Genomic DNA, 57,671 nt, shown 5'->3' with positions numbered 1-57,671 from the left:
TAATCATAGAAACGTTCTAACAGTTTGCTCGATTGACTGCAGTTATTATTTAAAAGCAAACTCAGTGCAGAGATGCAGTCGGTCATGTTTTTACCTAAGGAATTATTGAATTGTTCGATTAAAGAGCTCTCTGTTTTTTCCTGCTGTACAGAAATTAAATAAGAGTGGCAAACATGTTTTAAGCGTCGTAAACCAGCAGACAAGATATCAAACGATTTGAAAGACGAGTTTTTAGATACAGGTAACTTCTCCAGACTTTTTTGCATCAGTAAAATATCTTCCTTTAATTCTTTTGCCAGCTGGGATTGAATGAGTTGGCGAGCTTTTGCAATTTTTTCAAAATCCTGGTTTTGAAGATTGGAAAATAAAATTTCTTCTGTAGGTATGGATATTAGTTCAGCAAATACCCAATAATTTAATGAACTGGATGCCTCACTGATTAATTTTCGATATACGTTAAAAAATTCAGGCGTGAATGCAAGAGAATTACCGGAGCAATAATCCTTTACCATCTGGGTGATCAGTTTATTTGCTGCTTCGCAACGATTATATAAATTGCTGTCATGCTGCATTAAAAGCAATAACTGTTCTGAACTGTGTGCAAACTCCAATTGAACTGGAGCAGAAAAACTACGTAATAAAGATGGAGTAGGGCGTGAATCAATATGATCGAAATGAAACTTCATTTCAGGCTTATCGACCATTATTGTCATATCCCCCTGAATTTCTTTGCCGTTTTTATTGAGTAGTCCAACAACAATGGGTATAGGTCGGCCTTTTCCATCCTTGGTTTTAAATTTTAAAGTATAACGTTTTGCTTTTTCATCATATTCATCAGTAACGGTTAATTGAGGAATACCTGGTTCAGTAAACCAACGCAAGAAAGGGCCCATATCTTTTCCTGTTGATTTACTCAGTGACTGCAATACATCCTCCAAAGTTACCGCACCACCATCATTATCTTTTAAAAACTGGGTCATTCCTTTATAAAAAGCTTTTTCACCTAAAAAAAGCATCATCATGCGAAAAATATCAGCACTTTTTTCATAAGCAGCAGCTGTATAGAGACTTCTCACATTCGTGTAGGTATCTTGTCTAGGAGCACGCTCGTCTAAATTTTTTCCATCCAGCATCCGAATTAAGTCAGTTCCGAATAAGCGCTCCCGAAACATTGCCGCTCTAAACGTAGTTAATCCTTCTTTAAATGACAAGTTAAACCATTCACGGATGGTTACTCGGTCACCTGACCAATAATGAAAATATTCATGAGCAACAACTTCTAATACTCGTAAAAAATCAGCATCAGTTCGAGTTTCGGGCGTAGCAAATAAATTCGCGGTGTTAAATAAATTTAAGCCGGTTGGTTCCGAAGCACCTGATGCATATTTATCGACGCCGGCGACCATATGTTGTGGTAACTCACATTCCAACTCAAAGATCTCTTCTTCCCAACGCATTGCTTCTTTTAAAGCTTCCTTAGCGAAATCACATTTTGCAGTAGCTGCAGGAGGTACATAAAATTCAATGGGTAGTTCACGGTCAGAACGTGTTTTGAAATAAGTTACAGATTTTTGTAGTTTTCCAGCAACTAATGCAAAAAGATAACTGGGTTTAGGCACTTTATCCAGCCAGGTTACACAGTGTAGTCCATTGTCGAGATCCTTTTGTTCAATGAGTGATCCATTTGAGAGCAATACAGGGTAATCTTCTTTTTTAGCAATAATTGTTGTTTTATAAGTCGCTAGATTATCAGGACGATCATGACAATAAAGGACACGACGCAGTCCTTCAGTTTCGGCTTTAACCAGTACTGTTCCCTCTGTTTCATATAAACCAAACAGGTCTGTGTTTTCACCTAAACGAGTAGTTGTTTCAACTGTAAAAGCGCGACCTTTAGGAATATTTTTGATAATTAAAGAATTTTCTGTTATCTCATACTCTTCTTGAGACAGTTTTTTACCATCGAGCATAATGGATTCTAAGAACATATTCTCGCCATCCAACTCGAGATCAACGGAGTGGGATGGGGATTTTGGATTGGGCTCAATAGTCAATACGGATTTAGATTGAACAGGCTTTTTAGAAAGATCAATCTCTAAATCGATATGTTTTACAAGGTAATCCAGAACCTCATAATCACTTAACCTAAATATCCCGGAATGATTTTTCATGAAAACTCCCTAATTTATGTCAGACTATGGAGCAACAATATAAGATCAAAATGCTTATTTCAACAGAAATAATGGTTTAAGTGGAAAGAGTCGATTCATGGAGATATTTTTCTTGAAAATCTTCCGCACTTTTTTGATTCGCTTGCATGAAATCAAGCAAATGTTTCGATTGAGTAAATGGATTATTTTCGGCATTCCAAGGATGAAAAGCAGTCATATCATGAAAATAGCAAAGCTTGGCTTCAGCGATTTTTAGTGGAAATATAGTTTTTTCGATAACTCCATTAAGTTCCCTAATAATTTCTGTATGGAGTTGTTCCTTAATTTCTTGGGACACTGTTTTATTAGGGCGGGGATAAGCTAATGTAATGTGGAAAATTCTAGGTATCGTTTCTTCGATATTTAACGCTTCGGCCATTTCTTCAATTTGCGCTGCATGCTCTTTGGGCAAAAATATATTCAGCGAAATACACCAACCCGTGTAAATTTCCAACTTTTCAATTGCAGGGTAAATAGGTTTTTTTTGAAGATTTTGTTTTATTTTTTTGTAATGAGGCAGGTTGTTAGTAATAAATTGATCCCATGTGCTTCCTACCTGCTGCTCTGTTTCTAAACTCATGGTAGTCATATGATAGCTATTGGCGGGGAGCGGGGAAAAATAATGCATAATTAATGGATTGTTCTTTAAGGCTTTATAAATTGCGTCACAAAATTCTTTTTGTTCAGGATAACAAGCCGATACCACGGTGACTCCAGGGAATGGTGCGTATTCACCATGCTCATCAACTTTACTTAATTGTCTATGCTCCTGTTTATTTTTAATAGTGAACATTTTTTAAGCTAAGAATAAGGTTTGAATTGATATTACCATGAAATAAGTTTGATGCAAAAAATTTGCGTTCATATTTAATCTATAATGATTATATATAGAGAATGGGTGCTTAGTATTAGGTATTCAAATCAGAGTGTTACCATGACATCGAAATTGAAAGAAATAGAAACCTCCCAAAAATTTGAGGATAAGCGCCTTGATGCACTTTTATCCTTAAAGATTATGGATACATCTCCTGAAGAATGTTATGAACGATTGGTACGCCTTGCCATTGATTTATTTAATATCCCAATTTGTTATATTGCTTTTCTTGATGAAAAAAGACAATGGTTTAAAGCCCGACAGGGTTTGCAAGCGAAGCAAACACCAAGATGCATTGCTTTTTGTAATGTGACCATTCAGAAACATGAACCACTAATCATTAATGATGCATTAAATGATGAACGATTTGCCAATAGTCCTTTGGTGCAAAAGGAGCCTTTTATTCGATTTTATGCAGGCGTTCCATTGACTGATCCACAAGGTTATAATGTAGGTACATTTTGTTTGGCTGATACTTCTCCCAAAGAATTGGATGCAAAACAAATTGAGTTATTATTAAATTTAACTCAAATAGCCAAAGATGAGTTAAGCCTCCGTAAGGCGAACTTCTTATTACACAAAATTAAAAATCAACTTGAAGTACGTAATAAGTTAATTCGAAAGGTATTCAGTTTTTATATGTCTGATGAGGTAGTAAATACAATTCTTAAAACCCCTCATCAAAAATTAGGTGGATGCGAAAATAAAATAACAATCATGTTTTGCGATTTAAGGAATTTTACTCCTTTGTCTGAAGCAATTCCCGGTGAAACCCTTGTTACTCTATTAAATAGCTATTTCAGTAAAATGGTTCCGATAATTGAGAAGCATCATGGAATCGTTGATGCATTCATTGGTGATGCCATTATGGCTATTTTTGGGGCACCATACTCTTCTGGAAATGATTCGCTTCGTGCAATCGCTTGTGCTTTGGAAATGCAAAAGGTTTTAAAGAAACTGAATCAATCCAATAGCAAGAAGAATTTGCCGCAGTTAGAGATGGGAATAGGGATTAATACGGGAGTTGCAGTTGTGGGTAATGTGGGTTCCAAAAAACGAATGCAATACAGTGCTATAGGAGCACCCGTTAATTTATCCTCGCGAATTCAAGATCTCACCCTTGGTGGACAGATATTGATTTCTGAATCCACTTATAATGAAGTCGCAAAAGATATTGAGATTAATGGACATCTAAGAGTAAAGGTTAAAGGAATTCAGTCACCAATTACTATTTACGATGTATCAGAATTAAAGTCGAAGTAACAGAATTTTTAAAGGATTGAGTAACTTTAAACGAGATTTTACTGTGGTTTTCAGATAATAAACTGAAAACCACATCAATCAATTGGTTATCATATTAAAATTTGGGACTCTGGCTATTGAGTTCATCTGAGTTACTTAGCTCATCTGATAAGCCATTTGGAGTAATTCCCCATGGTTTTGCTCCAGATCGCTTGATGGTCAATCCACCTTCTTTTAAGACATCACTAACGAGTGTAGTACAATTATATACTTGACTCTCTTTACTTTGTCTGGATCTGCGATGCAGTTCAACGTCAATAGGGTCTTGTGATACAAATGATGAACTGTCCTTAAAAAATCCAACTAGATTAACATTTGGAAATAGTTGGTAGCCCACATCACCATTTTTAACTTTTTCTTGAGTTTGTTGAAGATGTTGACTCATTTTAGGGTTATTTAAATTCGTAAAATGATAAACATGATCTGGTGGTAATGGCTTCGCATCAAGAATTGGTTTTACTTTAAATGGTGTGTCCATATCGATTGCAGCGTTGTTTTCAGATGCGCCCAATGTTTCCATATCTTCAGATAAATTAGTAGCCACATGTGCTGGTAAAGGGATTACTGATGTTAATCCTGTGGATGGAATACCATTAGGATGAATACTCGCATAGTCGCCAGGATCTTCCTCTTTCATTTTTGGTTGAGAACCGCCCACTTGTATTGCAGCATGACCAACTTTATTTGCGGTCATATTCCAAATATATACCCAAGTATCTTTTGGGGGGTCAGTAGGTTTTATAGGGTTTAAGCCAATAGGACTACTTTCTATGTCTTTTTTTGGAGTTGAATTAGAGGGTGAAGTATTCGCGCTATCATCTTTTTTAGATCTGAGAAATGAAAACATATACAATCCTTTTATTTAGAGAAATTACCTAAACTGCGTAGTGATTATAGGCAGGTATTAAATTTTAAATCAAGTGGGCATTTATTGCGCACCATATTTGGTTTTAAATATGGTGCACTCAATTTAATATTATAACTTGAAGTCACCGCAATATTTTTTCATAAAGTCATCTTTATCTACTTGAGTAAATCCCTTTTCTTTCAATACTGGAGTAAAGAAGCTTGGTATTTTAGGATCTTCAATTTTAATCCCTGTTTTATTGAGAATACCGGTTACTGAACTGGTGCAATTGCCTATTTTCATTTTTGGTACTGTTGGGTGATCGTCATCATATACATGGATACCACACATATCTTCGCCAGGATAACTACCAGTTTCCTTCTTATGTTTTTCTACTGCTAAATGAGCGCCCGCAGCCCCTTTAGTTAGGAATCGCATCCCATTTGCTACTGGATTTGCTTTACCGAAAACAGAGTAAACTTGATGCCCACTTCTTACATCTTGGTCAAGTTTTTTACATCCTTGTTTTCCTTCTTTAAATTGTTGTTTCGATATTGGAGTGGTCAAAATATGATCTGCCTCTGCCACATCTTGAACATGGTCTGGGGCAAGTTGTCCTGGTACTGGTATTGAGCCAAAGGTTAATCCATTAATAATACTTCCGAACATGCCGGGGAAGAAACTCGTAGTATGAATTTGTGTTTGACCATTTTTACTCTTAATAAGCATGGCTGTTGCATGGCCTGGACCATTTTTTTCGCCGGTTTCTTTTACACAGACAACAGCATGATATTCTTCGTTGGGAACAGTTTGCTGTGGTGTTTTAGATGGTTTAGCTTGCTGTTCAGTGTCTTTTGAGTACATTTTCATAACCTCATATTTTAGGCTGTATACGAGGCGTCCATACCGAGCATTTAAAATCACTTTGATGTTAGATTATACATACCGAATATTAACAAATTATTAAATGTGTTTAAATTATGCGCAATTAAATTTAAACTATTCACAGCTTTTGTTATGATCAAAGAATGGTTCGAATAGGTAGATAGAGGAATAAAGAATATATTCTAATAAAGAAATCACCAAAGCGAGTAATGAAGCAACGACTGAGGCATTTGCTCGCAATGCAGCAGAGTCTAAAAAAATGAGGAGCCGCTTTGTTGGGTTGCGCAACGCTTAGCACCAACCTGCCCCTTAGCCCTAATCAATGCGTTAAACTACAAGATTAACCGTTTAATGTATTTTGCTCTTCACAAGCATTTTATTTGTTAAAGCAATTGCTAATGCGGAAACAAGTAACGTTAAATGGATAATTACTTGCCACATTACAGAGAAGTTACTGAGTTTATTGGGATCAATAAATGTTCTCAATAGGTGAATTGACGATATACCAATTAATGAAAGAGCAAGCTTTACTTTCATAGCTCCTGCGTCAAGATGATCGAGCCATTCGGGTTGATCGGGATGTGAGTCAAGAGCAAGGGGAGAAACAAAGGTCTCATATCCGCCCATAACAACCATAATAAGTAGATTGGCGATCATCACGACGTCAATTAAATCCAAGACACCAAGCATGATGAGGGTGTCATCAATACTATTGAGATGGATTATCAATTCAAATAATTCATGGATAAAGCGATAAACATATACAGCCAGTATTAAAATAAGGCCTAAATACAAAGGAAGTTGCAACCATCTTCCCATAAAAATAAACTTGGTAATGCCTTTTTTTAAATTGTTCATAAAACTTACACCATATATTGATTAAGAATTTTCTTTCCAGTTCCATCGAATATTACTTCGTTTTTATTTTATCTAATAGTGCCAAATCTAAAACAAATCTATTCAGAAATGCAATAAAATCTGCCTTATTTTTAGTTATGTTGTGAAACGAGTCAGCTTATCATTGTATTCTACGGCTTTATGGCCCGAACGCTATATTAAAGAGCAACTGTCTATGGAACAACCATAAAACGTACAATCCTTTATCGCTAATTTTTTCCTAAATGAAAAATATTCTCCTGTGTTTAATCCAATATGTAATTCAGATATGCAATGCATCTTTCAGAGCAGGATAAACTTGCTCTAAAAAATTAATTTATTAGTTGATTTGGCTTAGAAAGTAAATTATTGGTCCTTTTGCAGTCGGATTAGCACAATGTAATCCGGCTGCAAAGCACAAGTCACAATTTGAACTTCATTAAGCGAACTAAGGTGCTTCGGTAACAGTAATTACTGAAGAAATACCTTGTGCTTTCGTATTTGGATTATACATTGCTTCCGCATAAGCGGGGGGAACAATGTACTTTCCTATATTAACTGCTTTTATTTTATAAACAATTTCTTTAGCCGCAGACTCAACCCCACCAAAGAAATTCACTCTATCTTCGCGTACATCAACAAAATCCATTGTATTATTTTTTACAGAGTCGCTTACTACCTCAAAGCCACCAGGTAGCAGATCTTCAATTGCGATATTAGATAAATAATCATTATCTAATGCTCGAATTTGAATATGTACCTCAATTTCACTTCCCAGAACTGTTGAATTAATCGCATTTCCTTTTGCATCTCTGTATTCTCGGAAAATTTCTAAACCTTGTTTTATAGGGTTTTTTGAAATTTCCCGATTAAAACCAGACTGCATTAATTGGTAGAAAAATGTTTTCTTATCCGGGTTATTAAAACGGATTTTTAGCACATCAGGATCAATATCAGTTTTTTGATAGTTTGCATTAGCCGCAGGGACATCAACCTCTTTATTATTAGCCATTATTTTTGTCATCGACAAGGCTGAGGTGGATGCATTGGATAAATTGGGATAAGCCCCTAAGGCAAGACTTGTAAATCCGGATAAAACAGTATTAATCTCGTCATTATTGACTGCTTGAACTAAGCGATTGAGTAACTCATCACTTACCTGTGGCAAGAGGTTAGGGAAATGCTTCGCTACAAGATACAAATATTGAGCATCTGCAATTGCGCTACTATAAAAATCAGTAACATAAGCCCGATTATTTTGCGGCTTATACAGACCAATTAACTGATTTGCTTCATCATGACTTTGTAGTAGTTGATACGATGCAGCAATATAGGCTGTCGTAATATCCGTCTTCCATGCATTAGTCTTATCTTTTTCCAGATAGAGTTGCAGGTTAGCAAGATAATTGGTTGTTACAATTTCATTGCGGGTTAAAATATAAATGGCGTACGCTTGAATTCTTGCAGCATCCATATCGGATACATTCTGACTTGCCAAGGTTTTAAGATAATTAATTCCATTAAAGAACAAATCATTTGGAACATTAAATCCCTGGGATCTTGCCTCAGTAAGGAAATGCATCGCATAAACAGTGGCGAAATCATTACCTTGATTATCACCAAGTCCTGGCCAATAACTAAAACCGCCATTAGACATCTGACGTTGGCTTAGCATTTGAATTGCAGCGTTTACTTTTTCATTAACTTGTTTTGTTTCTTGAGCAAAACCAGTTTGATTGTTCATTGCCAATAAAGGTAAGGCTTTACTGGTTAATTGTTCGGTACAACCATAAGGATAATTGTCCAGATAACGTTGTAAACCAAATACCAGAATCATAGGGCTAGTAGAAACAGTAGCGCTCGCTTTGCGATATTCTGGGAACAGCGTTTGCATAATGTCCAGAGTTTTTTGAGCATCTTCTGATTTTCCACTGGTAATGTAGGTACTAAGCGTCGTAGCGGGTCTGACACTCAGTGTTGCACCCATTGTACTTGATTTATCACCCATGCCGGCTTTGAAACTTAATTGGGCTGCTCCTAGAAGGGATTTAGCCTTTAATTTAAAATGAACCGTTTGTTCATGACCTTCAGCGATTTCCAGCGTTTGTGCAGGTGTTCCGATGATTTCAAGTTCAGGAGACGCAGTCAAAACTATATCTACAAGCGCATGTTCCCCTGAGCCTTTAACATTATTCGCAACAGATGAAGAGATTTCAAATTCATCTCCAGGAGCGACAAAGGTTGGAACATTGGGGTTAATAATGAAATCACCGCGAATTTCGGCAAAAGTATCTTTGGAGCCAACCGAATCAGATGACACGGCTACTGCCATGACTCGTAATGTGCCATTAAAATAATCAGGAACTTGATATACTAATTGGTGATTGTTTGAATCTGTATCAACAATTCCTGACCAATAAGCTACAGGCAATTCAGTTTTCCGTTTAAAGGGATTAAGGCGACTCGCCATTCCTTCTTCACCGTTATCACCTCCAACGGCAGAAAGTTCACGATCTTGAATAAATTTTGGCATGATTTGATCCACAGTTTGCTGGGTCAAAACCTCAAGAGCATGTTTCTGGAAGAAGAACGATAAAGGATCTGGAGTCGTATAGCGTGCGACTTGCAGAATCCCTTCATCGACCGCAAAGACAATAATTTTCCCAGGTTTATCTGTATGATAATCTATAGTAAACGGCTGGCCAGGACGCGCAACCGCTGCAGTTTGTAGATCTATTTTTATGTTGTGACTCTCGTGATTAACCGCGAAAGGTACAACACTATAGCTGAGTGGGCTTATGAATATTTCTGGTGAATTCCAATCACGTATAAAAGCAACATTGATGTATGCATCTCCTTGAAAATCAGCAGGTATATGGATGGTTTGTACGGAATTAGTTGTATCAGTTTTGAACCATTGTGCCGCGTAAACCTTATCACGTTCTATAGTAATCAAACCTGATCCTGTATAAGGCGCAGTAATTTGTATCTCTATATCTTCATTCGCTTGATATTCCGTTTTATTGAGTTTAATCGATAATTCGGCATTCTTCGCTAAGGGTTGTTGACTTGCACCAACTATACTAAATTTTAACTGATTAAGTACTGTATTATCCTTCCCAAGTATACTTAAGGAAAAATCACCAATTTGTTGCGTTGGCAAGGTGTAATCAGTACCTTGCTCGGAAATGTTAAAGGGAGTAGTGCTGACTATGGTGGATTGAATAACTGACTGATATTGATAAGTTCCATCCGCTTTTTTAACTAGGGTTGTGACCGGATGTAGTGAAACAAGTTGTATTTTTAAATCTTTGATTTCTTGTTTATTTAATTCAGGATTAATCCCAATGTAATTAACACTTCGAGTACTGTTTTGCTTAATGAAGGATAAATCCCCATCTGGCTTATATCCTATAAAATAGGGCAGGGGACTAATTAAGGTTTTGGTTTGGCTTGTTACACTACGGCCACCTTCTGATTCAAAACCTTCAGCAAAAAATGTTAATTGATAAGTCGCTTTTTCAAAACGATCGAGATTCAAATCAAATTCAGCTTCACCTTTATTATTTGTTTTCGCATCATTCAATGATTCTGTGAAGACCTTAGGTGGTTTCTTCGGATCCAACAGAGGATCAACAAAGACGTAATCGGGATATTTATCGAATTGAACTTTTTGTGGTACTAATAAAACTTTAGCACTCACTTTGCGATCCGCAGCAGGAGCGCCATATAAGTTCCAAAGACTTACTTCTCCTTTTAATCCTGTAGGTGAACTCCATCCAGCAGATGGTTTTGGAGATAAGGTCGTAGTGATTTTCATTCTATCGGGCAAAAATTCAGAAATACGAACAGTCGTAGATCCGAGTAGATTTTGTGGATATCCATCTTTGACCAAATACAAATTGACCATATATTGGCCAGTTGGCGAGCTGGTATTTGTTGTAAAATCCAGGTCCATGTAGCCTAGATCATTAAGCGTAATTTTTTCATCTTTGATTGTTGTTCCTCTTGAATCAACCACAGTCGCTTGTAATGGTAAACCCGCCGGCTGGGGTTGGGCAAAGGCTTGTTTGACAATCATGCCGATATGAACTGCATCTCCGGGTCTGTAGATGCCTCTATCGGAGAAAAGATAAGCACTTAAACTGTGCAGCTCTTGATTGTTTGTATAAAGGCCGCCGATGTCAAACTTGGAAAAATTCAGCTGCCTATTCGCATTATTGAAAGGAATAAATGAGACATCATTATTCAATTGAGCTAGATATACCGTAGGTTCCCTATCATCAATAAAGTCTTTTAAAGGTGGGAACGTAACGCGTCCTTGAGCATCACTGACACGTGATAAAATGGGCAAGCCATTTTTTCCTAAAACAGTTACTGTTGCATTGGCAACAGGAGCTCCCTGCGTTATAGAGTTAACGAATACGTCATGACTACCGTCTTGGTTGTCTTTTACTAATAAAGCCAGATCAGTAATCAATATCATACGACTTGCTTTTACATCTAGTGCAGATTTATTGTGAACATCCCAGCCAGTAGCTTGTAACAAAAATAGTCCTTGCGGCCCCATGGTGTTGGTATTCATCGTTAGATATTTGCTGAAATCAAGTGCAGTATATTGTTGCTTCGCTAGATCAGAAATATCAAACTCTTGAATCTCCGAAGAAATTTGACTGATATTTTGTTGATTAAAAGTGGGATTAATAAAATAGGGATTATTAAAATCACCTTGGGTTTGAGTTACCAATTGATTGATATTTTCTGGTAGCACACGTGCGAAATCAAACTTGACAGCAGGTACGCCACGTACCAGGACAGAAAGTTTTTTCTCTCCACTTAAAGCCAGCAGTGAACCTTTATGTAAGAAACTGATCTCTTTAGGTATCGCAGGTACAGGAATAATCGCTGCATACTCATTGCCCAAAGTAAAATCACCAAAGCTCCGCATTCCTTTATCAATTTGAATGTATATGTAGCGAGGTGCTTCTGTTTTAAATTTAAAGCTATGTAAGGTGGAATAGTTTTGTTCTGTAGGGATAGCTTCTTTTGCCATGGGTGTTGCCAAAGCAAGAACAGCTTGTGTTACTTCCCCTGGATTTTGCCATTGGTAATTCTCTTTGGCAGCTTCAGCAGTGGTTGCGGGACGATCTTTAGGTAGCAAATAAATATGGACTGATTTATTAAATTCGCTCTCATTTACTCCTAAAGATGTTTCAACAGTAAGAACTTGTTCCGGTCTATCTTTATCATTGCGGACGATGGAAGCTGAAGCAGAAAGAACTTTAAGGAAGTCTTTAGCACTGGGAATTAACAAATTTTGTGATTGATCTTGCAGTAAATGGCCGGAATTAGTTGATGAGGTAACGTTTTGATTTAGTGTTAAACGCAAAAAGCGTGCTACATCAGTTATCTTTATTGTTTCTGAGTGCAGGTAAGCTACACGTTTATTTTTATCGTAAGTAAAGGTAAACGGAAGATTTTCACCAGTAGAACCCGATTTTGTTTGATACACTAAAGATGTATTTTTTTCTAAAGTTTGAGGATTAACTGGAAAATTGAACTCTATTGTTGCTACAGCATTCCTTACTTCAGCATGTACTGGATCTTGATAGAGTTTAAATTCATTAATTTTGGCAGTAAAGGGGTGGGTAGAAAAATAAAGCTTATGACTTTCCATTTTTGCATTCGGAGCAAAAGCACTGTCAGCAAAAAGGATTGTATATTTTTTTCCTGCAGGCCAATCCTCTGAAGGAGTAAAAACCAATTGACTGTCAGTATTCCATGTCCACGTTCCAGGTATTTTCGGAGTTATTACTATGCCTTCGGCCGTTTTTCCAATCAGATTAATAGGAGCAACAGATTGATTAATAAATCCGTTATTTTTTATACCAAAATCAATAATCAAATTGTTGGGAACTAATTGTTCCTCAGTATTTGGCGTGATATCTGGAACTGTGATCTGGGCGGTGGTATAGATTGGTTTTGGTAAATTTTTATACCAGTATAAGGAATAGCCTGCTGCAATTAAAATAAGAACGATTAACAGGCTACCTCCCCAAAACTTTTTGGGAGATGATTTTGACTTAGTACATAAGTAGCTTACCCATGGTGGGCTTCGCCAATTTAATTTGCCAAAAACAGATGAAAACGCATTGAGTAGCATAGATAGCGGATTTTTATTCATCATTTATCCCAAAAGGTGAAGAGGGCTGAAAATTTTGCATATATTTTATTCTATTTAGTGCATAATAGCGACTATGAACAAAATATTTAAAAAACTAAGCATAATCCTTATTACACTCCTTGTCAGTGCCTATTTAATATTATTTTTTTTACCCAAGCCTACATTATTAGAAGAGACAAGTTTCTCTAAAGCGGTTTATGATGAACATCATCAATTACTAAGGTTAACATTAAGTCAGGATGAAAAATATCGACTTTTTACACCGCTATCACACATATCAAAACAGCTTGTAGAAGCAACCTTGCTGCAAGAGGACCAATATTTTTATTGGCACTATGGTGTCAATCCTTGGGCAACGATAAAAGCCATTTGGCAAACATACGGCGCACAATCACGTAGAATAGGGGCCTCAACAATTAGCATGCAGGTTGCACGGATGCGTTATGGCATGAATTCTAAAAAAATCTCAGGGAAATTGTTACAAATTATTCGCGCAATACAAATTGAAATGCATTACAGCAAGGAAGAGATTCTAGAGGCTTATTTAAATTTGGCGCCATATGGTGGCAATGTTGAAGGAGTGGGGGCTGCGAGTTTGGTTTATTTTGGTACGCCAGTAAATAAAATTACTTTGCCGCAATCCTTAACTTTAAGCATCATTCCTCAAAACCCAGGTAAAAGGACACCAAATAATAAAGAGTTAAAAAAAATTCGCGAACGTTTGTTAGGGCGCTGGTTAAATAAACACCAAGAAGACCTTAATAAAAAAGCGATGTTTGCTTTGCCTTTAGTGATGCAAAACACACATATGCTTCCTTTTAGTGCGCCACATTTTGTAAATAAAATCTTGTCAGATGCATCAAGCAAACAGCAAAGTATTGATACCACTTTAGATTATCGTACTCAAATGATTATCGAACGTATCACTCATCATTATCTCGCCAGAAAAAAGGGATTAGGCGTAAATAATGCAGCTGTTTTGCTTGTAGATACTCGAGATATGGGTATTAAGGGAATGTTAGGATCGGCTGATTTTTTCAATCTTGGCATCAGTGGACAGATTAACGGCACGGAAGCAAAGCGCTCGCCTGGATCCACATTGAAGCCTTTTATCTATGGATTGGCCTTGGATCAAGGTTTAATTCATCCTGATACTGTTTTAAAGGATGTTCCTCACAGTTTTAATGGCTACAACCCTGAAAACTTTGATTATGATTTTATGGGTCCCATTAAAGCTAAGGATGCTTTAGTTTTAAGCCGTAACATTCCGGCAATATATCTTGCTAGCCAACTAACCAGTACAACATTACATCAACTACTGGAAAAAGCACAAATCAGTCAATTACGATCTGAGTCATACTATGGGCTTTCATTGAGTTTAGGTGGTGTTGAATTAACAATGAATGAACTTGTCAGTTTATATGCCATGTTAGCTAATGATGGGGTTTGGTTTCCAATTCATGCATTTAAAAATGACATAAAGCAGAAAGGAACACGCTTGCTTAGTCCAGAAGCAAGCTATCTTGTATTGGACATGTTAAAAAATACCCCACGTTTGGATGATAGTTCTAGAAGCGGGTCGCGTTTACAAGTGGCCTGGAAAACCGGAACTTCTTCAGGTTATCGTGATGCATGGACTGTAGGGGTATTTGGTCCCTATGTACTCGCAGTATGGATAGGAAATTTTGATAATAAGGCTAATCCTGCGTTTATAGGTAAAGACATTGCTGCCCCCTTATTTTTTGAGTTGATTGATGCATTAAAGCATGAGCGAGGCCCTATACATGCTTTAGAAAAACATCCAGAACAAATGAATTTGAAAAAAGTGGAAGTATGTAAAGCCTCTGGTATGTTACCCACACGCTATTGCAAAGACACTGAGTGGAGTTGGTTTATTCCAGGTAAATCGCCTATAAAAACAGATACAATTTATCGTGAAGTGGCTATTAATACGAAAACAGGTTTACGGACTTGTCATATGGATGAATACACTCGTTTTGAGATTTTTGAGTTTTGGCCTTCTGATTTATTGAGTATTTTTAAGAAGGCTGGAATCCAAAGGCATACCCCACCTTTTTTTGAACCTGATTGCACATTATCTGGAAACTCAGGCATTGACCCACACATTACTTCGCCACAAACTGGGATCAGTTACATTATTCGCGCAAACTCTCAGCAAAATAACACTATCCCGCTTACTGCAGTAACAGACGCCGGTATTGCTTATGTGTATTGGTTTATTAATGAAACATTTATTGCGAAGACAAAGGCTGGGGAATCTTACTTGTGGAAAGCAAAGCCAGGGAAGTTTGTTGTTAGGGTAGTAGATGATCATGGACAATCTGATGCTCGTGATATCCATGTCCAACTGGATAGTTAATTAAGATTAAACATGTGCTGGTAAATATAAGGTATATATTTTATAGGATAACTTGAATTTTATTGATCCTGTAGCCTGGGTGAAGGCGAAGCCGTAACCCGGGAGTGTGTCATTATATTTACATTTAAAACCCGGGTTACGGCTTCGCCTTCACCCAGGCTACATAAGGCTCATATCTTTGCCAAGGAAAGCATTATGGATAAAAAAATCATTCGTCGTTGGCTGCCTTTAATTGTATTAATTGGGCTATTAATCCTTTTCTTAGCTTTCGACTTAATCCATATTTAAGCTTCGAGTCATTAAAAGAAAATCGTAGTTTACTCATCTCTTGGACCAACCAACATTATTTTGTTGCATCGCTTCTTTTTATTGTGATCTACATATTTTCCGTTGCAATTTTTTTTCCTGGAGCAGTTTACCTTACAATGTTGGCGGTTTTCTATTTGGTATATTTTGGGGGGCTCTTTGTAGTTATTAGTGCCACAATAGGATCAACGCTTGTTTTTTGCTGTTCGTACTTCTTTAGGTGATTGGCTGGCCCATAGAGCATCCGGATGGATAGGGCGAATACGTCAAGGATTTCAACACAATATATAGCCCTGGGCTTATGGAGCGAGCTGAAGCCTTTTCTTTTTTTATTGCCATGATGGTATGGCCTAGTAGTTTTACAGTGCTTGCGTGTTTATTCACTGTTCTGGTTACATTAACTGCTGTAATTCGTCTCGTACAATTTTATAAGCAAACTGTAGGGAGTGTCAGTAGGTAATCATTTCTGGAGTTAAGAAACAAAGCCTCTTAGCTCCAGATCACCTATGAACCTATAATTATTTGAATATATTTTCCATAGCTTTTTTATCAACTTCTTCAAATCCATGTTGTTTTAATTCCTGTGTAAAAAAAGTGGGTATGATAGGATTACTAAAACTATGTAAACCCGAGCCCTTTAGTACTTTTGTTACGGAACTAGCACAATTATGAATTTCCGGTTTCTCAGCAATTCTCTCCATTTCTGGTGGGATTCCACTGAAAGCGTCTCCCTCGACATGAGATTTGCAATAGGTGTCGCATACTACTTCTGATATTGGGTTGGCAGTGCCGAAAACAGCATATACATTCTTTCCGGTTGTAGTATCTTTATGAAATTCATCTTGAGTTGCTGTGCCTTTTTTATACTCTTCCTTGGTTATTTCTTTTCGTAAAACATGATTTGCTTCTTTAAAATCTACTTCAGGATTTTTTTCGACTTGGCCTAATACTGGTATTGAGCCGAAACTTAACCCCGTTAGTATTGAACCAAATGCTCCAGGGAAAAAGCTTGTATGTGATTTTTTTGGAGTTCCACCTTCTTCTTTTTTTACAAAAGTAACCGATACATGGCCTGGTCCAGCCGGTCCGCCAGAATCTTTTACTAAAACAACAGCTTCATATTTTTTTTCACTTTTACTTTGCATGATGAAATCTCATAATTAGTATCTAATGTTCCTCTACCTTCCATTTTCTAATTCCTTTTTAAATAATTTCGATAATTGAACTACCCCGTGATTAATAGGCCCCCAGCCTATATCTAATCAAGATTGATCTATCGGAATGCATATTGTACAAGGTGATTCTTAGTAAATTATTAAGTGATCGTCTTATTAAATTAAAAAAAAATAGATCAATCATGGGATTCAAAGTGATGTGTATCTCTAAGTCAATTCAATTTAAAATTTGAGTGAGGGTTGTGGTGTTTGTTGATGTAAGTCAACTTGCTTTTATGCATCACCAGATAGCGTGAGCAGATAAAGCAAAATTATATTTTTATTCATCTCGGGTAAATAATCTTTTATCCATGCACTACCAAACTTCACCAAACGGACGAATCTCAACTTCAAATGACCAAGTAGATGGAGCTTGTTGTGTTAGCCAGAATACGGTATCAGCAACATCGTCAGGCTTAACAAAAAAACTATCAGGCTTATCTGGCATATATTCTCTTGTTTTAGGCAAATCAACAACTCCGTCAATAATGACTAGGGCAACATGAATCCCCATGGGACCTAAATACTTAGCCATTGATTCAGCAAGACTTCGTTGTGCTGCTTTAGCTGGAGCAAACGCAGCGGTTTTAATTCCCCCTCTTTTGGAGGCGGTTGCGCCAATGACTATAAGTTGTCCCTTGGCTTTTTGCTTCATACTTGAGAGTACACATTGGCTGACAAGCATCAATCCTAATGCATTAACACGCCAACTGGCTTCGAATTCAGCAGGTTTTATTTGTTCTATATTGCCCCATGAGCCTGAACCCGCATTGTATACAATGACATCAATCGTTCCTAAATCACGTTGAATTTGGTTAAACGTATTTTGAATTGAATCGCTATGACCTACATCACATTCATAAGCAAATGCATTTCCTAGCTTATTGGCGAGCTCTGTAGTAAAAGTTTTTGAACGGGCTACTAAAGCCAAATGATATCCTTCTTTAGAAAAACGAGAAGCAAAAGCAGCACCATTTCCTGGTCCAACACCAACAATAACGCATACTTTTTTTCCCACGCTTATCTCCTATAAAATAGTATCATCTGGTTTTTTATGGGTGTTTGGTAAATATAGCATGAACTATTAAATAATGAATTTTATATTAAGACATAAAAAACATTTACTTGTATGAATAATGCGCACATAATTAATTCTTTTTCTCATGCCTAAAAATGAAACGATTTTTTAAACCCGTTAAACGCCTTATTTCATTTGAAGAGTATATGCAAGATACTTTGATTACAGCAAAGCGAATTGTTGAAGTTTCTCGTGGAAAGCAGCGATATTCCAGTGCTCAATTTGAAATGTCACTTATTGCTTTTGGTGATCTTGAAACGTTACAACAAGAAATGGATGATGATATTGAGGTTCAATTTCCCAAGCAACTAGTATTTGATTGGGAATCAGGCTTTGACTGGCTTGATCTTGCTGTGAAAAATGGAGACGAGGACGCAATTAAATATTTTAAAAATAAGATGCAAGAAAAGGGTTTTGCTGCGTATTATCGAATATATAAAGAGAAATATCGTCCAGATTGTGCGTTGCAAGATCATGAAGAGAAAATAAAGCTCAAGAACTTCAATAGTAATTTTCCGTGATAGATTTTGGGATTGATACTCGCTGGAACCCGCGGACAAGCCGCGGGACGTTGCACACATGAGATAAAAGTATCGTACCTACATTTTTTAGTAAGTTGTACTGTTATCGGTACCATTATTCGTGTTAGTACCATTATCTGTGCCGGTGTTGGTGTCAGTATTAGTACCTGTATTTGTTCCTGTATTGGTACCATTATTGGTGCTCGTACCAGTACTTGTTCCGGAATTCATTCCAGAATTAGTCCCAGTATTGGTTCCTTCAGTACCGCTGCCACTTGCTTGTCCGCTACCTGGAGATGAAACAATGGTGTTTATCGTACTTAACGCATAACTTGAAAAACATGTCGCCGTTAATAATAAAACAGAGAATATTTTTTTCATGATTTTCTCCCGAAAAGTTAAAAATCACTAAAACAAAATCATTACTTCACAACGAACAGCAAAGCAGATATTTAACTGCTATTACATAGGAATAGACAAAAAAACAATTTATGCAAGATTAAATTGATATTTTTTAACTATCTCTTTGAATATTTTTCAGATATTTTTTTCCTACTTATAGTTTCTGATAACTTCCAGTTTTAAAAACCAAGTACGAGTCGCCACGATAAGAGAGTACTGTATCAAAAGGAAAAAGATTTGTAATGACTGAGCTATTGAGATTATTTCCAAGCCATTCGATGGAGTGCACTTCTATTGAATCAAAACCAGAATGGGTATTTTTTAATCTCAATGTAAAAGCGTGCGTCAATGAAGCAGGTAGCTTATGAATTAGTTGAGTTACCTCGCTAATCGTGAGTTTATTGTAACTAAAAACCAATTTTATATGCGCAATAGCGCTTGTATCGTTCGGAATAAAAACAGCGACACTTTCTTGATCAAGCTGCTTTGCCAACATTGAGGCGACAATGAATGTTTTTTTTCGAGATAAATTTTGTAATGGTGAAACAAAAAAAATCTCCGAATTCTCTGCTGTAAAGAGTTTTTTCTCTTGTAAAGTATAGGTCCCAAGAGCATTTCTAAACTCACCTAATTCCATATGTTGTTTTTGCAATGCATGAGTGGCATTTTTTTTGAGTTGTCGCTGCTCTTTGCCTATTAACCGCTGATATGCTTTTTCAAGGTCAAGAATTTGATTATTGTTTGAGTAGAAAAACTGGATGTTATTTGTCTTTGTATGACCTGAGACGCTCAACATAAAAAAACATACAAAGATAAAAATAGTCACTATTTTTTTATTCAACATAATGTTCCCTCATTATTATTGTTTTAATGAGGAAAGATTAGACTATTTTGGATATATGATATTTGGATAAGAATTAATAATGCTTAACTTTGAGTATCATCGATTCTAAGGTTAAGCCAGGCCCAAAAGCACAACTAAAAATACGTTTGGCCTCATCTTGAGCATTTAATTTGTCCCAGATACTTTTTAATACAAATAGTATGGTTACAGAGGACATATTTCCATAATTTCTTAAAACATCATATGAATATTGATTGTCACTAGGAGTAATATCTAATGCTTTTTCGCATGCTTGCAGAATTTTAATACCGCCCGGGTGAATTGCGTAATAATCTATATCATTAAATGAATAATTTAGTTGCTTTAACAATTTTTCAGTAAACATAAAAATACCCGATTGAATTGCTTCAGGTACGTAAGAACTCAGTATGATATCAAATCCGTAGTTGGTAATGGTCCATGCCATATCCCGGCTGGTTTGTGGTACTAAATCACAATAGAATGACTCAAGAGTAAAACATTTTTGATGCGCGTTTTCTCCCTGAATCAAAGCGGCTGCAGCTCCATCCGCAAAAATAGCATTTGAGACGATGCTTTCTATGTTAAATGAATTTTGAAAGTGTATCGTACACAGTTCGACACAAACCAAAAGTACATTGCAGTTAGGTTCTGTTTGACAAAAAGCATTGGCCACTTTTAAACCATTAAAGGCACCGTAACACCCCATAAAATTAATTGCTGTTCGCTTAACGGAAGGAGGGAGATTAAGTTTTTGGACAATTTCTATATCAATACCAGGAGCATACATACCTGTACAACTGACTGTAATTAAATGAGTAATTTTACTTCGGTCAAAATCAATGCTGTTTAAACAATTTTCAATGGAAACTATGGCTAAATTAAGTGCATTGTTTTTATATAAATTCATTCTCTGTAAGGTAGAAGGAAAGCTCTCTTCAGGAGTATTAGGGAAAAATTCAAATTGTCCTGGTTCTTTGCAATAATCAGTTAAAACACTATATCGGGTCTTAATTCCTGATGATTTATAGATTTTTTTTAATATTTTTTTTTGTGTTTCATCAAGATGAAATCCTTTAGAAATAAGCTCAGCAATCTCATCTTGTGTTCGCATAAACTGGGGGGTTGCTATTCCAATTGCAGTAATATTTGATTGCATTTTTTCCCTTTTTTGAAGTTCTCTTTCAATTATTGCAATATTTAAGTATACAATGCAAAATGAAAATTTATCATTATTTACAATGACATGGCCAAATTTAAAGCACGATCAAGGGAAAAGGAAATCATTGATCTAGGTCCAGATTTCTATACGCCCCAAGAATATGAGCAATCTTTAAAAAAGCTATTTAAAATCAATAGGTTGATGGGTATTTTTAAAAATACGGTTAATTTACTTCAACAGTTTTCCCAGAACTCCGTATTAACAGATGTTGGATGTGGTGGAGGCTTATTCTTACTAAACTTAAGTAAATATTACCCTCAAATGCGCATGCTTGGGTTGGACGTTTCTGTAGAGGCTATTCAACTCGCTGAAAAAGAATTGCATGAATGGCAACAAAAAAATGGCAATACTTCCGTTGAATTTATAATACAACCACAACCAGAACTTGAAATAGCAGAAGGTGTGGATATCATTTTAATCAATTTAGTATGCCATCATCTGGATGATAAAGAGTTAATTGAATTTTTAATAAAAGCCAATAACACGGCCCGTAAAGCGGTAGTCATAAATGATTTACATCGCAATTTTATTGCATATTGGTTTTACAAAATAATAAGTCCTATTTTGTTTACTAATCGTCTTATTACTCATGATGGCCTGCTCTCGATTCAAAAAAGCTTTACTCGAAAAGAATTAGAATTTTTATTGGACCAGGCGTGTATTAAAAATTATCAAATCAAATGGCACTTTCCATTTTGGTGGAGTATTCTTATTTTGAAATAGTAATACGGATTAAAACCTATGACATTGGATGTGCTTATCATTGGCGGTGGACCCGCAGGTACAACTACTGCATTACTTCTTGCGGAAGCGGGTTGGACAGTAGGATTGATCGAAAAGAAAGAATTCCCTCGTAGAAAAGTCTGTGGTGAGTTTATATCGGTTACAAGCTTATCTCTGCTGCAAAAACTTGGATTGGAAGAGTTCTATTTAACAAATGGAGGGCCAGAAATAAACAAGGTTGGTTTGTATGCTGACGATGTTATATTGACTGCGAATATGCCACCTTCTAACTCTTCAAAAAATCTATGGGGTAGGGCGTTGGCGCGAGAGTACCTGGATACAGAGCTCATCAATAAAGCCAAATTGGAAGGGGTACGTGTTTGGCAGCCTTGTGAAGCAATAAAACTGCATCGTCGTCAAGAAGATGGAGTATTTCTCTGCTCTGTAAAAGAAAATAATAAAATAACAGAGATAATTGCACCACTCGTTGTTATTGCTAATGGCTCATGGGAAAAAAGAATTGAGCAATCAGAAACTAAAATACATCAATCTACTGATCTTTTGGCATTTAAAGCACATTTTAAAAATGTCGATTTACCTACCAATTTGATGCCTTTACTCGCTTTTCGTGGAGGCTATGGAGGAATTGTTCATAGTAGCATGCAAAAAGTAACGCTTTCATGTTGTATTCGTCGAGATATTTTGCATGACTTACGGTCAAAAAATCCAGGTACACAGGCAGGGGAAACAGTTTATAAATATCTATTGAGCCAATGTCGCGGCGTTAGGGAGGCACTTGGTAGTGCAGAACGCGAAGGAGAGTGGTTGGCAGTAGGACCAATTAGACCGGGAATTCGTTCTTGTTATAAAGACGGCATTTTTTTTGTAGGTAATATTGCAGGGGAAGCCCATCCCATTGTTGCTGAAGGAATCAGTATGGCCATGCAATCAGCGTGGTTACTGGCACACAGTTTAACGCAATTTAACTTGAACACTAAGAACATTCATAATTTGGATGATGTAGGTATTTATTATTCGAAGCAATGGCGTAAATATTTTAGTACACGTATTCATGCTTCTGCATTTTTTGCACAATTAGCTATGATGAACTCTTGGCCTAGATCTTTAGTGTTGCCTGTGCTCAAACAATTTCCTGCTCTTTTGACCTTAGGTGCGAGATTCAGCGGTAAAGTACAGCAGGTTGTACCCATGAATAAAAGCTAAGAGACAGTACAATTATGACTTCATGTTAATTCATTAAATGCAATCATCTCTTGTCCTTATGTGTTGTCTGTTTGTACACTAGGAAATAAAAATGAAATTGATTAATGAAAATGAATCATTTTGATATAAATATTGAAACATTGATATTGGTAGCTATTTGGAATCAACCCAATATTTTTCAGGGATGTTTTAAAGTTACGACTCTTTATTCGCAACATGAGCAGTATTTTCTTTTCCGATGTGAAGTACATAATTCCGAGCAAAAAGACTTTATTGAAAATGAATTTTGCCCTGAAGACTATCATTTCACTCACTTTTACGCTCAAGAACAGCAGATCCACCTGGATAAGGAAAGTGAATCGCAAGAATATGCCTTATATATACTGAGATATGCACTTTATACCACTATAAAAGAAATGCTGATTAATAATCCACAAAAGCAGCAGTTTCTTTCTATGGATGATGTATTTGTGGACTCTTTAATTGAAAAAATAAAACCAATTCTGAACAAAGAACCATTATGGGATGAATCAATGAAGGAAATAGGGTTTGCTGTGGCTATGGACTTTTGTCCTAGAGAAAAGATGGGTGAGACTGCAGTAAAAACACTCTTAAGGCTTAATAGGGAATAACTATTTCCGATATGAAGAAGCGAATAAGGAGCAACTTGAAAAAGTAAAGGAAATTGAGTCCATATGTTCGAAATATGATATATCAATAGCTCATGTGGCCATGCAATTTGTACACATGAATCCTGATGTGGATAAATAGGTTCGTCTATTTTTGCTAAAGAAGAGGAGAAAGCATCGACATCTGCACCAGAAACACTCAAGATGAGTTTTAAGTAATAGGTCACGCGGAAGTCTTGGTGGCCGATTACTCGTGTAGCCTGGGTGTAGGCGAAGCCGTAACCCGGGTTTCGAAGGGTAATTATTTTCCATGCCCCGGGTTCCGCTGCGCTGCACCCATGCTACACGCTGGCTTACCCCACGTTAACTATTACAGTTTTAACTAGTGCATGCAGTAGGGTGAAAACCCATGTTAGTACACTCTAATATGGGTTTTATTTGACCTCAACAAGAATCATCTCATTGTCAATGCGGACAGGATATATCTTCAGATTTTTAGGTTTACTGAGCTTACCAAGCACAGTTCCAACAGCGGGTGGCCAGGGTGACCAACATTCAGGCGTGCCTGTTGTAAGATCAAAGGCACTTTTATGAAAAGGACAAATGATGGTATTTTTATCAGTAATTGTTCCTTTAGTTAAAGGTAATTTAAAATGCGGGCATTGGGAGGCAATAGCATGTACGGTATCATTATGCCAGATCAATAAAATTTTATGGTCATCTATGGTTTCACAGTGACGTCCTTTTTGTTGCAGTTGACTCAGTGCAATTGTTTGTTTCCAAGACATGGTGATTTAATCTCTCCTTTTTAAAGTATTTTTATCTTTTGCCACTTATCTAGAACAGTAAAATAAATAACAAATTAGATCAAATAACTGTCATAGTGTTTTTTTCTTAATAATATCTTAATCAAGAAATTATATAATTTAACATTTATTAGTCTCATCCACATTAACTATGTTTAAAAAAACTGAACCGAAATTATCTGCCCCTAAAATTATCCTATTTATTCCGTTCACAGTAAGTGAAAATAATTTCTCTTTATATATTAGGGCATTAGACTGGAGGAATAATTTAAGCTCTTCGGGAAAGAGTGCCAAAGTTCCAAGCATAGTGATGTATCGTCACCCTGATGAAAATGAACAAGATTTTGAGGATTATGATTTAGCTCAATTTTGCTTCACTCAGGAAAATTTAACTAGTGACAGTGTAATTTACGTCCTTGCTGATGGAACTGGAGATCCTGAGCACGTTATAAATGTTAATCAATACTATTATAAACATTTAACACAAGAACCATATCAACTATCAATTGATGCAGTGGCATGGCGAATGAAACAATGTGGTCTTACACCCGAATTAGCTCAAAATCTAAAGGCAATTAATTTATTCATGTGTGATGAAGATAATAATAATGACCAATTGGCCGCTTACTTTGCACAGGAGTTGGGCGAAAAGTATAAAAATGTAGCGGTTAATTATTATTCTGCGATTGTTAATTTACCTCGTCTTGTATTAAATGCTCAAGGTGATCAAGAAGTAAAAAAACTTGCATCCTTTGCCATTTATTTAAATGATGGCAGCACAAAATTTGTTAAGGCTGGTTATGCCCATGAACATAAACATTCGCTAAAAGTTAGCGATGCATTAGCCCAAGAAAGAAGCTCCAGCTGTTCTGCTGAGACTAGAAAAGCCAAAGCAGAGCGATTACCTTCGTTTAAAGAATTAAGTGCACATACTATACCAATCATCGAAGAAATTGATACAGAGAGGATGCCAAGCGGATTAGAGCAAGAATACCAACCAGGAATTGTCACTTTTCCTGAAGATGACCCGGATATTGTAAATGAAGTAAACATTACTGGACTTAGTATAGAAGATTCTCAAACAGAATATCAACTCACAACGACAAATCAATGTAGAGCTATTGTAGTATGGCAAGAGAGAACTTCTTTCTCCTTTTTTAAATCTGTTGAGGAAGCAGGGAAAAAAGATAAAGTGAACGTACAAAACGCACAAAGTGATTTAACTCCAAATTAGAGGAGGGACTTTGCTTTTGGATATTTCATTTATTCATTAAGTCTGATTATTTTGATAATCAGACTTAATGAAATCGGATGTTTGATCGTCTATTAAGTTTCTAAAGCTCGTGCTTGCAATCCTGTTGTTTCGTTTGCAGTGCGTTTTCCAAAATGTTAATTACTTTATTTTCAGTTGAAAATGATCGAAAAAAACGGCCATACTGTTGTATTTTTGTGTTAACGCTATTTGGAGTTGTCCAACAAAGAATAGCAGTTAATAAACTGATGGCTATGGTGATTCTAGGCTCGCGGCTCATTAGAAAAGCAAAGAAACCACTTAGGATTCCTAGCGCGATACAAACAGAAGCACTGGTTCTATTGACTGGTTTAACCTGTGTATATTCTTTTCTTATTCTTTTTCGTTCAGATGAGGACGAATTCGAAGGCTGGTGCGTTTGAGGCTGGCCAATTAAATAAGTAATATTGATTGGGATTAATGTTGTAGGTATCGTTTTAATTTCCCAATCGAAGTTATTATTGTTTAATTTAGAAATTATCTTAGTTAAGTCGTTCTTGGAATAAGTACGCAAGATTGAAGCTACATCCTTATAGTTGAAAAACCAACAGTTTAACCTAAAAATTCAATCCCTGATCACTCGTTCAATTTTCTTTTAATATTTCTTCTCACCACCTAAAGTAACTTGGTTAAGAAACTGAAGGCTAGATACTTTTAAGATATGATTCGCGCCGTAATTCACCATTTGATTTTGAATCAAACAGATATTACCATGCGCTATTCATATTTGATGTGATACTAAATAAGAATCATAAAGTTACATTATTTAAAATAGGATTTTGTATGTCTCATTTAGCAATTAAATTCGGGTTATTTGGTTCGGCGGCAGGTGGTGCGGTAGGATTAGGTTTAGGAACTTATTATGGGGGTGTTTTAGGCGCAGTAGCGGGTACTGCATGTGGACTTGTTCTTGGCCCTCCTGCTCTATTAATCACTTCGATAGCAGTTGCTTTGGCCTGCTTAACTGTCGCTGCAGCAGTGGCTGTGCCTTGCTTTCTTGGCTACTTGTTAATGAAAGAAGTATTTGGAGCATGTGTGATTGGCGCCGCAGATGCCGCAGATACGACCCTAAATTGTTGTTTTGGGTAAACAATTCAAGTACGTTCATAGTCGCATGCAGCACAAATGCCCCCGTATTACGCTTCGCGAATACGGGCTACATTCACTACATTTCAATATTAATTGTGTATCATGCAAATTATTCACTCTATAACTCATATTTTACCTACTGGTATTATATACAAAGGAGTTTCTTCTTCTGGAAGAGTAAGTATTGCTTTAAAAGCTGGCTCATCAATGGCCCCTACCGTTACTGCTCCAAGCCCTAGAGAGACTGCTTGTAAGCAGACATTTTGTGCAGCATGCCCAACTTCCATATGTACATATTTTTTGCCATTAGGGCCATATTTTTTTGTGGTTCTGGCGTACACAGCCGTCATTACTATATTAGCTGGTGCAAATGTTATCGATCTTTGATGGAGAGCTGCAGCTCTTAATGCAGCTCGCTTATCACCTTCAATCAAAAGTTCCAGCGTATTTTCTGCTGGCAAATAATGATATACACCCGCCGGTAAATCAAGAACATTGCCGCTAACTAGGTAGATCTCTAAGGGGTACAATCCACCTGCAGAAGGTGCTGTACGAAATCCATTTGGCGAAGTAATACCTTGTGCAGCCCAAAGTAATTGCGATACTTGCTGCAAAGTCAAGGCATCATCTTTGTATCGTCTTATCGATCGACGCTGTTTTAGTGTTTTTTCAATTGAGATGGTACTGTTGTACACTGGAGCGGGTAATTTTATTTTGGTCTCAGTCGTCACTCGTACAGAAGGAGTTGGTTTATTTATTTCTCGTATCACCAAAGTTAAAATCATCACTCCTGCAATGATAAAGAACAATATCCAAAGCTTTTTTGTTGAATTATTAGCCCAGCGCATATCTATGTTCCCTTAGATTACTTCAAGCACTATAAATCGCTCTTATATCGTAGACTTAATTCAGTATTTAGCAAAGAATAATTCTGAGTTTTCGGTAACGTGCGTGATTAAAGACAGAGTCGTTGTTAGCATAGCATCAATGATTTTTAGGAGTCGACTGAATGATAAAAGGCACTAGCAAACTAGGTACGGTCGGTTGGCTGTTCCATTGCCCCCCAAGCTCGCAGTTGAACGAGATGAATGTAAAAAACAGACCCGCCAAGGTTGCTTTGGCAGGCATGTTTTAGGGCAGTTACTTAACTCACTTCTTATGACCACCTTTAGTGCATTCGCAAATGGGGGTATCGCCTTCGCAATAACAGCCACAACCGCCGCCCTGGCACGTTATGGATTTTGAGCCGTTTTTACACTGAATATCGCAAGACTTAACATTTTCCTCCGAGCATTGACAGATTGCTTTACCTGTATTTCCTTCTGAGCAATAACATCCACAAGCCCCCGGACATTCAATGGAGTTGGAATCACCTTTGCAATCTACATCACACTTGTCTGCATAGGTGCTTACAGGCACTAATAGGATGAAGGTAAAAGCGCAAAACGACAGTATAAATTGTAAGATACTTTTCATGAGCTAACTCCTTTTAGATACCACATCAACCATTGATGCGCATTCTTTAAAGTATAGCTCAACGGAATAGGTGCTAATCAACGAGCCTTACACCAATTAACTACCAAATCGAAACGCTGCTTGATGTTCTTTGATTTCTTTATTTGATAAGTTCTTTTTATTCGTGAAAAAACGCATAAATTGTTTAAATTCATTATGCATGCGGCCACCAAAAATAGCATCATCATCTGTTCCTATAACTAAATTTTCAGAAACATCAGAGTAAACTGAAGCGACCGGATGTTCTTTTTCCTCCAGATGCCAATTAAGTTTTTTATGACAAGTTGGGCATACCTCTATAGGTAATGCCAGGGCACGGATTCTCTCTTTCTGCTGTTCAGTTAAATAAATACAATGCCCTAATCTTATTTTTCCCAAAAATAATGCTTTTCCACTGTCAGGATGTTCCTTCTGCCATTTTTCTAATGCATCTAAAACCGCATCTGTATCTTGTTTTTCTATTTCGGTATCACTTTCGCCCATATGAATCGCTATACTGACATTATGTTCCAAGGCCATGCGTACTGCTTTACCTAAATCATTACCAGTAAGCGTTCTCTTGCCAAGAGGATTGCCACTAATATCAATACCCACTAAAACTTTGTTAGGGCTGTTTAACACACGTTGTATAAAAGTTTCAGCATCATCAACCGTGTGTTGTGTTCGGTCAAGGCTTAATAAGCCACGAGCAATTTTTTTAGTATCCTTTACAGACACGGCACGTAATCCCGCCTCAAAAGCATCAATATAGTCGTTCCTTGATTTACCTTTCATTTCTTTGGGTGTAGTGCGTATTTCAAGATATTTGGCTTCAGAGTTTTTTGCTACGTCAATTGTACCTTGAGTGATATCATCTAACGTTTGCACCATTTTATGAATTAGTCCGAATAGCCCCCAAATCATATCAATCAACTTTTTGGAGTATCCTTCCATAGGCTGTTCTTGAGTTGCCTCTAAATATCGTGCTCTTAATTCTTTGTATTCATAATAAACTGCCCTGCAATCATTATCTTCAGAGGTCTTTTCGAGAAATTCCAAACTAAAGCTTCCATTCAAATGACAATGTAAATCACTTTTATTTTTTTCAAACATTGAAAATCCATATTTTAAAGACTAAAAAGAAGCCATTATTGTTAATTAATATTTTTTTGTAAATATACATATTTTCAGTACAGATTTGATAGCTACCACTTATTTGCTTTATTATTATGCCATTTCCAAACAATTAACTTTTATGTCTAAAAAAACCATTCAAGAGAAACAACTTATTGAGCTTTTAAACGTTCATTATGGACTGGATATTCATACCACACAACTCGTCTTAGGTGGCGCTGATATGAATGCGTTTGGATATAAAGCAGACTCAGAATCTAATTCTTATTTCGTAAAGATAAAATATGGTTTTCATGATGAAATCAATTTATCAATTATCCGCCTCTTGCATGATTCAGGTATAAAAGAAATTATTTTTCCCATCCATACACTCGAAACAAAATTATTCCAGCAACTGGATCATTTTAAACTAATTGTGTACCCATTTATTCACGCAGCAAATGGTTTCACTCAAAATTTAACAGAAAAACAGTGGAAAGAGCTTGGAAAAGTATTGCGACAAATTCATGAAACATCTGTTCCCGCTTCGATTCAACAACAATTAAGAAAAGAAACCTATTCAGGTAAATGGCGTGAAATAGTCAGGTCCTTTTATAGTAAAATTAAATCTGATTCTTCAGATGATAAAATTACTGCTGACTTCAAATCATTTTTTAATCAAAATATAGCCTCAATTCATCAATTAGTTGATTCTGCAGAAGAGCTATCTAAAAAAATTCAACTTGATTTAGATAAATATGTACTGTGTCATTCTGATATACATGCGGGCAATGTATTGGTCGTTGATGAGGAGTCTATTTACATTATTGACTGGGATGAACCCATGTTAGCGCCTAAAGAACGTGATTTGATGTTTATTGGTGGTGGCGTTGGTAATGTATGGAATAAACCCCATGAAATTCATTATTTTTATGAAGGTTATGGTAAAACAAATGTAGATAAAACAATTTTGTCTTATTACAGACATGAACGAATTGTCGAAGATATAGCAGTGTATGGACAAGACTTACTTACGAGTGCTCAAAGCGATCAGTCCAGACTTGAAAGTTTGAAACATTTTAAATCGATGTTTGAGCCAAACGACGTTATTGAAATAGCTTTTGCTACACCGGGGTTCTAAACGCTAACCAGAAACTTCCGACCGATTTTTAATCATTCCAGAAGCCTCTGAATCGAGTTGCAAACATTTCAGTATAGTGCACTGTATTCTGAATAATTTTATCCCCAAGGAATGCTGAATCACCGTCATTTGCAAGCTTATACCCTATTGAATGTCTAAGCATATGAGGATGTACGAATTTTTGGAGTTATAAAATAATCTTATAATTCATAATGCTAAAGCAAGACCTACTTAATCTGTAATTAGCTTCTCGAAACCCCATTAAATCCGACCTACAATTAATGTATGAGCAATTTATTAGGTATTGTTATGAATGAGAAAAAAGAAGCAAATTTCTGTAACTTTAAAGTACATCCAAATGGCCATAAGATGAGCAAAGAACAACAGTTTTGTTTCAAATACAAAAACGATAACAGTCAAGATATAGTTTTTATGTATCGAAGTTTTGAAAAGGTATTTGAAGAGGATGTTGGAACAGTTGATAAGCCGAATCTGAAAATTGGGAAACCACCACAATCAGTTAATATAGAAAGCTTTATCCAGTTTCATTTTGGAGGTATTCTTGCAAAAAAGTATATTCAGCAGGAATTATCCGGGGAGAAAAAAATCAATGAAATTGTAGGCACTGTGCAGCAAAGTCAAATAAAACAGGAGATAAAAACAATGAAAGAAAAGAGAACGAGTCCAGAGAATGACTGGGATTTTCTTAATAAACCACCTAGCTGCTAGATTCTGAAATTTTTAATCTCCATGAACATACTGAAAATATTAAGCAGCAAACACCCAGTGCTTTAAAATGGTTATAGGCTATGCAAGATAAAATTGAACGTTATTTTATTTGGATCATTTTATTATTTGTAAGTGTTGCACTACTCTTCCCTACTCTTTTTATAGGTTTTAAAGGGCTAATTCCTATTGGGCTTGGTGTTATTATGTTTGGCATCGGTATGAATACACCTGCAGCCTCTTTCAAAGATGTGTTAGTCAAACCCAGGGATATTATTGGGCTTATTATCTTTCGTTTCATGATGATGCCTTTTTGGGCGCTTGCTATCGCTTATGGATTAAACTTAACTCAAGCGGAAACCATAGGATTGTTAGTTTTAGGTGCAGCACCAGGAGGAGTGGCTGCTAATGTGATGGCATACTTGTCTAAATCGAATGTGGCACTTACTGTGTTATTAACGTTTGGCTCTACGCTACTCTCTCCAATTATTACTCCTGCATTGATTTATTGGTTATTACATAAAAGCGTTACGATTCATTTTTGGTCAATGGTAATGCATATTGGTTCTATCATTCTACTGCCTATTTTAGGAGGTTTTATATTCAGTTCCATCAAAGTAATGATAATTGAAAAAATAAAATCGATTTTACCTACATTTTCTATTTTCATGGTTGCTATGATCATTGCGAGTTTGTTTGCCCTCAATCAACAAATGATTTTAACTTTTCCAGGAGCAGTCATAGCTGCAGTCCTCGCGCTTAACCTTTTAGGCTATTTTACAGGATACTCAATTAGTTATGTAATGAAGCAAGATAGTAAGAGTACATTAGCGGCGATCTTTGATTATGGGATGTTTGATGCGATTGTCGCTATGGTCATTTGCACTACGTTTTTTAGCAAAGAAGCCGCCATTCCTGCTGTATTAATCAGTATTATCCAAAATTTAACAGCTCCTTTTATTGTTCGATATCAAAAAAAGAGATTAGGCTTCCAAATTGCGATTGCGAAAGAAGATGTGTAACTGTTAGCAATAGGGTTCTATACAATCGTTAGAAGAATGATTAATTATATTATTTTTCTGGTGTTGAAAGGCTTTCAATAAACTGGTTCGCCTGTTCCATAGTTAATCCACTAACAAGGAACTCACCTCCAATACTGCTTTGAATTGTTGAAGATGATATGACGATACCATTTAAGACAAAATTTCCCCGTTTACCTATATTGTCCCCAGTCATTTGACTCAGTTTACTCGCTGCACTAGCTTTCAGTTTAATATTCACCCCGTAGGTGTCATTAGCACCTTCAGGAGCAACTATTGTTGCAGATTCGACTGTTGAGGCATCAAAAGCTATTTGATTTTGAATCACTTGAAATACTATTGAAGAAGTTTCATAGTTTGTGGCAATATCGGTTGTAGTGGTACCTAGTGCCATGACAGATGAGAACAAAAACATCCCTATAAACACATTCATGATTTTAGACGAGAGATACATATTAAATCTATAAAAAAAATAATGCACAGATTATATACTATGGTTGCTACTAAGAATACTGTTACACTACCCATTTTACCTGATTTGCTCCACTGAGTTTTTGACATCATAATAGGCCGTATCCCTTAGTACATCTCCATGAGCACTAATAAGGTGCTTGAATCTCAATTGTAACAAAGAGTCAAAATCAGCTTTATGAATCCCAGTGGCATTAAGCCAAATAGGTGAAATTCTTGCTTTTGCAATCTCCCCATGAGCTAGAGCCATCTTTGCTGTATCTTCGCTAAAAAATTCGTCAATTTCCACCCAGTTTTTTATACTGTCGCACGCGATAATAATTCCATCCTTATCCTCAATATATATGAACCCTTCAGCAGGAGATGAATTTTTGAACATAAAAAAGTGACCATTTTTTATTGGTAACTCATCTTTGTCCTTCAAAAATCGTAAGGTATGGGATTTTTTTTCAGGGTGAACACTCCACAAATTGGCTTCATATCTATCTAAATAAAATTGATCATCCCTTCCATGAAATGCCCCAATGCTAAAAACATGCTTGACAGCACCTAATTTATCAAGAGCTTGTAATCCATTATCATTCAGACGTACGGTATTAATTAAGGTTAAATCACCATTCGATGCAATGACTGTCATATTCCTACTGTGTTGAATCTTCTTGTCTTCAAAATAGGTTATGTTTGAACCCCGTACAACATAGATACCTTCAAATACTTTAATTAGTTCGCCATGAGGCCATACAGGAGAGTATTTCGACATAATTGCTATTCCTATTTTTTCTATATAGTCTTATCACCTTTGGATGATACACGAGCATCACCAGCTATAATATATAGAATAGGTACAGAAATTATGTAGGGAAAGAAAATGATCTTCAAATTAGGCAAGGAAGCCATAGTATTACTTATTGAAGGATCTAAAAAAGCGATCCCCTTTAATATTATTTTGGCCTCCCTGCTTGCTCTTATTATATATCCTCATGTCCCCTTCTATTTAGTAAGTATATGGTATTGCGGAATTCTATTGATTAGTTTAATTAGATGGCTTTTTTGCAGGCATATTATTAAAAACAAATTATATGAAGTAAAAAAACAATATATATTAATTACATTTTTTTTACTTACTTTAGTTATAGGGATTGCATGGGGCTCTTGTTACTTAATTTCCTTACCTTATGTAACAGAACTCTATGAATTCATCATTATATTGGTATTGGGCGGAATGAGCGCAGGTTCAATTGCTTCGCTCTCTGCTTATTTACCAGCCTATTATGCATATATATTCCCTATGTTTTTGCCCGTTATAATTTATAATTATTCAGTTCTTGATATAGATAGAACCATTTTAGCAACCATGTTTTCGCTGTTTATTGTAATGCTTATTGTTTCTGCAAGAATAAATAAAAACTTATTGGATAGGACTTTTCAATTATCTCAAGATAGAGAATCATTGATTTTTGAATTACAACTTATATCAATAACCGATCCGTTAACTGGTTTATATAACAGAAGACATTTTGAGGTGCTATTTCCACAGGAGCTTGAGCGAGCTAAACGTAATAGATACCCTTTAAATCTTATATTTATGGACGTTGATAATTTCAAATTAATTAATGATAACTTTGGTCATCTTTACGGTGATAAATTTTTAATTGGTATTGGGGAATTACTCAACGGTGTTTGTCAAAGAGCAAATGATACGATTTTTCGACTGGGTGGAGATGAATTTGCTGCAATTCTTGCCAATCAACCTCTTGGAGAAGCACTCTCTATTTGTCGAACTATTAGCAATCAATTTAGGGAAAATCTACTTCATGGTGATTTCAATATGAATGAACAGACAATTTTAGAGCAAGTTACATTAAGTATGGGGCTTGTGAATATTCATTTTGAATCTTCATCCAATATTGAAACCGTAATAAGTCTTGCTGATAAAGCACTGTATCAAGCTAAAAAAGGTGGCAAAAATCAAATAATAATTGAACAATTACATTAATTAAGATGGTTCGCTATAGATACTAAAAATAGATCAAATACAATCTTGTCTAATCCCTCAAGAAATATGTTTTTCAAACTCTCATTATCTATAAATAAAGCTCAATTTGGCAAAATAAAAAGCCCAACCTTTTTTTCAAGAAATATAGAACTGAGTACTTGAAAAACAAATAGTTTTATATAAGATGCTTTATTATATGCTGTAACTGTATGATTTTTGTCACTTTTTTCAATATAAAAGAAATAAGGCTTTTATGATTCAAGTAAATGTTTGGCTCTCAACGACGCAAATTTTAGGCAAACGGATTAAAAATCGTTTTTTTGGACCAATATTCGCTTCATCCGACGAAGGTGAAAATATTGGTCATGCTAGTTTTTTAATGGAACTTAATGAACGCTCGCGCGGCTATGCAAAATTGGATGACAAATCAAGCCCTTTTCTCATAAAAAAAAGTATTGCTCATGTACCTGAACTGGTTGAAGGCAAATATTACAAGCGTAAAACCTTAAAAAGCGTTCAAGTTACCCACAGCTTTTGGCCTAAACACCCCCCTTCTGGAAGAGAGGTAGCGCACGATTTTTTCCATTTTTTACATCTTGCTCCGAAAAGTAAAGGAGTTAAACCAGAAATATCTGATCATGATTCTGATATGCTGAGAGAAATAATTGGTAATGGCTCATCCATACCTATTAAACATCCGACCTATCAAGAAAATCTAGAAAAAATACATAAGGATAAAAGTAAATATGTCGATAAGGTGGTTAAAGTTTGGAACTTAGATAACGATTTAGATAATAAAAAAAATATTGAGAGAAATCTCAAAGCATTAATGTCAAAACAACAGGCTTTAATTGTTTTTCGAGATCGACTGATTGAAATTTCTCAAATAGAATTGGATGCATTACAAGAAAAAAAGGGTAGATTAACTGACCGGTTGATCGAAAATACTCACAAAACTATCTTTCTTAGTAAAAAATTAAATTATTTAGGAAAAATTTTTGAGCCCGACCCAAAAACACGCGATGAAATGAAACAAGTAATGCAACTGCTCGCTGATTTGCAAAAAGAGGAGCTAGGAATGCGTCAAGAGCTAACTGTTCTTGAAGAAAAAATAATACAAACACAACTTAAATATCAAGAACAAATACTAAAAGACCAAGAAGAAATGGAACGAGTTAATAAAGAAATAAGCCTGTTGCAATCCCAGCTTAGTGCACTCAATGAAAGATTACACAATGTAGATGAAACGCAGATTGAGGCATTAAAATCGGAGCTTAATGAGCGATCAGACTTTCTTTCGCGTCAAGAAACTTTCTTAAAAAATACAAACCTAACTGATGGACGACATCCTGACCACTCGGTTAGCCTACCTACTAGTGACAGTGGTTTACCCTATTATGTTGATGAATTAGCAGTGATTAGAGCCATGGAAAAAGAAGGCAATGAAAATTATGCCCTAATCAAAAATAACTGCGCGAAAAGTGTCAAACGCTGTCTAATGGCTGGTATTGACCATTTAAAAAAAGTACTACCTAAAAGTTTTTTTAAGTATCATCCCATTGAAACGACTAATGGAATTTATAAGTGGGCCAGATCACTGGAGCATGAGCTACTAAAATTAAATACGAAACTCAGTGCAGATAAAACGTCCTCGTGTCCAGAGGACCATATGGAAAATGATCCATATTCTTCATCTAACCAAGCTTTAGTAAAATGAAGTCTTTGTTTTGTGACAATAATTTATTTTTAAAGCGCTTATTCAGTAGAGTTAGGAGCTTTTTATTCTTTTCTTAAGGTTCAATTAAGCTATATTGTGTATAATAAAACCAATGATGATTTATAGGACTTTCTAAAATGACAGTTCCAAAAACAAGCGGATTTTTAAATAATTGTGGTGTTAATGGTGGACTTCACATCATTAATGGCATTTTTAAAAAATTAGCACGTAATCCTGATACAGATGAAATACCTATCCAGGTTAAGACTCAATATCAAGAGTTATTAAACTTATTTGCACTGCGTTATAAGATAAGTGCTTCCTATTCTTCATTGGTAAAATATTTAGACTCTTTAAAAAATAATACTGCGCAACAAATTATAATGGGGCCAGTATTGCGTGATTATATGAAAAAAAATGGCGCAGCCGAAGATTTGACCTCAATTCAAGACGATGGCCGCTACAAAATGCTCACGGTGAAACAAGTCAGTGATTATGCCTATGGACCCCTTGGTATAAGTATTGAAGCAACGGAACCCGATAAAGCACCGGAGACTTTAGTTTCTGATCACGAAATTGCGAAAATTCACTACCACCTTGAAAATCATCATTTTCAATCACACACACCTGACGTAGGTATGGAACAAATTATCATAGATCATGAGCAATTGCATCAAACTAACCCTGATCTTTATACTGCAGCGAACTTAATGGGTGCAGACAAAGAAACCTCTGAAACAGGCTTAGATGGTATATGCGAGGTAGTAAAAAACGGATTTAACACACTCAATAACCTAGTCTCTGAACACGCGTTAAATTACGCAGAAACAATGGCAGGTTTTAAAAAACTTTACGAAGATTATAGAAGCAATCTGGGATTCTTTGCCAGCAATGTTGAACAAGTAGAACAAACAAAAGAATACGCTTTTGAAGAAGAAGTGGAATTTGCAACGCCAGAAGCTCAAGAAGCTTATGATGAAAAACTAGCCATACAACTACAAAAGAAAGAGTTTGATAAGGTTCAAGATCCTAAGGTTTTTGATGTAGAGCAAATTCAATCCGATGAAGAGCTCGCTCGATTATTGCAAGAAGAAGAGAATTCTAAGTTTTCTATGTAACCCGATCTTTTCGAACTCTCTATTAAAGCAGATCTTTTGTCCAAGTTTAAGCCATCAGTTAGCACCAGCTTTATATGGTGTTTCCATGCTTAAATCAAACTCTTTCTTAATATGTAACTTGTATACCCCATAAAATTATTCGGTAAAGTGGCGATAACTTGATAACCAAGTTTTTCATAGAACCCTTTCGCTTGGAATTCTGCCGTATCAAGCTGAATCATAGTGCAGTTATTTTCTTTTGCGAAAACATCTAATTGTTCAAATAGTTCACGGCCTAATCCTTTGCGTCGATATTGCTCATGGATCCAGACGGTAAATACTCTACATAACGTACCAAATATATCCCCTTTTATGCCGCCAAGAACCTCTAATGAATCATTTTGTGCATGGATAATAAACGGCTTTGCTTCATAATTACCAATAATTGATTCATTAAATTTTTTTAAATTCTCATAAATAATTTTTGAAATGACATCATTTTCTTTAAAATCAATACTGATTTTAACTGGATTACTCATTAATCTCTCCTGCTTGATAAATTTGCATTAAATCTTAGTAAATCGGTTAGCACTAAACGGTAATGGATCAACGATTAAATCCCCTTTCGTCATCATTTCAGCAAGCAAACGACCCGTAATTGGTCCCAGTGTCAAACCATGATGTGCATGACCAAATGCGAACCAAAGCCCATTATGACGGGGAGCGGGACCAATAATAGGAAGCATATCAGGAGTACATGGCCTACACCCCATCCAAGGAGACTCATCAAGTCGTGTAGTAATTGGAAAAAGCGTACGAGCAATAGGTTCTACCAAATCAAGCTGCACCGGTGTTTTTTTCGAGTCGCGCGTTGCAAATTCAGCTCCGGTAGTCAGACGAATTCCACGTGACATAGGAGCTATTAAATAACCGTTCTCAATATCAAATACAGGATGAGCAAGATGTGCATTTTGGCTTACCGCATAATGCATATGATATCCTCGTTTCACTGCGAGTGGAAAGTGATATCCAAGACGAGCACATAAAATGTCTGACCATGGTCCTAAGGCAATCACTGCAGAATCAGCCTTGATTTTGCCCTGCTCTGTTTGAACAGTCCATTGATTGGATAAAGTGAATGCATCACCGAAAATGAACTGACCACCAAGATGTTCAAAATATTTTGCGTATGCTGCTACCAACGCACCTGGGTCGCTTACTGCTTCAGAGCCTATATATCGAAGAGCGCTTAACAACGATTGATCGAGATCAGGTTCAATTTGATGTAATGAGGATGAATCAAGAAACTCAAATTGGATGCCGTATTCAGTTTTGCACCGCTCAGCAAATTTTACTTCTACATCTTGTTTTTTTGCAGTTCTAAATACTTTAATCCAGCCCCCTGAGCGCAATAAATGTCGAGCTTCTGCAGCATCAGCAAGAAAGTGATGTTCACTCACGCTATGTTGAATTAGAGTTTCATAGGAACGAGCGATCTTTGCATGGCGAAAAGAATGAGAGTTACTCCAGTATTTCCATAAGAAAGGTGCAAGTTTGAATATCGATTTTGGATGATATCTGACATCAGGCGATGAGTTCAAAGAATACTTAATTAAAGAAACAATATCTCTTGGAAAGGCATAAGGATATACGCCCTCACGTTGAATTAACCCAGCGTTCCCAAATGATGTCTCACTTCCTGGCAACTTTAAATCGATCAATGCTACGGAACGTCCACGCATTTGCAAATGTGTTGCAATCGATACGCCAACAATTCCACTGCCAAGTACAATGACATCAAACTTCATAAAACATACGCTCCATTCTTATGAAAAATATTATTATTCTGCTCGTTATATGAGCTTATAACTTATTCATTGTGAAAATAAAATAAGAGATAATTATTTTTTAATAAAGATAAGTTGAGAACATCGGTTCATAGTTATACATTATGAAAGAACGATCCCTAGATAAGTTACGTATAAAATTCCGTTTAAAAACAATGCGCTAATTTTAATTCCATGAATTGAAATTCTAAATCTTAGCCATGCCGTAGCAAGGTATGTGACAAGGATGCCAGTAAGCACTATTCTGGACGGTTGCCAGGGTGTTAAAAGTATGCCTAATGCAGGCAGTAATGTACCCTGAAAGACCATCGCCCCGGTTATATTACCAAAACCAAGAGTATCTTGACCTTTTCTTACCCAAATTACACTGTTTACCTTTTCTGGTAATTCAGTGGCTAAAGGAATAATAAGCAATGATAAAAGCAGAACAGGTATCCCAATAGAGTCGGCCACCCCATGGACCCCTTCAATGAATCCTTTTGCGCTAAATACTAATAAAATTAGGCCAAAAATCAATTGGATTAGGATTGTTTTAAGATTGGTTTTTAAACCGAATTTGGTTAGAAGCAAAGGTTCATTAGTGATGACGGCATGTCCTTTTTCCACCAAGGCTTTAGATGCGCTGAAGGTAAATAATAAATAGATAAAATAAAGAGAAATGAGGATGATACTGAATAAAATACGTATATAGTTTGGCTTTAGTGGCAGGAACATTGCTAATGCACCAAATGTAAATGCAATTAAGAAAAAATTCAAATCTCGTTTAAATCCAGTAAATTCTGGTGCTATGTATCCATTAACGCCCCGCTTTTTAATCACTGAAAAAGCCATAATAAACGTTGATAAGGTTGATAACATTAATGGAGCACCCAAAATTGCCCCAACGCTAATTTCTTCATTAATTTGCCGATCAGAGGTTCCTGCAAGAATTGCTAAAAGCGGTACGGTTGTTTCTGGCAGTGCGGTGGAAATTGCTGCGAATATTGAACCTGTAACCCCCGTTGAAATGTTTATTCGCTCACCAAAATATTCCAACGCATTAGAAAATAATTGTGCTGATATTAAGATAAGAAACAGCATAATCAATAGTTCAAGCCACATGTACATAGATATCCCTCATAATTACAGCCAAATTATCATCCATATATGGCAAAAAAAACATGTGATTCTCCATTAGTGGTGGAGATGTGAAAAAATCTTAGTGTTCTTTATAATCCAGAGTAACTAAAATGCAGGGGCCGCCCGCTATGATATTTATTTTATGCTGTTTGCAGTTTTGAATGGCTTTCTCACTCTCTGCACCTGGCTGCATCCAAATATTTTTAATGCCTTTTTGAATTGCTTCCTCAACAATTTTCTCAGTAACAGTCGGTGGGGTTATTATAGAAATGCTTTCTACTTCGTCGGGTAAATCACGTACCGAAGAGATAACCGATAATCCTTCAATTTGAGTTTCTTGAGGATTTACAGGATACACTTTTTTGTCATTTTGTTGATAACAACGTAAAACCTTATTTCCAAATTTAGCGCGATTGGATGAAGCACCAATCACAGCGAATGCTTTTGATTGAAAAAAAGAATCAATTGGATGATTTATCATAATGTTTTAATTAAAAAATTAGGTATCTCTTTAGTTTAGCAGTGAATATGGATTCAATGTAAAATATTTTCAACCCATTTTTTTAACTTATTATAGTGTGAGCCTTCCCAATAAACTTTTTTGCAAGACTCGCACAGCATGAAGGTTTCATAATATTTTTGTGCCAATTTTGGAATATCTGCGCTAACTTTGTCTTTTTCAATGTTTTTTAACTGCCCATTACAAGAGAGACACCGCGTAAATGGATGGCACTGCTTCTTTAACTGGAACTGATGCAGCACTTCCTCTACTTGTTGTTCAGGGTCGGTATGGTGCATCCAGTGACCGTGTGTGATGGTTTTGTTTTTTAAAATTCCGATATCACGTGTTAGCACAATTCGATGTTCATTTTTACTGCATTTAATAATGGCCTCATCTGTCAAATTGTTTTCATAAATCACATCAAATCCGAGTAAACGCAAATACTTAGCGAGTTTCCCAAGATGGACGTCCAGAATAAATCGCATTTTTCTCAGTGGCTTCGGACGAAGTCGAATTAACTCACTTACATCAAAAGTCTCAAAAACAGGATATACGGAAATATAATCTTTATCTTGAACAAGATAGCTGAAATCAACTGATTTTCCATTGACTAAAATCACTTCGATTTCAGTATGCGGAACCCCAAGAGATTCAATAAGATCTTTAATTGAGGTTTTTTGAGCTACGGTATGAATAAACTGTGTTTTACGCTTTTCTGGCGAAAGAAAATCATTTAACTCTTCATAAAATCGTAACTGAATGGAAATCATATGTCGATCAAATTGCTCACCTTGATTTAATTTATGGCATAAAAATTTGAAAAATAAAGTGATTAAGAGCCTTGGTCTTGAATGCTTGAGGTTTTGTAGCCTGGGTGCAGCGCAGCGGAACCCGGGGAGTACAGATTTAACATCCTATTTAACGATTCCGGGTTCCGTTAACTGTTTTATTTCATCAACTGATAATTTTAGTTTTCAGCCTCTAGGGATATCAAAGTTGGAACGCCGAGAGTTTTCTGGTGTTTGATACCTGAAAGTAAGCTACCAGCGAGCTGGCCCTCAATTAAATAATTCATGAATAGGTTTAAACACCAGATTAATTGCGTCGGACGCCAAATATTGCAAGTCCTTGAGTCCGAAACCAGGATTTATCTTCTCCTACAATATAATTTTTTAATGCAGGGATCTCTTGAATATCTGCATAACCTGTTGTTACAAAATAACTTTTTCCCATCATATAATATTGTTTTAGGTCTCTGGAAGGACTTACTAAAATGCGGCCTTCAGGAACAATTTGAGTTAATTGTTCTATAAAGCACACGATATCTTTTTCTTTTTCAATCCCGTTCTCAACACCAAGCAAATATGGGACAAATGCAGTATCAAAAGTTTGTTTTTTATCACTCATCAGTAGTTTATCTATTGTTCCCACATAGAATTCAATATTTTTATCCAGTTCAAAATTACTTTGTTTTTTTGACTGAATTGCATGTTGAACCAATACCACCATATAGTGAATATAAGTCCTCCTTAATGAATTGGGGAACATTAACCAAGCTAGAAAATTAGTAAATTTTCCACTCGATAAAGTAACTAAAGGTGGATACCAACAAGTGAGTGCATCAAATAATTCGCCAATTGAAGGAAGTGGATTTCCTTGACTGTCGTATTCACGATAAAGGTAATATTTTTTAAATGCTTTCATCCAAGCAATTGTCACTGGATCTTTATCATAGGCGGTAATGGTTTTAGCACCGGCTTGGGCAAATAAAAAGCTGCTATTCCCATACCCAGGAATGACCAACACATTTTTTCCCTCGATATCCGCTCGGACATCATATCGGCCTTTTTGATTTCCAGCTAATGCAGATGATAAATAGCGTTCGGCTCCCATTGGATAAATTTGAACCTCTTTATTGTCAGAGAGTCTTGTTATGCGTCTGTCTAAGATCCATTTTTTTTCTTGTTTGCTTAAAATGGTTTCATAAGCTGACATAAGATTCCTAAGTTAATTTCTGCGATTGTTTTCATCTCAATGACTTTATCATTTTTTTAATAAATATTGGCGATCCTAGTGAGTTGGTACTTAATTTTGCCGCAAGCTTTTGCCCTAATGTGCGCGAAGGCAACTCAATAAATATATGGAGAAACCAAGACAATAACAGAGAGGTAATAAAAACGAGCAACAGAGACAGCCAAGTTTTAAAATTCATATCCAACATCATACGTAGAGCAACATAACCTGCGATACTATGAATAACATACAACGGATAACTAATACGAGCCAAAAAATTAAATACACGATTTGCTTTAAAAAAATGAGGGAAAATATAGGCAAATAAAAAAGTTAATAAAGCAAATGCATAGCTCCAAGCCAGGATTAAATTTCCTGCATAAGGTCCTGACCACCAAGCAATACAAAACATGGTCAATAAGATACCGATAAAAAAATAACCCAAATCGGGCGTAATTTTATGACAATATAAATAATGAAACACAACACCAATAAACATAAAAATTATATATTGTGCTGACATCATGTAAATTTCTGACCAAATGAATGCTGCCAAATTACTTGTTGCCCACTCTGGAGTCCTATGCGCTAGAAAACAGGTTAAAAGAAAAAGTAATGCGGGTATAAAAAAAACCTTTAGAGAGTAACTGCGAAACCAGGCAATCGATATGGCTACTATGAGATAGAACTTCATTTCTACTTCAAGAGTCCAGATAATCACGTCAATATTTCTTGACTCAAGAATGTCTCGAATACCCGGAATGTAGTGAATTAACAGCTCTTGAAAAGTATAGGGCCATGTTGTAATAAAATATCTCCCTCCTAAAAAAAGAGCCAATAAGGTCATACTAAATCCAACAATATAAGTAGGAACAATACGAAAAAAACGAGTGACACAAAAACCTATTCCATTGGTCTTCTGAAGTGAAAAGGGAATAACAAAACCGCTGATTATGAAAAATAAACCTACCCCATAAGAGCCCCAGTCAAAAAGCGAGAATAGGTTAAGCCATGTAACATAAATTGGCGTTGCATGAGCTTCAGGGGTTAATAGAGGTGCGTTAATCAGATGAGCAATAGAGTCCCTCTTATACCAAAAAGCGCTTAAATAATGAGAGATGACGACAAATAGTGCGGCAAGGCCCCGTAGGGTATTTGCAAATTCAATCTTAGAATCATCTCTCATGAGTGGCACCCAAGCGGAGTTCTTTTTAGTTATCAATAACTAGAATTAGATTTTTATGATGAAGTAATCCTAATTCCTTTCTGTTCTGGAATAAAGTTTTTTATCCATAAATGAGGGTTTAATGTCTTGTTAATAATTTCTGCTAAAATTATATACAAATTAACCATAAAGTGAGAAAAAAAATGACCTACAAGACAACCGTTGAAATACAGCGCGATGGCTCCCTTGTAATGACAGATGGAACCTTAGATAAAATCGGCGATATGACTTTTGCTTATCAAGCACTTTTAACAATTATTCGTGCCCAAGATAATAAAGGAATCTCGTTCCAAAAAGACAAGGACTTTAAAGCTGAGCCTAGAGGACCAGGTTTCCATTCAGACCAACTTAGGGTGACAATTAGCCCGGAGTTTGCAAAAGACGCAATTGCTATACTCAAAGACCAATATAAAGGCTTAACAATAAAAAATGAACAATTGCTTGATCTTGGGAAGGAACACAACTTGAAATCCAATTAAATATCATTGAACTTTGTAAAATAAGAGTTCCTGTTATTTAATTGTCTTTGTCAATTGAAAAACAAGAAGCATCTTAAATGATGCTCTTGTTTATTTTTTATAAAATATCACTACTAAAAAAGTCTATTGGTTCTATCTCTGCTTAAAATTTATTTAATAATAATAGTTTACAAGTTATCAGAATAAATTCATTATCTTGTTTCGAGAACTTAGCATTAATTAGGACTAATGCTAAATTGATCGTTCCGCTATATTTTCGCAATAGATGAAATAAAATTGAACGACCGGGCTCAATTTAACCATTTTATTTAAGGACAAATGTATGGCTAAAATTTTATGTGTTCTCTATGAGGATCCAATTAATGGGTACCCTAAATATTATGCTCGAGATACACTTCCAAAAATAGAACACTATCCTGATGGACAAAGTGTCCCTACCCCTAAGCATTATGATTTTAAACCGGGTACTTTACTGGGATCCGTTTCGGGTGCTTTGGGTTTGCGCTCATTTCTTGAAGCCCAAGGCCATCAATTTGTGGTTACTTCAGATAAGGAAGGCCCAAATTCAGTTTTTGAAAAAGAATTACCCGACGCCGATGTTGTTATTTCTCAACCTTTTTGGCCTGCTTATTTAACTGCTGAGCGAATAGCTAAAGCAAAAAAACTAAAATTAGTCATCACTGCAGGTATAGGTTCTGATCATGTAGACTTACAAGCTGCAAAAGAAAATAACATTACTGTAGCTGAAGTAACTTATTCAAACAGTATCAGTGTTGCGGAACATGTCGTGATGATGATTCTTTCTTTAGTACGTAATTATTTACCCTCTCATCAATGGGTTGTGGAAAAAGGTTGGAATATTGCTGATTGCGTCGTGCGATCCTATGATCTGGAAGGAATGACTGTAGGTTCTGTTGCATGTGGGCGTATTGGTTTGGCGGTTATGAAACGTTTGAAACCATTTGATGTCAAGTTGCATTATACAGATCGTCATCGTTTACCCGAACACATTGAAAAGGAATTAGGACTGGTTTTTCATCATCATGTTGAGTCTCTAGTTCAAGCATGCGATGTAGTCACCATTAATTGCCCTCTGACGCCTGAGACAGAGAATTTGTTTGATGAGCGATTGATTAATAAAATGAAGCGCGGATCATACCTGATTAATACCGCTCGAGGGAAAATATGCGATCGTGAAGCCATTGTACAGGCTTGTGAAAACGGTCAACTTGCGGGTTACGCAGGTGATGTATGGTTCCCACAACCAGCACCTAAAGATCACCCGTGGCGAACAATGCCTTATCAAGGAATGACCCCTCATATTTCTGGAACTTCACTGTCTGCACAAGCTCGTTATGCTGCAGGGACACGTGAGATTTTGGAGTGTTGGTTAGAGGGCCGTCCTATCCGTGATGTTTATCTAATTGTAGATAAAGGAAGACTGGCAGGCACGGGTGCTCATTCTTACACTATGGGTAATGTGACTGCAGGTGCTGAAGAAGCATAGATGATTTGAAATTAGGGGCTGTTGATAATCTGTACCGCGCTTCATGCGCGGTATCTAGTTACCTTACTTAAATTTATATATTAGTTACCAGGAGACCAACTCCGATCATTCTCTTGCCGTTCTTCTAGTCGAAGCTCACTATTATATCCAAGCACGTGTCGGATAAAAGTAATAAGTTTCATAAGAATATTTTGTTGATTCGCTTCTAGAAGCTCGAATGCTTTAGTTACGTTTGGCATATCTGATAATTTTGTAAGATCAAAAGAAGTGATTGCTACTAAATCTCGAGATATATTTATTTTAATACAGGCCTCAATTGCATTCTCTTTAGGCCCTGCTGAATCATCTGTAGTCAGCGTTTCCCAGATGCCTTTAAATATAAGATTAACACTATTGTTATTATCAACTTCTAATTCTATTTTATACTCGGGTAAATCTGGACGCATCCATATAGGATATTCATCCTCTAAATATAATAATGAGTCAACAATTTTGTTCATTGCAAATTGAACACCGTCTCGGTTCTGCAATATCATATTTAAAATTTTATTTTGAAATGCTAAATCTTGAATGCCTCTATTATTTAAACAACGACGAAAACTCTCTAAAGTTATTTTAGCATTTTCGATTCTCAATTCTGGAAATACTGCATAGCTCCTATCACGACCAATTTCTTTCTCATCTTTAGCATCAAAGATAGAAATTGAATCTTTTTTCTTAGATTCACAAATAATTGAATTTATCTTTTTAATTTTTGTAAAGAAACCCAAACCATTTGTAGCGTATTCTAGATTTACTTTAGCCATATTTTTTCTCAATTAAAACAGTAATATAGCGTATCTCCTATTTTGCATTTTACTAAAAAGGAGTAGGAATAGAACAATTTTTTTATACTTATTGCGCGATTATAACCTTATTTTATTAATTATGATACAAACACCGCCCCTACTCGCCTCTGTTGTGGACTTGTTTGGCAGTGTTTAACGGAAAAAAATGAGTTTAAATGTCTAGCCTAGTGAAATATATTGATTAATCACCTTATTAAGCTTCAATATCTTCTATAATATAAAAGGAGGAATTGATGCATTGTTTATCTAACTCATTGCTAGGGAAATAAATGATTTCTATATCAGGATATGCATTACGAGAAAAAATGAGGCATAACCATAATATTGATACCTATTATGCCTTGCGACTAAAGGATAGTCGCAGAGTTCTTCTCAAAACACCAAGCAAACATCACCCTAGCTCGGAAAATTTGGCTATTTTGCAACATGAGTATTATTTACTTAATATGATTGAAGCCCCCACTATTATTAAGGCTTACGATTTTCTGCAAAATTTGCAAACACCTGTTTTAATTCTGGAAGATGTAAAAGGACAATTATTAACTTCATACCTTCTTATGCATCAATTGGATATTGAGAGCTTTTTGATTTTAGCATTGCAACTTGTTGATATTGTAGGAGAATTGCATCAGCGTCACATTATACACAAAGAAATAAAACCATCTAATATAGTTATTGATCCTGAAAAACTGAACCTTAAATTGGTTGACTTAAGCACCTCTTCCAAGTTGACAGAAGAAACGTTTGATTATCTAAAACTGGGATCATTTGAAGAAGACTTGGCCTATATTTCACCAGAGCAAACAGGACGTATTAACCGCCCTGTTGACTATCGTACTGATTTTTATTCACTAGGTATCACGTTTTATGAAATGTTGACGAATCAATTGCCCTTTCAAACAGTGGACACTCTTGAATTGGTACATTGTCATATCGCCAAAAAACCACCAACAGTATTAGAAGTTAGGCCTGATGCACCCAGAATGTTGGATGCAATTATCGATAAATTGCTATGTAAAATGCCAGAAGATCGCTATTCCAGTATTATAGGTTTAAAATCAGATCTTAAGGAATGTTTAAATCAATGGCAACAAAAGGGCTCAATTAATGAGTTTACCCTTGGACGAAACGATATTCGCGATCATTTAAGTATTTCTCGTAATTTATATGGCCGAGAACTACAAGTAGATAAATTAATCAAAGCATTTAATCGGATAAGCCAAGGGAGCAAAGAAATAATTTTCATAGCAGGTTACTCCGGCATCGGAAAAACCTCATTAGTGAAAGAAGTACATAAGCCTATTGTTCAACATAGAGCTTATTACATTCAGGGTAAATTTGATCAATTACAACGAAGTATTCCTTATGGCGCAATTGTAGCTGCATTCAAAAACCTTGTAAAACAAGTCCTGTCAGAGAGTGAAGACAAATTAGAAAAACTAAAAAAATTGCTGATACATTCTTTAGGTAACATAGGACAGGTTGTCATTGATGTGATTCCAGAAGTTGAACTCATCATAGGCAAACAGCCACCGGTACTTCCATTGAGCCCTGTAGAAACACAAATTCGTTTTAATTTGGCATTTCAAAATTTTGTACGAGTCTTTGCTCAAGCAGAGCATCCACTGGTTATGTTTCTAGATGATCTACAATGGGCAGATAATTCTTCACTTAATTTTATTGAAAATCTATTACAGGATCGTGAAACGAATTACTTACTAATTATTGGTGCTTATCGTGATAATGAAATCAATGAGAGTCATCCCTTACAGTTAAGTATTAATAACTTAAATAAAAATAAAGTGAATTTAAATACATTAACCCTAAAGCCACTACGCTTAAATAACATTCAGGCTCTTCTAGTCGATACACTATCCAGTTCACAAAAAAAAGTCCAAGATTTGGCTAAATGTATTTTTGATAAAACTCATGGCAATCCATTTTTTATTAATGAATTTCTAAAAATAATATATCAACAAAATTTATTGACCTTCTCTTATGAGCATGGTGCTTGGGAATGGGATTTAATAAAAATTCAACAACAAAGTGCAACGGATAATGTAATTGATCTGTTAACCATCAAAATTCATTTACTCCCCAAACCTACACAAGAAATTTTAAAATTAGGTTCATGTTTTGGATATCAGTTCAATTTTCAAACCTTACAAATTATCAACAGTCACTCAATGAGTCAAATTGCAGAACATTTATGGCATGCAATTAAAGCAAACCTAATCTACCCTGTTGAAGAAGCTTATAAAACATCGGGTTTGATGGGATTACATGAAAGCATTACGGAATTTACTGACACGTCACTGCATTATATTTTTGTTCATGACAGAGTTCAGCAAGCAGCTTATCAACTGATTAAGGAACAAGAAAGACCAAATATTCATTTAAAAATAGGCAGATTGTTATTAAAAGATAGGCCGCTTGTAGAACACGATGAACGCCTATTTGATATATTAAAACATTTTAACCAGAGTATTTCATTAATTCATAAATCGAGTGAACGATTGAAGTTGGCTCAATATAATTTATGGGCAGGACAAAAAGCAAAATTAGCATCCGCTTATGATGTCGCTGATGAACATCTATCTGTAGGTGTTGAACTGTTAAAACCATATCATTGGGAAAAAAATTATAATCTGATATTCCAACTTTTTAAAGAATTTGCAGTGTGCAGGTATTTAATTGGGGATTTTAAAACTGCAGATAAATATTTCAGCGAGCTCTTAACACATGCAAATGGTGCTTTGGATAAAATTGAAATTTATCGTTTGAAAATTGAGATGCTCTCTGCGCTCGGAAAGCATGCCGAGGCCTTAAAGATGGGATTAAGTGCATTACGAAGTTTTGGCGTAAAGATACCGAAGAAGCCAAATTTAATACATATATTACTCTCTATCTATAAAGTTAAATTTCAATTGAGACGCACTAAAATTGAAAATCTAAGATTACCCCTGATGACTGATTTAAAGCAGATTGCAATAGTGAATTTAATTACCCAATTGCTCAATAATGCATTCATCACGAATCAGAAATTTTTTGTAATCCTGACCTGCAAAAACATGCTCTTAAGCTTAAAATATGGATATACTGAAAGCACCTCAATGTCCATTCCAGTTTATGCCTTTATTATTATGCATTCCCTGAATTTGTATGATGATGCAATATCCCTTATCGCGCTTTATAACCGGTTAAAGCAAGAATATGGTGCGTCAAATTTTGAGGGTAAAAATCAATTTGTACTGGGTACTTTTATTGAGCCCTATCAAAAGTCACTTAACTCATGCAATAACACAGTTATTAAAGCATTTAAGCTGTGTTGTGAAGTGGGTGACTTAATATACAGTAACTACAGTAACTTGCTCTTGATACTTCATGCACTTTCAGCAGGTAAAAAATTAGACGAAACTAAAAAGAATATAAAATCCGCTTTATCCTTTGTGTCACGTATGAAAATATCGGATTTTGTTAATGTAACTACATTTTGGGATTATTTAACACAATGTTTAGAAAAACCTGGTTTTACAAAAATTAAGCAATTATCATTATTTGAAAAAAATATTATCAATGGAAAAAATAAAACCGAATTAAGCTTTTTCTATAGTTCTTTGACCCAATTACATTTTCTATTAGGGAATTTTGCTGAGGCAGTCAAGGCAGGGAATAACCATGAGCTCTATTCAGAATATGATAAAGGCTTAATTAGCCATTTGGACGGTAAATTTTTCTATGCGCTATCATTATTAGCTATATTACCCAAACTACCCAAATCAAAATATCGGCTTTATTTAAAAAAAATAAATCGACTTAAAGCGTTCATCACAAAATATGAAACGTGGTGTCCGGGAAACTTTAAAGCTTATTCTTTAATTATCAATGCTGAATTGATGAGTTTGAGAAGCCAAAATGAGAGTGTTTTACTACTTTATGAACAAGCAATCGAAGCAGCCCTTGCAAGCGAGTTAGTTTTAATTGCGGCAATTGCTAATGAACGCGCTGCTTACTACTGCAATAAAATCAAGATAGATAATGTCGCAAAAACTTATTTGTCTCATGCCCATCAATATTTCAAGGATTGGGGCGCAAATACAAAAGTTAAACTTTTAGAACAGTCTTCCCAGTCAACAACGTTAATTAACAACCATCCTGATCTACAAGTTAATACACCAACTTTAGATATGTTGGCCGTTTTAAAATTTAATCAACTGATATCGAGTGAAATTCGCCTGGATAAACTACTGCAAAAGCTCTTAGTGATTGTATTAGAAAATGCTGGTGCACAACGCGGTATCATTTTAACACAAGCCAATGATAAGTGGGTGGTTGAAGCAGAAGGAAATTTAGATCATCAAATTATTTATCTCAATACTCCAACGGATGAGGAACGTATTATAAAATATCCTATTTCAATTCTTAATTATGTTCAACGTACCCAAAAGGCAATTATTTTAAATGATGCCATTCAATCAGAACTAACTTTTCAAGATGAATATGTTCAACAAGAAAATCCCAGGTCTCTTTTAATGATGCCCTTATTTTATAAGAGCCAATTATGTCGAATTTTGTATTTAGAGAACAACAGCAGTAGTTACACCTTTACCCCAAGCCATTTAGATAACTTACAATTACTCGTTTCACAAGCAATGATTTCACTTGAGAATGCAAAACTTTATTATCAGGCTACTCATGATCCATTGACGGGATTAGCAAATCGAAATTTGCTCTATGAAATATTTCAACAAAATTCAAATCAAGTCATGAAGTTTCAGGGTAAGATTGCTTTATTATTTTTAGATATAGACTATTTTAAGGTAATTAATGATACTTTAGGACATGATAATGGGGATAAGTTGCTGATTCATGTTGCAAAAACAATCACTTCATGTCTACGTGAGTTTGATATTGCTGCACGAATAGGTGGGGATGAATTTACAATTATCCTGTTCAATATAAACTCCAAAGATCAAATTACAGCAATAGTTGAGCGATTGCTCTCAGATATAACCAAACCAGTTCCTATAGGTGAACATTTAATTCAAATCGCATCCAGTATGGGTATAAGTATTTATCCTGATGATGGGAAAAATATTGAAACCTTGCTTAAACTGGCTGATACAGCTCTTTATCAAGCAAAAGAGAAAGGTAGAAACCAATTTCATTATTACTCTAACGAACTCTATGAGGAATATCAACAAACACATGGATTGGGTAAAGAGTTACAACGTGCTTATGACAAACAAGAGTTCTTCATAATGTATCAACCATTTTATGAAGCAAGCACTGACAACATAATTGGCCTTGAAGCTTTGTTACGTTGGAATCATCCGGAAAAAGGTATCTTAGATGCTTCTAAATTTATCCCCAATTTAGAAAAAAGCTCATTATTAATTCCAGTCAGTGAATGGATTATAAAAAATGTATGTCGCCAAGCAAAAAGCTGGAAAGATAAAAAAATACTATCTGGCCCTATTGCAATTAATATATCTACGGTTCAATTTATTCGACACTCATTGAGTAAAATAATTGCTGATTCCCTTGCTGAAAATCAACTCGATGCATCGTCTATTGAGTTGGAAATAACAGAATCAATTTTTATTGAATATAGTGATAAATTGTATAAGGAACTTAATTTACTAGAAGAAATGGATATAAGTTTAGTGATTGATGATTTCGGCACTGGTTATTCCAGCTTATCTTATTTAAAACATTTACCTGTAAAAAAAATAAAAATTGATAAAATGTTTATTAGCAATTGTCATAATGATTATTTAGACCAAACGATTATTAAGGCAATTGCAACAATAGCTCATAAGTTAAATATAATGGTTGTTGCTGAAGGTGTTGAGAATAAGCTGCAGCTTGAATTCTTACGAGAACAGGGTATTGATGGAGTCCAGGGTTATTATTATTCCATACCACTGTCTGTAGACGAATGCGAAATGCACTTGGTAAACCAAAAAATTAAAAACGATAAATAGATGAGCCATTTATTACTTCCCTCTTGTGGCTCAAAAAGGAATTTTTTTTATCACATTTATTTCATATATTTTTTACAAAAATCATTTGGAGCATCTATACTTACCAATGATTTTAACATTTTAACTAAGGAAGGGACATATCATGTATAAAAAAATTATACAAGCTGCTGCATTTACATTTACGTTAGCACTTAGCCCAGTAGTATTAGCTCATTCTGGAGGGTGCGGGGAAGGATTGAAAAAAATGGTTGAATCACTAAAACTTGATGACAGCCAAAAATCTAAAATAAAACCTATCTTAGAACAACTTAAATCAACAATGAAAAATGATGTTACTCAAATGCGGGATATAAGCCAGCAACTCAATCAACAAGCTGAATCAGCTAATATGGATCAATCAACTGTGGACAGTTTAGTTGATAAGAAGACCAAACTGATTGGTGATATGATCAAAGCTAAAATTACAGCCAAAAATCAAATTTATGCAGTACTTAACCCACAACAAAAAACAGAGCTTCAAAATAAATGGAAAAAAGTGGAAGAAAAAATGGCAGAAAAATTTAAAGCCTGCCATGACGAATAAACGAAGTATCTAATTTTAATTCAGGAACAACAATTATTGTTCCTGAATTCCTAATAGAAGCAGGTATGCAATGTTATTAAAAGAATATCTTCGTTGTGATGCAACTGAACTGGCAAAACGAATTAAAACACGCGAAATTAGTCCCCATGAAGCCCTGAACTGTGCTCTTTCACGAATAAACGAGGTCAACACAACACTTAATGCTGTAGTGACTGATTGTTCCGATTTTGCTAAAAAATGTCTCGCTAACCTTCAGGGTAATGAGCCATATTATGGTGTTCCTTTATTAATTAAGGATTTAGGACACTGGATTTCTGGGATTCGAAGTACAGAAGGATCTCGTTTTTTTGCTCACAATATTGCTCCAATCACTAGTGATTTAGTGAGTAAAATGATTGCATTAGGCTTTATTCCCATTGCAAAAACAAATGCACCAGAGCTGGGTCTTTCCTATGTTACTGAGTCGGCTTTATTAGGACCCTGCCGTAATCCTTATGACCTTAATAGAACTCCAGGGGGCTCTTCAGGCGGTTCAGCTGCTGCAATTGCTGCAGGTATTGCTCCTGTCTCGACAGCAAGTGATGGTGGTGGATCCATTAGGATTCCTGCTGCATGTTGTGGTTTATTTGGTTTTAAACCGACTACGGGCATAACTCCAACTGGCCCTTTGACTAATGAATTATGGTCTGGTTTGGCAGTAAATTTTGTCTTAACTCGTTCCCTTCGCGATTCAGAGGCATTATTTCATAAGCTGGCCGATCAATCTCGAGTACACCCTCTTCGTCCGAATAAAAAATTAAATATCCTTTATTTAGATGGAATTTTTACACCGGTCCCTGTCGCTTCTCCTTGTCTTGAGGCAGTAAACAAAGTTGAAGAATTATTAAAAAATATGGGGCATACAATACAGAGGAACTATTTGGCGCTGGACCTTAAAGCAATCGGTGATTGTGCTATTACACTTATTGCTGCAAATACCTATACAGTTATTAAACTCCAAGAAGTTCAATTAAGAAAAAAAGTGACACCTGATGAGCTTGAACCAGTGACATGGGAGTTTTATCAACGAGGAAAAGCCCTTTCAGCTTATTCGTATCTCACTGCAAAGAACCGTTTATATCAGCTCACTCAACCCCTCCATCAGTTTTTAAATCAAACGGATGTATTATTATCCCCTGCTTTAGCTCAGCTTCCATTATTTATAGGTGAACTAAGCACTAATGAGGCATTCGATCTTTATTTACAAAGGAACGTTGAATTTTCTCCATTTACTTCCTTATTTAACCAAGCTGGCTTACCGGCCATGACTCTTCCAGTTATGTTTCATAATCAACTTCCAATATCAGTACAAATGGGGGCTGCTCAAGGAAATGACTTGCTGTTATACTCTTTGGCAAAAGAATTGCAGCCCATGTTACCAAATTTTAGTCAATCAGTGCCTTTAACATAAGACAATTAATTAGCCATGCAAAAGAATCAAGACACATTAATAGAATTTCATACTGCACTACCTCCCGATATAGAAGAAATTATGAGAAAAGATCTTGTCGCCTATGAAACCAGCCACGGAATTGATGTCAATTACAAACCATTCTGTTTGATTTTAAAAGATGAAGCTCAAAATGCATGCGGTGTTCTCAATGCTTTTACAGCATTTGCAGAAATTTACGTTGATGACATGTGGGTACACCAAAAGCATCGTGGCAAAGGCTATGGGAAAATGCTGCTGCAAAACCTTGAAGATCGATTTGAGGGAAAAGGATTTAACAATATCAATTTAGTAACCAATGCATTTCAAGCCCCTGAATTTTATAAAAAATGTGGTTTCCAAATTGAATTTATCAGGGTAAATAATAAAAATCCCAAGCTGACGAAAACATTTTTCATCAAATATTTTAAAAATGAAATTCAACAGCAAGGAATATTAGATAAAGAATAAGTTTAAGCTAACCATTGACAGGGTATGTTTGTTTCATCATGGCGAGACACGAAGCCTGGGTGAAGGCAAAGCCGTAACCCGGGATCAAAACTATATGTAGACACCGGATCCCGGGTTACGCTTTCGCTTCACCCAGGCTACAATGCCATTGCGTGAACATTTACAGTTTAAGAGCCCTTATAGTGCAGGGCTCTTAGAAGGATATTAATTATTATTTAGGAAATTTAGGAAATTGGTTTGGCATTGGATTGCCTTTACCTATATTTTGAATATTAATGTCTTTAACACCACTTTTTTCAGCCATACCACCTACCTTTGGCATATTGCTCTCAGAGGTCATATGTGGCTTTGCGGCATTGGGACTCATGGGAGCATTATGACTCATGGGTGTTGAGGAATGCATTATAGTTGGTTTGGATTCAGGTCTTTTAACTTCGTGTTGCCCTTTGACGGCAGAGGCTGTTTGAGCAGCTACCTTAGTACTTTTTTTCATACTTGCCATTTTTGAAGTTGCAGACACTTTTTTAGCAGCAGGTGTTGCAGATTTTTTCATGGGTGAAGATGTTTTCTTAGCAGTAGATACTGTAGATTTTTTCACAGGTGATGTTTTCTTAGCAGTAGATGCCGCAGATTTTTTCACAGGTGAAGATGCTTTCTTAGCAGTAGATGCCGCTTTTTTCACGGGTGAAGATACTTTCTTAGCAGTAGATGCCGCTTTTTTCACGGGTGAAGATGCTTTCTTAGCAGCAGGTGCTGCTTTTTTTGCCGCCAAAGATGCTTTTTTCACAGTAGATGCTGCTTTTTTTGCTGATGTAGATGCTTTTTTAGCTGCAGTCTTAGCTGTTGTAGCAGTTTTTTTAATACTTTTTGCCATAAAAGATGACGTTTCATCCATCATTTTTTTTGCGCTTTGATCCAGATTATGAGGAAGATTTCCCCAATGACTCTCAAGAATCTTGAAGGTTTCTCTCATGTAATTCAGAGTCATATGGCTATTTTGGATAAAGAGATCCATATTTTTTTCAAAAAATTCTTCTGGTCTTTTTATATTGAATAAGTCCATTGGTTTTATTAAAGACAAGTTCTGCATCATTTTAACGTTGAGTTCCATTAATTTTTGCATGGGAGCATCAAAATTATTAAACATTTTTTGCTCAAAAAATTGGTTCTTCATAGTATCTCCTTATGTTGCATTGCACAATTAAGATTAGTTATTATTAGTTCATTTGTCAAATAAGTCATTTTAGATTCACATAGTTATGCCGGGATTTACAATGTCCTCTTTTCTATTTTTAGGGTTTATTTTTCCACTATCTCCAAAAAATCCGAGTGTACTGGAAATAGAAGATTCAGTTAGACTCTTGGGCGGACTGTTAAAGGATTCATCATCCAACTCTGAGTAAGACAAGAGCTTTTTTTCTTTCAATTTGATAGAAATAATACCTAAATCCACTTCTTCGATATAAAAGAAATCGTGATATTCACTTTTTCTTATATATTCTGCGAACGAATTAAGCTGACCCGATTTGGATGAGACCAAATCAATATTTGCTCCTCGCATAATTAAAAAAATACCTAAATTAAAATGGCTATGCTCTAGAGCCGTAATAAGTATTGGGTCAAGATTTATTGAGAAAAGTATCTCTTGCTCACTTTTTTGTTTAACCGTGTGGTTAAAGTAAAGCTGTAATAGCAATTCTACAGTCGGTAAGAATCCCTTCTCTGCAGCTGTATTTAATAAAGATTGACAGTCAAGCTGTTCGAAAGAGGGGAAAATATCAAGCTCCATAATTCCTTTAATTAATTGCGTATTACCTAATTTTACAGCTTCTTTTAATAACTTAAATTTATACTTTTCCGTAAAAAATTTATGCCTTTCATCCTGCGTAATTTGTTTTATGA

At 35.8% G+C, this 57,671-nt stretch carries 48 protein-coding genes (2 of these 48 cut by a window edge); 20 read left to right on the top strand and 28 right to left on the bottom strand.

The genetic code is table 11. From position 1 onward, the window contains the following. Together pepN and Lstg_RS10660 are read right to left on the bottom strand one after the other, a co-directional pair. Positions 1-2,171 carry the 5' portion of an aminopeptidase N gene (gene pepN, locus Lstg_RS10665; protein ID WP_058477643.1) on the bottom strand. Its footprint begins 505 nt before the window's first position, so only the first 2,171 of its 2,676 coding nucleotides appear in the window; its start codon is at positions 2,169-2,171; the stop codon falls past the left edge of the window. Between the two features lie 76 nt (positions 2,172-2,247). Continuing rightward, on the bottom strand, positions 2,248-3,003 hold the full coding sequence (locus Lstg_RS10660; protein WP_082650831.1) for a DUF1868 domain-containing protein: 756 nt from the start codon (positions 3,001-3,003) through the stop codon (positions 2,248-2,250). Positions 3,004-3,144: 141 nt separating this feature from the next. Here Lstg_RS10660 and Lstg_RS10655 point away from each other — a divergent pair, with 141 nt between their 5' ends. Further along, positions 3,145-4,347 (top strand): adenylate/guanylate cyclase domain-containing protein, encoded by a 1,203-nt coding sequence (locus Lstg_RS10655; protein ID WP_058477642.1) that lies wholly within the window; start codon positions 3,145-3,147, stop codon positions 4,345-4,347. A gap of 94 nt (positions 4,348-4,441) precedes the next feature. Here the strand turns inward: Lstg_RS10655 and Lstg_RS10650 are convergent, their stop codons facing one another. From Lstg_RS10650 to Lstg_RS10635, 4 genes are all read right to left on the bottom strand, one after another. Beyond that, positions 4,442-5,233, bottom strand: coding sequence for a hypothetical protein (locus Lstg_RS10650; protein WP_058477641.1), 792 nt, complete (start codon positions 5,231-5,233; stop codon positions 4,442-4,444). A gap of 129 nt (positions 5,234-5,362) precedes the next feature. Then, the gene (locus tag Lstg_RS10645; protein WP_058477640.1) at positions 5,363-6,097 is read right to left on the bottom strand and encodes a hypothetical protein; all 735 of its coding nucleotides are present in this window, start codon (positions 6,095-6,097) and stop codon (positions 5,363-5,365) included. Between the two features lie 369 nt (positions 6,098-6,466). Further along, positions 6,467-6,976 (bottom strand): TIGR00645 family protein, encoded by a 510-nt coding sequence (locus Lstg_RS10640; RefSeq protein WP_058477639.1) that lies wholly within the window; start codon positions 6,974-6,976, stop codon positions 6,467-6,469. 466 nt (positions 6,977-7,442) lie between these two features. Continuing rightward, entirely contained in the window at positions 7,443-13,178 is a 5,736-nt protein-coding gene (locus Lstg_RS10635; RefSeq protein ID WP_058477638.1) for an alpha-2-macroglobulin, read from the bottom strand. A 73-nt stretch (positions 13,179-13,251) separates the two neighbouring features. Here Lstg_RS10635 and pbpC point away from each other — a divergent pair, with 73 nt between their 5' ends. Then, complete coding sequence (gene pbpC, locus Lstg_RS10630; protein WP_058477637.1) at positions 13,252-15,558, top strand: penicillin-binding protein 1C; 2,307 nt, start codon at positions 13,252-13,254, stop codon at positions 15,556-15,558. 824 nt (positions 15,559-16,382) lie between these two features. Here pbpC and Lstg_RS10625 read toward each other — a convergent pair. Continuing rightward, positions 16,383-17,009: a hypothetical protein gene (locus tag Lstg_RS10625; protein ID WP_058477636.1), complete on the bottom strand. Its 627-nt coding sequence runs from the start codon at positions 17,007-17,009 to the stop codon at positions 16,383-16,385. Positions 17,010-17,394: 385 nt separating this feature from the next. After that, positions 17,395-18,096: an SDR family NAD(P)-dependent oxidoreductase gene (locus Lstg_RS10620; protein ID WP_058477635.1), complete on the bottom strand. Its 702-nt coding sequence runs from the start codon at positions 18,094-18,096 to the stop codon at positions 17,395-17,397. Between the two features lie 155 nt (positions 18,097-18,251). On the opposite strand from Lstg_RS10620, the gene Lstg_RS10615 reads away from it, so the two are divergent. Next, the gene (locus Lstg_RS10615) at positions 18,252-18,677 is read left to right on the top strand and encodes a hypothetical protein (protein WP_058477634.1); all 426 of its coding nucleotides are present in this window, start codon (positions 18,252-18,254) and stop codon (positions 18,675-18,677) included. 87 nt (positions 18,678-18,764) lie between these two features. Here the strand turns inward: Lstg_RS10615 and Lstg_RS10610 are convergent, their stop codons facing one another. From Lstg_RS10610 to Lstg_RS10600, 3 genes are all read right to left on the bottom strand, one after another. Next, positions 18,765-19,058, bottom strand: coding sequence for a hypothetical protein (locus tag Lstg_RS10610; RefSeq protein WP_058477633.1), 294 nt, complete (start codon positions 19,056-19,058; stop codon positions 18,765-18,767). A 175-nt stretch (positions 19,059-19,233) separates the two neighbouring features. Next, positions 19,234-19,923 carry a hypothetical protein gene (locus Lstg_RS10605; RefSeq protein WP_058477632.1) on the bottom strand — a complete coding sequence of 230 codons (690 nt, stop codon included), beginning with the start codon at positions 19,921-19,923 and terminating at the stop codon, positions 19,234-19,236. Positions 19,924-19,996: 73 nt separating this feature from the next. Next, a complete protein-coding gene (locus Lstg_RS10600) occupies positions 19,997-21,100 on the bottom strand; it encodes a type III polyketide synthase (protein ID WP_058477631.1) in 1,104 nt (367 codons plus the stop codon). A gap of 87 nt (positions 21,101-21,187) precedes the next feature. On the opposite strand from Lstg_RS10600, the gene Lstg_RS10595 reads away from it, so the two are divergent. The 3 genes from Lstg_RS10595 to Lstg_RS10585 all read left to right on the top strand — a co-directional run bounded on the left by Lstg_RS10595 (position 21,188) and on the right by Lstg_RS10585 (position 23,742). Then, positions 21,188-21,886 (top strand): methyltransferase domain-containing protein, encoded by a 699-nt coding sequence (locus Lstg_RS10595; protein ID WP_058477630.1) that lies wholly within the window; start codon positions 21,188-21,190, stop codon positions 21,884-21,886. An 18-nt stretch (positions 21,887-21,904) separates the two neighbouring features. Beyond that, positions 21,905-23,110: an NAD(P)/FAD-dependent oxidoreductase gene (locus tag Lstg_RS10590; protein WP_058477629.1), complete on the top strand. Its 1,206-nt coding sequence runs from the start codon at positions 21,905-21,907 to the stop codon at positions 23,108-23,110. A gap of 104 nt (positions 23,111-23,214) precedes the next feature. Continuing rightward, a complete protein-coding gene (locus tag Lstg_RS10585) occupies positions 23,215-23,742 on the top strand; it encodes a hypothetical protein (RefSeq protein ID WP_058477628.1) in 528 nt (175 codons plus the stop codon). 431 nt (positions 23,743-24,173) lie between these two features. Here Lstg_RS10585 and Lstg_RS10580 read toward each other — a convergent pair whose 3' ends face one another. After that, positions 24,174-24,527, bottom strand: coding sequence for a Rieske (2Fe-2S) protein (locus tag Lstg_RS10580; RefSeq protein WP_058477627.1), 354 nt, complete (start codon positions 24,525-24,527; stop codon positions 24,174-24,176). A gap of 169 nt (positions 24,528-24,696) precedes the next feature. Here Lstg_RS10580 and Lstg_RS10570 point away from each other — a divergent pair, with 169 nt between their 5' ends. Then, entirely contained in the window at positions 24,697-25,779 is a 1,083-nt protein-coding gene (locus tag Lstg_RS10570; protein ID WP_133129172.1) for a hypothetical protein, read from the top strand. 100 nt (positions 25,780-25,879) lie between these two features. Here the strand turns inward: Lstg_RS10570 and Lstg_RS10565 are convergent, their stop codons facing one another. Continuing rightward, positions 25,880-26,350: a hypothetical protein gene (locus tag Lstg_RS10565; protein ID WP_058477624.1), complete on the bottom strand. Its 471-nt coding sequence runs from the start codon at positions 26,348-26,350 to the stop codon at positions 25,880-25,882. Positions 26,351-26,619: 269 nt separating this feature from the next. Here Lstg_RS10565 and Lstg_RS10560 point away from each other — a divergent pair, with 269 nt between their 5' ends. Then, the gene (locus Lstg_RS10560) at positions 26,620-26,925 is read left to right on the top strand and encodes a hypothetical protein (RefSeq protein ID WP_058477623.1); all 306 of its coding nucleotides are present in this window, start codon (positions 26,620-26,622) and stop codon (positions 26,923-26,925) included. Positions 26,926-27,050: 125 nt separating this feature from the next. Here Lstg_RS10560 and Lstg_RS10555 read toward each other — a convergent pair whose 3' ends face one another. From Lstg_RS10555 to Lstg_RS10545, 3 genes are all read right to left on the bottom strand, one after another. Next, positions 27,051-27,773, bottom strand: coding sequence for a SagB/ThcOx family dehydrogenase (locus Lstg_RS10555; protein ID WP_058477622.1), 723 nt, complete (start codon positions 27,771-27,773; stop codon positions 27,051-27,053). A 301-nt stretch (positions 27,774-28,074) separates the two neighbouring features. After that, a complete protein-coding gene (locus Lstg_RS17695) occupies positions 28,075-28,401 on the bottom strand; it encodes a hypothetical protein (RefSeq protein WP_133129171.1) in 327 nt (108 codons plus the stop codon). A 96-nt stretch (positions 28,402-28,497) separates the two neighbouring features. Further along, entirely contained in the window at positions 28,498-29,532 is a 1,035-nt protein-coding gene (locus Lstg_RS10545) for an amidohydrolase family protein (RefSeq protein ID WP_058477620.1), read from the bottom strand. 142 nt (positions 29,533-29,674) lie between these two features. Between Lstg_RS10545 and aph(9)-Ia the strand changes: the two genes are divergently transcribed. The 3 genes from aph(9)-Ia to Lstg_RS10530 all read left to right on the top strand — a co-directional run bounded on the left by aph(9)-Ia (position 29,675) and on the right by Lstg_RS10530 (position 32,421). Then, the gene (gene aph(9)-Ia / locus Lstg_RS10540) at positions 29,675-30,673 is read left to right on the top strand and encodes an aminoglycoside O-phosphotransferase APH(9)-Ia (RefSeq protein WP_058477694.1); all 999 of its coding nucleotides are present in this window, start codon (positions 29,675-29,677) and stop codon (positions 30,671-30,673) included. A 309-nt stretch (positions 30,674-30,982) separates the two neighbouring features. Next, positions 30,983-31,402, top strand: coding sequence for a hypothetical protein (locus Lstg_RS10535; protein WP_058477619.1), 420 nt, complete (start codon positions 30,983-30,985; stop codon positions 31,400-31,402). 80 nt (positions 31,403-31,482) lie between these two features. Beyond that, complete coding sequence (locus tag Lstg_RS10530; protein ID WP_058477618.1) at positions 31,483-32,421, top strand: bile acid:sodium symporter family protein; 939 nt, start codon at positions 31,483-31,485, stop codon at positions 32,419-32,421. Between the two features lie 49 nt (positions 32,422-32,470). On the opposite strand, the gene Lstg_RS10525 is transcribed toward Lstg_RS10530, so the two are convergent. Both Lstg_RS10525 and Lstg_RS10520 read right to left on the bottom strand, forming a co-directional pair. After that, complete coding sequence (locus Lstg_RS10525) at positions 32,471-32,893, bottom strand: SecDF P1 head subdomain-containing protein (protein ID WP_058477617.1); 423 nt, start codon at positions 32,891-32,893, stop codon at positions 32,471-32,473. Between the two features lie 75 nt (positions 32,894-32,968). Beyond that, positions 32,969-33,670 (bottom strand): hypothetical protein, encoded by a 702-nt coding sequence (locus Lstg_RS10520; RefSeq protein WP_058477616.1) that lies wholly within the window; start codon positions 33,668-33,670, stop codon positions 32,969-32,971. A gap of 108 nt (positions 33,671-33,778) precedes the next feature. On the opposite strand from Lstg_RS10520, the gene Lstg_RS10515 reads away from it, so the two are divergent. The 3 genes from Lstg_RS10515 (at position 33,779) to Lstg_RS10505 (ending at position 37,741) form a co-directional block, all read left to right on the top strand. Next, positions 33,779-34,906, top strand: coding sequence for a GGDEF domain-containing protein (locus Lstg_RS10515; protein WP_058477615.1), 1,128 nt, complete (start codon positions 33,779-33,781; stop codon positions 34,904-34,906). Positions 34,907-35,159: 253 nt separating this feature from the next. After that, a complete protein-coding gene (locus Lstg_RS10510) occupies positions 35,160-36,623 on the top strand; it encodes a hypothetical protein (protein ID WP_058477614.1) in 1,464 nt (487 codons plus the stop codon). A 137-nt stretch (positions 36,624-36,760) separates the two neighbouring features. After that, positions 36,761-37,741 (top strand): hypothetical protein, encoded by a 981-nt coding sequence (locus Lstg_RS10505; RefSeq protein ID WP_058477613.1) that lies wholly within the window; start codon positions 36,761-36,763, stop codon positions 37,739-37,741. 89 nt (positions 37,742-37,830) lie between these two features. Here the strand turns inward: Lstg_RS10505 and Lstg_RS10500 are convergent, their stop codons facing one another. From Lstg_RS10500 to Lstg_RS10470, 7 genes are all read right to left on the bottom strand, one after another. Further along, on the bottom strand, positions 37,831-38,259 hold the full coding sequence (locus tag Lstg_RS10500) for a GNAT family N-acetyltransferase (RefSeq protein ID WP_058477612.1): 429 nt from the start codon (positions 38,257-38,259) through the stop codon (positions 37,831-37,833). 27 nt (positions 38,260-38,286) lie between these two features. Next, positions 38,287-39,528: an NAD(P)/FAD-dependent oxidoreductase gene (locus tag Lstg_RS10495; RefSeq protein ID WP_058477611.1), complete on the bottom strand. Its 1,242-nt coding sequence runs from the start codon at positions 39,526-39,528 to the stop codon at positions 38,287-38,289. Between the two features lie 141 nt (positions 39,529-39,669). Further along, positions 39,670-40,668, bottom strand: a complete 999-nt coding sequence (locus Lstg_RS10490) for a sodium:calcium antiporter (protein WP_058477693.1) — start codon at positions 40,666-40,668, stop codon at positions 39,670-39,672. A 97-nt stretch (positions 40,669-40,765) separates the two neighbouring features. Beyond that, a complete protein-coding gene (locus tag Lstg_RS10485) occupies positions 40,766-41,167 on the bottom strand; it encodes a CoA-binding protein (protein WP_058477610.1) in 402 nt (133 codons plus the stop codon). A 53-nt stretch (positions 41,168-41,220) separates the two neighbouring features. Then, positions 41,221-41,958, bottom strand: a complete 738-nt coding sequence (locus tag Lstg_RS10480) for a Mut7-C RNAse domain-containing protein (protein WP_065235610.1) — start codon at positions 41,956-41,958, stop codon at positions 41,221-41,223. Positions 41,959-42,283: 325 nt separating this feature from the next. Further along, the gene (locus Lstg_RS10475) at positions 42,284-43,183 is read right to left on the bottom strand and encodes a hypothetical protein (RefSeq protein WP_058477608.1); all 900 of its coding nucleotides are present in this window, start codon (positions 43,181-43,183) and stop codon (positions 42,284-42,286) included. A 31-nt stretch (positions 43,184-43,214) separates the two neighbouring features. Then, the gene (locus Lstg_RS10470) at positions 43,215-44,387 is read right to left on the bottom strand and encodes an acyltransferase family protein (RefSeq protein WP_058477607.1); all 1,173 of its coding nucleotides are present in this window, start codon (positions 44,385-44,387) and stop codon (positions 43,215-43,217) included. Positions 44,388-44,569: 182 nt separating this feature from the next. Between Lstg_RS10470 and Lstg_RS10465 the strand changes: the two genes are divergently transcribed. Both Lstg_RS10465 and Lstg_RS10460 read left to right on the top strand, forming a co-directional pair. Further along, a complete protein-coding gene (locus tag Lstg_RS10465) occupies positions 44,570-44,905 on the top strand; it encodes a hypothetical protein (RefSeq protein ID WP_058477606.1) in 336 nt (111 codons plus the stop codon). A gap of 322 nt (positions 44,906-45,227) precedes the next feature. Beyond that, positions 45,228-46,412, top strand: a complete 1,185-nt coding sequence (locus Lstg_RS10460) for an NAD-dependent formate dehydrogenase (RefSeq protein ID WP_058477605.1) — start codon at positions 45,228-45,230, stop codon at positions 46,410-46,412. An 80-nt stretch (positions 46,413-46,492) separates the two neighbouring features. Here Lstg_RS10460 and Lstg_RS10455 read toward each other — a convergent pair whose 3' ends face one another. Beyond that, positions 46,493-47,218, bottom strand: a complete 726-nt coding sequence (locus Lstg_RS10455; protein ID WP_058477604.1) for a hypothetical protein — start codon at positions 47,216-47,218, stop codon at positions 46,493-46,495. A 311-nt stretch (positions 47,219-47,529) separates the two neighbouring features. On the opposite strand from Lstg_RS10455, the gene Lstg_RS10450 reads away from it, so the two are divergent. The 4 genes from Lstg_RS10450 to Lstg_RS10435 all read left to right on the top strand — a co-directional run bounded on the left by Lstg_RS10450 (position 47,530) and on the right by Lstg_RS10435 (position 55,769). Next, positions 47,530-53,247, top strand: coding sequence for an EAL domain-containing protein (locus Lstg_RS10450; protein ID WP_058477603.1), 5,718 nt, complete (start codon positions 47,530-47,532; stop codon positions 53,245-53,247). Positions 53,248-53,389: 142 nt separating this feature from the next. Next, positions 53,390-53,830, top strand: coding sequence for a Spy/CpxP family protein refolding chaperone (locus tag Lstg_RS10445; protein ID WP_058477602.1), 441 nt, complete (start codon positions 53,390-53,392; stop codon positions 53,828-53,830). Positions 53,831-53,900: 70 nt separating this feature from the next. Continuing rightward, on the top strand, positions 53,901-55,280 hold the full coding sequence (locus Lstg_RS10440; protein WP_058477601.1) for an amidase: 1,380 nt from the start codon (positions 53,901-53,903) through the stop codon (positions 55,278-55,280). Between the two features lie 15 nt (positions 55,281-55,295). Continuing rightward, complete coding sequence (locus Lstg_RS10435) at positions 55,296-55,769, top strand: GNAT family N-acetyltransferase (RefSeq protein ID WP_058477600.1); 474 nt, start codon at positions 55,296-55,298, stop codon at positions 55,767-55,769. A 211-nt stretch (positions 55,770-55,980) separates the two neighbouring features. Here the strand turns inward: Lstg_RS10435 and Lstg_RS10430 are convergent, their stop codons facing one another. Both Lstg_RS10430 and Lstg_RS10425 read right to left on the bottom strand, forming a co-directional pair. Next, a complete protein-coding gene (locus tag Lstg_RS10430; RefSeq protein ID WP_058477599.1) occupies positions 55,981-56,943 on the bottom strand; it encodes a hypothetical protein in 963 nt (320 codons plus the stop codon). 75 nt (positions 56,944-57,018) lie between these two features. Further along, positions 57,019-57,671, bottom strand: the 3' end of a protein-coding gene (locus tag Lstg_RS10425; RefSeq protein WP_058477598.1) for an ankyrin repeat domain-containing protein. It continues 1,759 nt past the right edge of the window; 653 of the gene's 2,412 nt are visible here — the last part of the coding sequence; its start codon lies off the right edge, out of view — the gene reads right to left on this strand; it ends in the stop codon at positions 57,019-57,021.

Source organism: Legionella steigerwaltii, assembly GCF_001468065.1.
GTDB classification, from domain to species: domain Bacteria; phylum Pseudomonadota; class Gammaproteobacteria; order Legionellales; family Legionellaceae; genus Legionella; species Legionella steigerwaltii.
The sequence above is the reverse complement of the archived record's forward strand: the minus strand, read 5'-3'. Positions and strand labels throughout refer to the sequence as shown.

What these genes read in the sequence shown, in the direction of transcription:
- Lstg_RS10505 (WP_058477613.1), top strand. Translation starts at nt 36,761, where the DNA reads ATGACAGTTCCAAAAACAAGCGGATTTTTAAATAATTGTGGTGTTAAT.
- Lstg_RS10435 (WP_058477600.1), top strand. Translation starts at nt 55,296, where the DNA reads ATGCAAAAGAATCAAGACACATTAATAGAATTTCATACTGCACTACCT.
- Lstg_RS10480 (WP_065235610.1), bottom strand. Translation starts at nt 41,958, where the DNA reads ATGATTTCCATTCAGTTACGATTTTATGAAGAGTTAAATGATTTTCTT.
- pbpC (WP_058477637.1), top strand. Translation starts at nt 13,252, where the DNA reads ATGAACAAAATATTTAAAAAACTAAGCATAATCCTTATTACACTCCTT.
- Lstg_RS10590 (WP_058477629.1), top strand. Translation starts at nt 21,905, where the DNA reads ATGACATTGGATGTGCTTATCATTGGCGGTGGACCCGCAGGTACAACT.
- Lstg_RS10555 (WP_058477622.1), bottom strand. Translation starts at nt 27,773, where the DNA reads ATGCGCTGGGCTAATAATTCAACAAAAAAGCTTTGGATATTGTTCTTT.
- Lstg_RS10470 (WP_058477607.1), bottom strand. Translation starts at nt 44,387, where the DNA reads ATGAGAGATGATTCTAAGATTGAATTTGCAAATACCCTACGGGGCCTT.
- Lstg_RS10640 (WP_058477639.1), bottom strand. Translation starts at nt 6,976, where the DNA reads ATGAACAATTTAAAAAAAGGCATTACCAAGTTTATTTTTATGGGAAGA.
- Lstg_RS10495 (WP_058477611.1), bottom strand. Translation starts at nt 39,528, where the DNA reads ATGAAGTTTGATGTCATTGTACTTGGCAGTGGAATTGTTGGCGTATCG.
- Lstg_RS10475 (WP_058477608.1), bottom strand. Translation starts at nt 43,183, where the DNA reads ATGTCAGCTTATGAAACCATTTTAAGCAAACAAGAAAAAAAATGGATC.
- Lstg_RS10535 (WP_058477619.1), top strand. Translation starts at nt 30,983, where the DNA reads ATGAATGAGAAAAAAGAAGCAAATTTCTGTAACTTTAAAGTACATCCA.
- Lstg_RS10615 (WP_058477634.1), top strand. Translation starts at nt 18,252, where the DNA reads ATGAAACGATTTTTTAAACCCGTTAAACGCCTTATTTCATTTGAAGAG.
- Lstg_RS10455 (WP_058477604.1), bottom strand. Translation starts at nt 47,218, where the DNA reads ATGGCTAAAGTAAATCTAGAATACGCTACAAATGGTTTGGGTTTCTTT.
- Lstg_RS10440 (WP_058477601.1), top strand. Translation starts at nt 53,901, where the DNA reads ATGTTATTAAAAGAATATCTTCGTTGTGATGCAACTGAACTGGCAAAA.
- Lstg_RS10610 (WP_058477633.1), bottom strand. Translation starts at nt 19,058, where the DNA reads ATGAAAAAAATATTCTCTGTTTTATTATTAACGGCGACATGTTTTTCA.
- Lstg_RS10460 (WP_058477605.1), top strand. Translation starts at nt 45,228, where the DNA reads ATGGCTAAAATTTTATGTGTTCTCTATGAGGATCCAATTAATGGGTAC.
- Lstg_RS10545 (WP_058477620.1), bottom strand. Translation starts at nt 29,532, where the DNA reads ATGTTTGAAAAAAATAAAAGTGATTTACATTGTCATTTGAATGGAAGC.
- Lstg_RS10525 (WP_058477617.1), bottom strand. Translation starts at nt 32,893, where the DNA reads ATGTATCTCTCGTCTAAAATCATGAATGTGTTTATAGGGATGTTTTTG.
- Lstg_RS10570 (WP_133129172.1), top strand. Translation starts at nt 24,697, where the DNA reads ATGTTTAAAAAAACTGAACCGAAATTATCTGCCCCTAAAATTATCCTA.
- Lstg_RS10600 (WP_058477631.1), bottom strand. Translation starts at nt 21,100, where the DNA reads ATGCAATCAAATATTACTGCAATTGGAATAGCAACCCCCCAGTTTATG.
- Lstg_RS10445 (WP_058477602.1), top strand. Translation starts at nt 53,390, where the DNA reads ATGTATAAAAAAATTATACAAGCTGCTGCATTTACATTTACGTTAGCA.
- Lstg_RS10520 (WP_058477616.1), bottom strand. Translation starts at nt 33,670, where the DNA reads ATGTCGAAATACTCTCCTGTATGGCCTCATGGCGAACTAATTAAAGTA.
- Lstg_RS17695 (WP_133129171.1), bottom strand. Translation starts at nt 28,401, where the DNA reads ATGAAAAGTATCTTACAATTTATACTGTCGTTTTGCGCTTTTACCTTC.
- Lstg_RS10465 (WP_058477606.1), top strand. Translation starts at nt 44,570, where the DNA reads ATGACCTACAAGACAACCGTTGAAATACAGCGCGATGGCTCCCTTGTA.
- Lstg_RS10645 (WP_058477640.1), bottom strand. Translation starts at nt 6,097, where the DNA reads ATGTACTCAAAAGACACTGAACAGCAAGCTAAACCATCTAAAACACCA.
- Lstg_RS10655 (WP_058477642.1), top strand. Translation starts at nt 3,145, where the DNA reads ATGACATCGAAATTGAAAGAAATAGAAACCTCCCAAAAATTTGAGGAT.
- Lstg_RS10500 (WP_058477612.1), bottom strand. Translation starts at nt 38,259, where the DNA reads ATGAGTAATCCAGTTAAAATCAGTATTGATTTTAAAGAAAATGATGTC.
- Lstg_RS10635 (WP_058477638.1), bottom strand. Translation starts at nt 13,178, where the DNA reads ATGAATAAAAATCCGCTATCTATGCTACTCAATGCGTTTTCATCTGTT.
- Lstg_RS10660 (WP_082650831.1), bottom strand. Translation starts at nt 3,003, where the DNA reads ATGTTCACTATTAAAAATAAACAGGAGCATAGACAATTAAGTAAAGTT.
- Lstg_RS10510 (WP_058477614.1), top strand. Translation starts at nt 35,160, where the DNA reads ATGATTCAAGTAAATGTTTGGCTCTCAACGACGCAAATTTTAGGCAAA.
- Lstg_RS10650 (WP_058477641.1), bottom strand. Translation starts at nt 5,233, where the DNA reads ATGTTTTCATTTCTCAGATCTAAAAAAGATGATAGCGCGAATACTTCA.
- Lstg_RS10595 (WP_058477630.1), top strand. Translation starts at nt 21,188, where the DNA reads ATGGCCAAATTTAAAGCACGATCAAGGGAAAAGGAAATCATTGATCTA.
- Lstg_RS10515 (WP_058477615.1), top strand. Translation starts at nt 33,779, where the DNA reads ATGATCTTCAAATTAGGCAAGGAAGCCATAGTATTACTTATTGAAGGA.
- Lstg_RS10560 (WP_058477623.1), top strand. Translation starts at nt 26,620, where the DNA reads ATGTCTCATTTAGCAATTAAATTCGGGTTATTTGGTTCGGCGGCAGGT.
- Lstg_RS10585 (WP_058477628.1), top strand. Translation starts at nt 23,215, where the DNA reads ATGAAAATGAATCATTTTGATATAAATATTGAAACATTGATATTGGTA.
- Lstg_RS10625 (WP_058477636.1), bottom strand. Translation starts at nt 17,009, where the DNA reads ATGCAAAGTAAAAGTGAAAAAAAATATGAAGCTGTTGTTTTAGTAAAA.
- Lstg_RS10530 (WP_058477618.1), top strand. Translation starts at nt 31,483, where the DNA reads ATGCAAGATAAAATTGAACGTTATTTTATTTGGATCATTTTATTATTT.
- Lstg_RS10605 (WP_058477632.1), bottom strand. Translation starts at nt 19,923, where the DNA reads ATGTTGAATAAAAAAATAGTGACTATTTTTATCTTTGTATGTTTTTTT.
- Lstg_RS10450 (WP_058477603.1), top strand. Translation starts at nt 47,530, where the DNA reads ATGATTTCTATATCAGGATATGCATTACGAGAAAAAATGAGGCATAAC.
- Lstg_RS10580 (WP_058477627.1), bottom strand. Translation starts at nt 24,527, where the DNA reads ATGTCTTGGAAACAAACAATTGCACTGAGTCAACTGCAACAAAAAGGA.
- Lstg_RS10490 (WP_058477693.1), bottom strand. Translation starts at nt 40,668, where the DNA reads ATGTGGCTTGAACTATTGATTATGCTGTTTCTTATCTTAATATCAGCA.
- Lstg_RS10485 (WP_058477610.1), bottom strand. Translation starts at nt 41,167, where the DNA reads ATGATAAATCATCCAATTGATTCTTTTTTTCAATCAAAAGCATTCGCT.
- Lstg_RS10430 (WP_058477599.1), bottom strand. Translation starts at nt 56,943, where the DNA reads ATGAAGAACCAATTTTTTGAGCAAAAAATGTTTAATAATTTTGATGCT.